General features: G+C 56.0%; 48 protein-coding genes and 1 other RNA gene (2 of these 49 running past the window's edge). 27 read left to right on the top strand and 22 right to left on the bottom strand.

Features of this window, described 5'->3' with window-relative positions:
* Window positions 1-538 carry the beginning of a cryptochrome/photolyase family protein gene (locus tag IEX74_RS12990; protein WP_188814411.1) on the bottom strand. 788 nt of this gene lie to the left of the window's left edge, so the window shows 538 of its 1,326 coding nt (coding positions 1-538); its start codon is at window positions 536-538; its stop codon lies off the left edge, out of view.
* Between the two features lie 115 nt (window positions 539-653).
* Window positions 654-1,370 (bottom strand): SDR family NAD(P)-dependent oxidoreductase, encoded by a 717-nt coding sequence (locus IEX74_RS12995; protein ID WP_188814412.1) that lies wholly within the window; start codon window positions 1,368-1,370, stop codon window positions 654-656.
* 301 nt (window positions 1,371-1,671) lie between these two features.
* Between IEX74_RS12995 and IEX74_RS13000 the strand changes: the two genes are divergently transcribed.
* The 4 genes from IEX74_RS13000 (at window position 1,672) to IEX74_RS13015 (ending at window position 8,116) form a co-directional block, all read left to right on the top strand.
* The gene (locus IEX74_RS13000) at window positions 1,672-5,118 is read left to right on the top strand and encodes a pyruvate carboxylase (protein WP_188814413.1); all 3,447 of its coding nucleotides are present in this window, start codon (window positions 1,672-1,674) and stop codon (window positions 5,116-5,118) included.
* A 110-nt stretch (window positions 5,119-5,228) separates the two neighbouring features.
* Window positions 5,229-5,969 carry a hypothetical protein gene (locus tag IEX74_RS13005; RefSeq protein ID WP_188814414.1) on the top strand — a complete coding sequence of 247 codons (741 nt, stop codon included), beginning with the start codon at window positions 5,229-5,231 and terminating at the stop codon, window positions 5,967-5,969.
* A 70-nt stretch (window positions 5,970-6,039) separates the two neighbouring features.
* Window positions 6,040-6,753, top strand: coding sequence for a hypothetical protein (locus IEX74_RS13010; protein ID WP_188814415.1), 714 nt, complete (start codon window positions 6,040-6,042; stop codon window positions 6,751-6,753).
* Between the two features lie 19 nt (window positions 6,754-6,772).
* Entirely contained in the window at window positions 6,773-8,116 is a 1,344-nt protein-coding gene (locus IEX74_RS13015; RefSeq protein ID WP_229755270.1) for a M20/M25/M40 family metallo-hydrolase, read from the top strand.
* 75 nt (window positions 8,117-8,191) lie between these two features.
* On the opposite strand, the gene IEX74_RS13020 is transcribed toward IEX74_RS13015, so the two are convergent.
* Window positions 8,192-9,034 (bottom strand): transporter, encoded by an 843-nt coding sequence (locus IEX74_RS13020; protein ID WP_188814416.1) that lies wholly within the window; start codon window positions 9,032-9,034, stop codon window positions 8,192-8,194.
* Window positions 9,035-9,196: 162 nt separating this feature from the next.
* A complete protein-coding gene (locus tag IEX74_RS13025) occupies window positions 9,197-11,686 on the bottom strand; it encodes a M1 family metallopeptidase (RefSeq protein ID WP_188814417.1) in 2,490 nt (829 codons plus the stop codon).
* A gap of 227 nt (window positions 11,687-11,913) precedes the next feature.
* On the opposite strand from IEX74_RS13025, the gene IEX74_RS13030 reads away from it, so the two are divergent.
* Window positions 11,914-12,921, top strand: coding sequence for a DUF3078 domain-containing protein (locus IEX74_RS13030; protein WP_188814418.1), 1,008 nt, complete (start codon window positions 11,914-11,916; stop codon window positions 12,919-12,921).
* Window positions 12,922-13,033: 112 nt separating this feature from the next.
* Here IEX74_RS13030 and IEX74_RS13035 read toward each other — a convergent pair whose 3' ends face one another.
* The 7 genes from IEX74_RS13035 to IEX74_RS13065 form a co-directional block, all read right to left on the bottom strand.
* Window positions 13,034-16,201, bottom strand: a complete 3,168-nt coding sequence (locus tag IEX74_RS13035; RefSeq protein WP_188814419.1) for an efflux RND transporter permease subunit — start codon at window positions 16,199-16,201, stop codon at window positions 13,034-13,036.
* A 66-nt stretch (window positions 16,202-16,267) separates the two neighbouring features.
* Window positions 16,268-17,371 (bottom strand): efflux RND transporter periplasmic adaptor subunit, encoded by a 1,104-nt coding sequence (locus IEX74_RS13040; protein WP_188814420.1) that lies wholly within the window; start codon window positions 17,369-17,371, stop codon window positions 16,268-16,270.
* Between the two features lie 50 nt (window positions 17,372-17,421).
* Window positions 17,422-18,714 (bottom strand): TolC family protein, encoded by a 1,293-nt coding sequence (locus IEX74_RS13045; RefSeq protein WP_188814421.1) that lies wholly within the window; start codon window positions 18,712-18,714, stop codon window positions 17,422-17,424.
* 227 nt (window positions 18,715-18,941) lie between these two features.
* Window positions 18,942-19,991 carry an efflux RND transporter periplasmic adaptor subunit gene (locus IEX74_RS13050; RefSeq protein ID WP_229755271.1) on the bottom strand — a complete coding sequence of 350 codons (1,050 nt, stop codon included), beginning with the start codon at window positions 19,989-19,991 and terminating at the stop codon, window positions 18,942-18,944.
* Window positions 19,992-20,280: 289 nt separating this feature from the next.
* Complete coding sequence (locus IEX74_RS13055; protein WP_188814423.1) at window positions 20,281-21,633, bottom strand: sensor histidine kinase; 1,353 nt, start codon at window positions 21,631-21,633, stop codon at window positions 20,281-20,283.
* Window positions 21,634-21,784: 151 nt separating this feature from the next.
* Complete coding sequence (locus IEX74_RS13060) at window positions 21,785-22,462, bottom strand: response regulator transcription factor (protein WP_188814424.1); 678 nt, start codon at window positions 22,460-22,462, stop codon at window positions 21,785-21,787.
* A 150-nt stretch (window positions 22,463-22,612) separates the two neighbouring features.
* The gene (locus tag IEX74_RS13065; protein ID WP_188814425.1) at window positions 22,613-22,951 is read right to left on the bottom strand and encodes a tetratricopeptide repeat protein; all 339 of its coding nucleotides are present in this window, start codon (window positions 22,949-22,951) and stop codon (window positions 22,613-22,615) included.
* Window positions 22,952-23,026: 75 nt separating this feature from the next.
* Here IEX74_RS13065 and IEX74_RS13070 point away from each other — a divergent pair, with 75 nt between their 5' ends.
* From IEX74_RS13070 to IEX74_RS13085, 4 genes are all read left to right on the top strand, one after another.
* Window positions 23,027-23,767, top strand: a complete 741-nt coding sequence (locus tag IEX74_RS13070) for an electron transfer flavoprotein subunit beta/FixA family protein (protein WP_188814426.1) — start codon at window positions 23,027-23,029, stop codon at window positions 23,765-23,767.
* Between the two features lie 102 nt (window positions 23,768-23,869).
* Window positions 23,870-24,847, top strand: a complete 978-nt coding sequence (locus IEX74_RS13075) for an electron transfer flavoprotein subunit alpha/FixB family protein (RefSeq protein WP_188814427.1) — start codon at window positions 23,870-23,872, stop codon at window positions 24,845-24,847.
* A gap of 169 nt (window positions 24,848-25,016) precedes the next feature.
* Complete coding sequence (locus tag IEX74_RS13080; RefSeq protein ID WP_188814428.1) at window positions 25,017-25,637, top strand: bifunctional nuclease family protein; 621 nt, start codon at window positions 25,017-25,019, stop codon at window positions 25,635-25,637.
* A gap of 119 nt (window positions 25,638-25,756) precedes the next feature.
* On the top strand, window positions 25,757-26,296 hold the full coding sequence (locus IEX74_RS13085) for a YfiT family bacillithiol transferase (RefSeq protein ID WP_188814429.1): 540 nt from the start codon (window positions 25,757-25,759) through the stop codon (window positions 26,294-26,296).
* 79 nt (window positions 26,297-26,375) lie between these two features.
* Here the strand turns inward: IEX74_RS13085 and IEX74_RS13090 are convergent, their stop codons facing one another.
* Both IEX74_RS13090 and IEX74_RS13095 read right to left on the bottom strand, forming a co-directional pair.
* Complete coding sequence (locus tag IEX74_RS13090) at window positions 26,376-27,179, bottom strand: ABC transporter ATP-binding protein (protein WP_188814430.1); 804 nt, start codon at window positions 27,177-27,179, stop codon at window positions 26,376-26,378.
* Between the two features lie 82 nt (window positions 27,180-27,261).
* On the bottom strand, window positions 27,262-27,993 hold the full coding sequence (locus IEX74_RS13095; RefSeq protein WP_188814431.1) for an MlaE family ABC transporter permease: 732 nt from the start codon (window positions 27,991-27,993) through the stop codon (window positions 27,262-27,264).
* Between the two features lie 115 nt (window positions 27,994-28,108).
* Here IEX74_RS13095 and IEX74_RS13100 point away from each other — a divergent pair, with 115 nt between their 5' ends.
* Window positions 28,109-28,822: an SDR family oxidoreductase gene (locus tag IEX74_RS13100; protein WP_188814432.1), complete on the top strand. Its 714-nt coding sequence runs from the start codon at window positions 28,109-28,111 to the stop codon at window positions 28,820-28,822.
* Between the two features lie 105 nt (window positions 28,823-28,927).
* On the opposite strand, the gene IEX74_RS13105 is transcribed toward IEX74_RS13100, so the two are convergent.
* Window positions 28,928-29,704: a GIN domain-containing protein gene (locus IEX74_RS13105; RefSeq protein ID WP_188814433.1), complete on the bottom strand. Its 777-nt coding sequence runs from the start codon at window positions 29,702-29,704 to the stop codon at window positions 28,928-28,930.
* A 9-nt stretch (window positions 29,705-29,713) separates the two neighbouring features.
* Here IEX74_RS13105 and IEX74_RS13110 point away from each other — a divergent pair, with 9 nt between their 5' ends.
* From IEX74_RS13110 to IEX74_RS13140, 7 genes are all read left to right on the top strand, one after another.
* Complete coding sequence (locus IEX74_RS13110; protein WP_188814434.1) at window positions 29,714-30,406, top strand: SDR family oxidoreductase; 693 nt, start codon at window positions 29,714-29,716, stop codon at window positions 30,404-30,406.
* A gap of 148 nt (window positions 30,407-30,554) precedes the next feature.
* On the top strand, window positions 30,555-31,130 hold the full coding sequence (locus IEX74_RS13115) for a GNAT family N-acetyltransferase (RefSeq protein ID WP_188814435.1): 576 nt from the start codon (window positions 30,555-30,557) through the stop codon (window positions 31,128-31,130).
* Between the two features lie 43 nt (window positions 31,131-31,173).
* On the top strand, window positions 31,174-32,082 hold the full coding sequence (gene gldA / locus IEX74_RS13120) for a gliding motility-associated ABC transporter ATP-binding subunit GldA (RefSeq protein ID WP_188814436.1): 909 nt from the start codon (window positions 31,174-31,176) through the stop codon (window positions 32,080-32,082).
* Window positions 32,083-32,254: 172 nt separating this feature from the next.
* Entirely contained in the window at window positions 32,255-32,980 is a 726-nt protein-coding gene (gldF, locus tag IEX74_RS13125; RefSeq protein ID WP_188814437.1) for a gliding motility-associated ABC transporter permease subunit GldF, read from the top strand.
* Between the two features lie 71 nt (window positions 32,981-33,051).
* Window positions 33,052-34,773, top strand: coding sequence for a gliding motility-associated ABC transporter substrate-binding protein GldG (gldG, locus tag IEX74_RS13130; RefSeq protein WP_229755272.1), 1,722 nt, complete (start codon window positions 33,052-33,054; stop codon window positions 34,771-34,773).
* 41 nt (window positions 34,774-34,814) lie between these two features.
* Window positions 34,815-35,087: a hypothetical protein gene (locus IEX74_RS13135; protein ID WP_188814438.1), complete on the top strand. Its 273-nt coding sequence runs from the start codon at window positions 34,815-34,817 to the stop codon at window positions 35,085-35,087.
* A 118-nt stretch (window positions 35,088-35,205) separates the two neighbouring features.
* Window positions 35,206-36,060, top strand: a complete 855-nt coding sequence (locus IEX74_RS13140; RefSeq protein WP_188814439.1) for a mycofactocin-coupled SDR family oxidoreductase — start codon at window positions 35,206-35,208, stop codon at window positions 36,058-36,060.
* A 35-nt stretch (window positions 36,061-36,095) separates the two neighbouring features.
* On the opposite strand, the gene IEX74_RS13145 is transcribed toward IEX74_RS13140, so the two are convergent.
* Together IEX74_RS13145 and IEX74_RS13150 are read right to left on the bottom strand one after the other, a co-directional pair.
* Window positions 36,096-36,548: a BLUF domain-containing protein gene (locus IEX74_RS13145; protein ID WP_188814440.1), complete on the bottom strand. Its 453-nt coding sequence runs from the start codon at window positions 36,546-36,548 to the stop codon at window positions 36,096-36,098.
* A gap of 47 nt (window positions 36,549-36,595) precedes the next feature.
* Window positions 36,596-37,042 (bottom strand): BLUF domain-containing protein, encoded by a 447-nt coding sequence (locus IEX74_RS13150; protein ID WP_188814441.1) that lies wholly within the window; start codon window positions 37,040-37,042, stop codon window positions 36,596-36,598.
* A gap of 284 nt (window positions 37,043-37,326) precedes the next feature.
* Between IEX74_RS13150 and dnaN the strand changes: the two genes are divergently transcribed.
* Both dnaN and gldC read left to right on the top strand, forming a co-directional pair.
* The gene (gene dnaN, locus IEX74_RS13155; protein WP_188814442.1) at window positions 37,327-38,451 is read left to right on the top strand and encodes a DNA polymerase III subunit beta; all 1,125 of its coding nucleotides are present in this window, start codon (window positions 37,327-37,329) and stop codon (window positions 38,449-38,451) included.
* Window positions 38,452-38,587: 136 nt separating this feature from the next.
* Window positions 38,588-38,926 (top strand): gliding motility protein GldC, encoded by a 339-nt coding sequence (gldC, locus tag IEX74_RS13160; RefSeq protein ID WP_188814443.1) that lies wholly within the window; start codon window positions 38,588-38,590, stop codon window positions 38,924-38,926.
* A gap of 82 nt (window positions 38,927-39,008) precedes the next feature.
* Here the strand turns inward: gldC and IEX74_RS13165 are convergent, their stop codons facing one another.
* The 3 genes from IEX74_RS13165 to IEX74_RS13175 form a co-directional block, all read right to left on the bottom strand.
* Window positions 39,009-39,539: a DUF4890 domain-containing protein gene (locus IEX74_RS13165; RefSeq protein WP_188814444.1), complete on the bottom strand. Its 531-nt coding sequence runs from the start codon at window positions 39,537-39,539 to the stop codon at window positions 39,009-39,011.
* Between the two features lie 194 nt (window positions 39,540-39,733).
* A complete protein-coding gene (dcd, locus tag IEX74_RS13170) occupies window positions 39,734-40,273 on the bottom strand; it encodes a dCTP deaminase (RefSeq protein ID WP_188814445.1) in 540 nt (179 codons plus the stop codon).
* 82 nt (window positions 40,274-40,355) lie between these two features.
* Window positions 40,356-41,192 carry a hypothetical protein gene (locus IEX74_RS13175; RefSeq protein ID WP_188814446.1) on the bottom strand — a complete coding sequence of 279 codons (837 nt, stop codon included), beginning with the start codon at window positions 41,190-41,192 and terminating at the stop codon, window positions 40,356-40,358.
* Window positions 41,193-42,014: 822 nt separating this feature from the next.
* On the opposite strand from IEX74_RS13175, the gene IEX74_RS13180 reads away from it, so the two are divergent.
* Window positions 42,015-43,352 (top strand): DNA/RNA non-specific endonuclease, encoded by a 1,338-nt coding sequence (locus IEX74_RS13180; RefSeq protein WP_229755273.1) that lies wholly within the window; start codon window positions 42,015-42,017, stop codon window positions 43,350-43,352.
* A gap of 208 nt (window positions 43,353-43,560) precedes the next feature.
* The gene (locus IEX74_RS13185; RefSeq protein ID WP_188814447.1) at window positions 43,561-48,513 is read left to right on the top strand and encodes a cellulose binding domain-containing protein; all 4,953 of its coding nucleotides are present in this window, start codon (window positions 43,561-43,563) and stop codon (window positions 48,511-48,513) included.
* Window positions 48,514-48,988: 475 nt separating this feature from the next.
* Here IEX74_RS13185 and hemL read toward each other — a convergent pair whose 3' ends face one another.
* Together hemL and IEX74_RS13195 are read right to left on the bottom strand one after the other, a co-directional pair.
* Window positions 48,989-50,317 carry a glutamate-1-semialdehyde 2,1-aminomutase gene (gene hemL / locus IEX74_RS13190; RefSeq protein WP_188814448.1) on the bottom strand — a complete coding sequence of 443 codons (1,329 nt, stop codon included), beginning with the start codon at window positions 50,315-50,317 and terminating at the stop codon, window positions 48,989-48,991.
* A gap of 118 nt (window positions 50,318-50,435) precedes the next feature.
* A complete protein-coding gene (locus tag IEX74_RS13195; protein WP_188814449.1) occupies window positions 50,436-52,493 on the bottom strand; it encodes an ABC transporter substrate-binding protein in 2,058 nt (685 codons plus the stop codon).
* Between the two features lie 203 nt (window positions 52,494-52,696).
* On the opposite strand from IEX74_RS13195, the gene IEX74_RS13200 reads away from it, so the two are divergent.
* Window positions 52,697-53,380, top strand: coding sequence for a DUF1361 domain-containing protein (locus IEX74_RS13200; protein ID WP_188814450.1), 684 nt, complete (start codon window positions 52,697-52,699; stop codon window positions 53,378-53,380).
* 235 nt (window positions 53,381-53,615) lie between these two features.
* Here the strand turns inward: IEX74_RS13200 and guaA are convergent, their stop codons facing one another.
* Window positions 53,616-55,148, bottom strand: coding sequence for a glutamine-hydrolyzing GMP synthase (guaA, locus tag IEX74_RS13205; protein ID WP_188814451.1), 1,533 nt, complete (start codon window positions 55,146-55,148; stop codon window positions 53,616-53,618).
* Window positions 55,149-55,500: 352 nt separating this feature from the next.
* On the opposite strand from guaA, the gene IEX74_RS13210 reads away from it, so the two are divergent.
* The 5 genes from IEX74_RS13210 to IEX74_RS13230 all read left to right on the top strand — a co-directional run.
* On the top strand, window positions 55,501-55,872 hold the full coding sequence (locus IEX74_RS13210; protein ID WP_188814452.1) for a carboxypeptidase-like regulatory domain-containing protein: 372 nt from the start codon (window positions 55,501-55,503) through the stop codon (window positions 55,870-55,872).
* A 210-nt stretch (window positions 55,873-56,082) separates the two neighbouring features.
* Window positions 56,083-56,179, top strand: an RNA gene (gene ffs, locus IEX74_RS13215) — signal recognition particle sRNA small type.
* An 82-nt stretch (window positions 56,180-56,261) separates the two neighbouring features.
* Complete coding sequence (fsa, locus tag IEX74_RS13220; RefSeq protein ID WP_188814453.1) at window positions 56,262-56,918, top strand: fructose-6-phosphate aldolase; 657 nt, start codon at window positions 56,262-56,264, stop codon at window positions 56,916-56,918.
* Window positions 56,919-57,030: 112 nt separating this feature from the next.
* Window positions 57,031-57,234 (top strand): fructose-6-phosphate aldolase, encoded by a 204-nt coding sequence (locus tag IEX74_RS13225; protein ID WP_188814454.1) that lies wholly within the window; start codon window positions 57,031-57,033, stop codon window positions 57,232-57,234.
* A 43-nt stretch (window positions 57,235-57,277) separates the two neighbouring features.
* Window positions 57,278-57,671: the 5' portion of a cell division ATP-binding protein FtsE gene (locus IEX74_RS13230; protein ID WP_188814455.1), read on the top strand. The gene runs 305 nt beyond the window's last position; 394 of the gene's 699 nt are visible here — the first part of the coding sequence; its start codon is at window positions 57,278-57,280; its stop codon lies off the right edge, out of view.

Raw genomic sequence — 57,671 nt, forward strand, 5'->3', positions numbered from 1 at the left:
GGTTGCTTTTCTGAAAAAGGTCGGCCGACGGATAAGGCTGTAAGTGTTCGTCGCGCAACGCCGCCAACCAGGTGTCGCGGTAGGCGCTGAAGTTTTTGGAAGGCGTGCCGCTTTTGGTCAGAATCTCGTCTTTGGCAAAAATTACCTGGTCTTTGAAGGCTTTGAACGCGGCGCCGTGCTGCTGGCATAACTCGGCCACCGCCGCATCGCGCACTTTGGCGTAAGGCTCGTAGTCTTCGTTAGTGTACACGGCCGCAACTTTGTAGGTGCGGAGAAGCTCGGCAAAGACCTCTAGCGGTCGGCCATAATAAGCCAGGAATGTGCCGCCAGCCTGCTCAGTCTGTCGGGCAAGGCGCTCTACTTCGTTGTAGATAAACGTCACGCGGGCGTCGCGGCGGCTAGGTAGCTGGTCCAGAATTTCGCGGTCGTAAATGAACAGCGGCACTATTGGGTGGCCTAATTGCAGTGCAGCCGCCAAGCCCGCATTGTCATGCTGACGTAAGTCGCGCCGGTGCCAGAAGAGGGTGATTTTCGCCATAATGCTAAGAGGATAAGGTAAGAGCATGACTGTCATTCCGAGCTAAGCGAGGAATCTGAGTTACTGACCTAGGTTTTAACTCAGATTCCTCGCTTAGCTCGGAATGACAGTCATGCTACTTCAGGCGCGACATGCCACCATCAACCGGCAGAATCTGACCCGTGATAAACGAGCTGTGTGCGGAAAGCAAAAACGAGGCGGCATAAGCTAGGTCCTGCGGCTGACCGATGCGCTGCAACGGATGGCGCTTGGCACCGGCTTCGACTTTTTCAGGCGTGTTGAGCAGAGAAGCGGCCAACGGCGTGTCGGTGAGGGACGGCGCCACGGCATTCACCCGAATGTTGCTGGCTGCGTACTCCGCTGCCAAAGCGCGAGTCAGTCCTTCCACGGCGCCTTTGGCAGTAGCAATGCTTGTATGAAAGCTCATGCCAGTGCCGGCCGCCACGGTGCTGAATAATACCACCGAAGCGCCATTCGCTTTCTTTAACCGCTTCATTAGCAGTTGCAATACTTGCACCGCGCCCAGCACGTTCAGCTCAAAGTCAGACCGGAAATCATCCAGTGGAATCCGCTCGAAAGGGCGTAGCTTGATGCTGCCGGGGCAGTACACCACGCCATGCAGCACCTCTGGCAGCGCATCAAACACAGTAGGTGCCAGCGGCTGCGTGACGTCTAGCTCCAGGTGCGTCGTCTGGAGTTCGGCCAGCTCCGGCGAGAGGTGGCGCGAGGCCGTAAAGAGGCGGTAGCCAATCTGATGCAGCAGTTGGGCAGTGGCCAGCCCAATGCCGGAAGAAGCCCCGATGACGAGGATGTTTTGATTGGCAAAATCCATAGGATGAGTGCAGTAGCGTGGTATGCCTCTACAACTCAACTATTCTGTGAAGGTTTATGGATTATGTCCAAGAAAGAGTTGCCAAGGCTACTTCTTTCAAACTGTAAGTTACTGAAGTGAAAGCTGCGCTAAATTTTTCTGTTTCCTTATTTTCTTGAGCTTTTAGATTCAACTACGCTTCTTTTTTGCGAAATCCTTAACAAAAAAGACGATTTTCTAGGAGAATGTTGCTTAAAGTTGGTCGCTTTGGCGGGCTTTAGTAGCTTACGCCGCAACTGAAGTTTTCTGCCAAAATCCCTCTATGAACATTCGCAAATTGCTGGTCGCCAACCGCGGCGAAATTGCCATTCGCGTACTACGCGCCGCGAGCGAGCTAGGTATCGCCACGGTGGCCGTGTACACCTACGAGGACCGTTATTCCCTGCACCGCTACAAAGCCGATGAAGCCTACCAAATCGGCCGCGACGAGGAGCCGCTGAAACCTTACTTGGATATTGAGGAGCTTCTGCGGACGGCCAAGGAAAATGGCGTCAATGCGATTCACCCCGGCTACGGTTTTCTGAGCGAAAATGCCACGTTTGCCCGGCGCTGCGCCGAAGAAGGCATTGTGTTCGTGGGACCTAGGCCAGAAGTGATGGAGGCGCTCGGCGACAAAGTAGCCGCCAAGCGCGTAGCCGTGGAGTGCGAAGTGCCCATTATTGAGAGCAGCACCCAGGATCTGACCAGCTTTGAAATTGCTCAGGAAGAAGCTCATAAGATCGGTTATCCGATAATGCTGAAGGCGGCGGCGGGCGGTGGCGGCCGTGGCATGCGCGTGATTCGCGACGATGAGCAGCTGGAGAAAGGCTTCTTCGAGGCCCGCAACGAAGCCAAAAAAGCCTTCGGCGACGACACGGTGTTCCTGGAGAAGTTCGTGGAGAAGCCTAAACACATTGAGGTGCAATTAGTTGCCGATAGCTACGGCAACATCGTGCACCTCTACGAGCGTGACTGCTCGGTGCAACGGCGTTTTCAGAAGGTAGTGGAAGTGGCGCCCGCCATCAACCTGCCCGACCACCTGCGCGAAAAGCTGTACGAGTACGCGCTGAAGCTAGGTAAGGCGGTGAACTACAACAACGTAGGTACAGTCGAGTTTCTAGTGAATCCTGAGGAAGACCGTATCTACTTCATCGAGGTGAACCCGCGCATTCAGGTTGAGCACACGGTCACGGAGATGATTACGGGCGTTGACCTGATCAAAACCCAGATCTACATCGCCGACGGCGGTAGGCTGACCGACCCCGAAATCAACCTAGGTCCGGACGTGAAGCCGCCGAAAATCGGGGTTGCCATTCAATGCCGCATCACCACGGAAAACCCCGAGGAAGACTTCAAGCCCGACTACGGCACCATCATCGCCTACCGTTCGGCAGGCGGTTTCGGGATTCGACTGGATCAAGGTTCTGTATATCAGGGAGCTAAGATCCTGCCTTTCTTCGACTCGCTGCTGGTGAAGGTGTCGGCGCAGGCGCGGACGCTGGCAAATGCGGCCTCGCGGATGAGCCGCACGCTCGACGAATTTCGGATTCGGGGAGTGCACACCAATATTCAGTTCCTGCAAAACATCATCTCGCACCCCGAGTTCGTGAGCGGTCAGGCCAACGTGGACTTCATCAAGGACCACGCGGAGCTGTTCAAGTTCAAGGTGCGGCAGGACCGGGGCTCGAAGGTGCTAGGTTTCATCAGCGACATCGTGGTAAACGGCAACCCCGACGTGAAGGGCCTGGTGGACCCGAACCGGGAGTTTCGCCGCGCTATTCGGCCCGACTACGACCCGGTGGCGCCTTACACGCCCGGCACCAAAGACAAACTGACCGAGCTAGGTCCGGAGGAGTTTTCGAAGTGGCTGCGCAACGAACCGCTGATTCACTACACCGATACGACGCTGCGCGACGCGCACCAAAGCCTACTTGCGACCCGCATGCGCACCTTCGACATGATGAAGGTGGCGGAGCGCTACGCCAAAATGCACCCCCAAACCTTCTCGATGGAAGTGTGGGGCGGCGCGACCTTCGACGTAGCCTTACGCTTTCTGCACGAAGATCCGTGGGAACGGCTGGCCAAGCTGCGCGCCGCCGTGCCAAACATTCTGCTGCAAATGCTCATCCGCGGGGCCAACGGTGTGGGCTACAAGGCGTACCCGGATAACCTGATCGAGCGGTTTGTGGAGCAGGCTTCGGAGACCGGTATCGACGTGTTCCGCATTTTCGATTCGCTGAACTGGATGAAGGGCATGGAGTCCTGCATCGGTTTCGTGCGCAACAAAACCAAGGGCTTGGCCGAAGCCAGCATCTGCTACACCGGCGACATTCTCGACCCTAGCCGCTCCAAATACAGCCTCGACTATTACCTGCGGCTAGCCAAGCAGATCGAAGATGCTGGTGCACATATCCTGTGTATCAAGGACATGGCAGGTTTGCTGAAGCCCTACGCAGCTGGCGAGCTGATTTCTGGTCTGCTCGATACAGTAAAGATTCCGATTCACCTGCACACCCACGATACGTCGTCGTTGCAGGCGGCCACGTATCTGAAAGCAGCGGAAGCGGGCGTCAATGTCATCGACGTGGCCCTAAGTTCGATGTCGGGGCTGACGTCGCAGCCGAACTTCAACTCCGTGGTGGAGATGTTCCGCCACACGCCGCGCCACCGCGAGTTCAACCAGGAGAGCCTGAACCAGTTCTCGAATTACTGGGAAACGGTGCGCGAGTATTACTATCCATTTGAATCGGGTTTGAAAGCGGGCACTTCGGAAGTGTTCCAGCACGAAATTCCGGGCGGGCAATACTCCAACCTGCGTCCGCAAGCCGTGGCCCTAGGTCTAGGCGACCGGTTTGAGGAAGTGAAGAAAACCTTCACCGACGTCAACTTCCTTTTCGGCGATATCATTAAGGTAACGCCTTCCTCGAAAGTGGTGGGCGACATGGCGTTGTATCTGGTTACCAACAATCTAACTACGCAGGATGTGTTGGAGCGGGGCGAGTCGCTGAACTTCCCGGAGTCGGTAGTGAGCCTGTTCCGCGGCGACATTGGGCAGCCCGAAGGCGGCTGGCCCACCGAGGTGCAGCACGTGATCCTGAAAGGCGAGCAGCCCTTCACCGACAAACCCAACGAGCACCTGGCCCCCATTGACTTCGACGCCGAGTGGACGACGTTCCGGGAGAAGTTCGGAGAGGGCGGCAAGTTCACCGATCTGCTTTCTTACCTGCTGTATCCCAAAGTGTTCGAGCAATATTGGGCGCACGTACAGGAGTTCGGCGACGTGTCGCCGGTGCCGACGCGGGTGTTCTTCTACGGCTTACAGCCGGGGCAGGAAACCATCATCGACATTGCCCGCGGCAAATCCATCATCATCAAGCTGCGCTCAATCGGCGAGGTAAATGACGACGGCTGCCGCACGCTGTTCTTCTCCTTCAACGGCCAGACCCGCAACCTCGACGTGCGCGATAAGTCGGTGGAAGTGAAGACGGTGCGCAACCCCAAAGTCGACAAGAACAACACGCGGCAGGTGGGCGCTCCGTTGCAGGGCATGCTCTCGAAGGTGCTGGTCGAGCCGGGGCAGGAGGTGAAACGCAACGCGCCGCTCTTCATCATTGAGGCCATGAAGATGGAAACCACCATCACGGCCGCCGACGACGCCAAAGTTGCCGCCGTGCAGCTTAGCGAAGGCACGCTGGTGCATGCCGACGACCTAGTGCTGACGCTAAGCTAGGTTAGTAGTATTAGCTCAACTGTAACACGGAGGGGTTCGGTTGCAAAATCGAACCCTTCCGTGTTCTTATTATTTTGTATAATAGCCGGAAATGCATGACTTATAGTGATATGAAAATACCTTCTATTCTGGCGACGACGCTGCTATTAACCTCGGAAGTGGTTGTAGGTCAAACTCCTACTGCTGTGACGAGTCCGGACCCGCAGACCAATAATATGCAGGACCCGGCGAAGATTCAGCAGTATACGCGGAGCCTGGAGGCGATGCGCGCGGACAACCCTTATAAAGGCGTGAGCGGGTCGCCGTATCTGGTGACGAGGTGGCTCCCGGCCACTATCACGACCCGCACCAAGGCCGTGATGCAGGCGGTGCCGTTGAAGTACGATGTGCTTGAGCAACACCTACTTACCCGCGACCCGCAGAAAGGGGATTCTATGCAGCTGAATGATGACTTTGTCGTCAGCTTTGTGTTGACCGATCCGAACCGGCCGCAGCAGAAGCGGGAGTTTCGGCGCTTTCTGGAGGCGCCGGTGCCTGCCCAGACGCGGGAGTTTGTGGAGGTGCTGCACCAGGGCAAATACACGCTGCTGAAGCAGTACGGGAAGGAAGTGCAGCGAGTTGGCTACAAAGATGCCGCTAACTTCGACGACCGCCCCACCGCGATAGACGATAAAGTTACCTATTACCTGGCGCGGGCAAATGGTCCGGCGATGCCTATCAAGCTGAAGCTAAAAGCCTTGCAGTCAGCCGCGCCCGACCTAGCTTCCGCCCTGAAAGAAGCCAGCGGCAAGCAGGCCATTGCTACGGAAGATGAAGTAATTGTGCTGCTGCAAGCCGTGGATAAACCATAAGGCCCATGCTAAACAGAGAGCTAGCTTACTACTCACCTAACTATTCAACTTTGTTGCCCACGATCAACTTATGAAGCAAGCAGTACTAGTTCTTGCAGGGTTACTCGTCACGAAAATCGCTAGTTGTCAGAATAATAACCTGACCAATCCAGTCAACATTCAGGAGAATATAAATTCCATTGTGAAGGGCTCAGCGGCCATGACGATGGACAACCGCTATGCCGGCGTGACGGGGACGCCTTACCTGGTGCCGCGCTGGCTCTCGGCGGACATCACCACGCGGCAGAAAAAAGTGGTAGCAGCGTTGCCCCTGAAATACGATGTGCTTCAGCAGCAGCTCCTGATGCGGGACCCGCAGAAGGGCGATTCGCTGCTGCTGGACGAGAATCTGGTGACGAGCTTCGTGCTAAGCGACCCGAGTCGGATGCACGATAAACGACAGTTTCGGCGCTTCCTGGAGGCACCCAATCCGGCGCAGTCGCGCGAGTTCGTGGAGGTGCTGCACCAAGGCAAGTACGCGCTGCTGAAGCAGTACAACAAGACGCTGGACAAGGCCAACTACAAAGGCGCCTATAGCGTTGACCAGCGCTCCGACGAAATACAGGACAAAATCACCTACTATCTGGCGCGCTCAGCTGGTCCCGCGGTGCCGGTAAAGCTGAATCTGAAAGCCTTGCAGGCTGCCGCTCCGGACCTAGCCTCCGCCTTGAAAGAGGAGGGCAGCAAGCGGCCCGCGAAGACGGAAGACGATGTAGTGGCCTTGCTCGGGGCAGTGGATAAGTAGTAAGGTCTTACTTTAGAGCATGAAGAACACGATTTTACTACTGCTGGGCCTAGGTTTTGGCTACGCAGGCGTGGCGCAAAAAGCCAAGCCGCGCAAAGCCGCCGCGGCTCCTATCAAGCAAGCTTCCGTAGAGCGGATTATTCGCACGCTGGCTGCCGATGATATGGAGGGTCGGGCTTCCGGCAAGCCGGGCAACCTTAAGGCGGCGCAGTTTATCGCCGGCGAGTTTAAGCGCATTGGGTTGCAGCCTTTGGCGGGACTAACCGATTATGACCAAGTTTTCTCGGCTTACGATGTGCGCTCTACGGACATACAAGTAGAAATGAATGGCACTGCCGTGCCCGCCGACCGGGTGCTGCTATCATCCGGAATACCACAGCTGGCCTGGTCGGAAAAAGACAGCCCGGCGGCGCGCATGGTCGTTATCGGGCCGGAGGCGAACGTAGGGCAGGAGCTGCGGCTCTTGCTGCAAGCAAAGGAGAACCTGATGGTGCTGGTCGACCCGGCGCACGCGGCTTATTTTCAACGCATAGGCGGCTACTTGAAGCGCAGTGCCCTCCGCGCCGAGAAGCCGGAGCCGTACGCCAGCGTGTTCGTTCTGAGCACGCCATCTGCCACGCCGCTCACGTACCGCGTAACAGCCACCACAACCATCAAGCCCGTGCCGCTGCGCAACGTGGTGGGCGTGCTGCCTGGTCGCGATAAAACCAAAGCCGCCGAGGTGGTCGTCTTCTCGGGGCACTACGACCACCTAGGTTCGTTGCCCGCTGTAGCCGGCGACTCCATTGCCAACGGTGCCGACGACGATGCCAGCGGCATCACGGCCGTGATTTCATTAGCGGAGTACTACAAGAAAAGGAAGGATAATGCCCGCACGCTCGTGTTTGTGGCCTTCACGGCGGAAGAAATCGGGGGGTTCGGCTCGCAGTACTTCTCCAAGCAACTCGATCCGGCGAAAGTAGCGGCCATGTTCAACATCGAGATGATCGGCAAAGTGGCGCAGTTTGGCCCCAGTACCGCTTTCATCACCGGCTACGAGCGGTCCGATTTCGGCAAGCTGCTTCAGCAGAACCTACAGGGTACTGCGTTCCGCTTTGAGCCCGATCCGTACCTGGAGCAGAACCTCTTCTATCGTTCCGACAACGCAACCCTGGCTCGCCTCGGCGTGCCGGCCCACACCATCAGCACCGACCAGATTCCGACGGACAAGCTCTACCATTCCGTTGATGATGAGGTCGAAAGCCTGAACCTGGGGAATATGACGTCTGTCATAACGGCTATTGCGCAGAGCGCTACCGGTATCGTCGCGGGCCAGCAGACGCCCACGCGCATTGCCCCGGAACCGGTGGGGCAGCGGCCGTAACGTATCCGCAAAAGCCGCGGCTCTAGCTTTTTCTACTATTGATAGAAAAAGCTAGAGCCGCGGCTTTTATGCGTTCTACTTCGGCAGCCTTACGCTTAAACCGCCACCCAGGGTGAAGCCTGTACCTAGGTCGCCAACCTGCTGACCGGCAGTTATATCCAGCCGCAAGCCGGGCAGGGGGCGCCAATACAGGCCGCTGGTCAGGCCGGGTAAAAAGCTGGTAGTGCGCTGCCAGGTTGTATACGCCTCGGCGAAGAAGCCGAAGTTATTGCCGAGCGGCCCATTCAGCGCCAGCGTGCCAAGGTACTGACCTAGCTTCGTATCCACGGCCTTAAACCCGCGCTGCCGAAAACCTAGGTTGGCTTCCAGCCCAAAGCGCCGCCCGATCTGCTGCGACACGAGCAGACGCACGGCCGGTTCGTATGCTTTGTTCTGGAACGACGCATCGCCGGTTCGTAAGGTCATTTCGGTTAGCAGAACCACCTGCGAACGAGCATCCTGGTTCGTGGAAGCCAGGAACTTAGCCCCAACAGTCAGCGGCGCAAAGCCGGCCGGTGAGGTTACGGGGCTGGTTTCTCCCAACGGCCTGACGCCCGGCAGCGGGTGTAGGTAGCCCTGACTAGCGCGCAGCTCGATGTGGTTGAAAAAACCCACCCGCAGCAACGCGCTGGAAAGCGTCCGGCGCGTGCCCCAAGTCGCGTCAGTCGGGGCGAAGCGCTGGATGCCGGTTTCGAGCTGCACCTGTCCGGGGTGCAGCATGTTGGTCGTGACGGTCTGCCCTGGTCGGTCGGGGCGGATGTTCTGAATGAACGGCGTTTCGGTGTTGTCGACGTTGGGGTCAATCGTCTGGGCCAGGGTGCAGACCGGACCTGCGAGCAAAAGCCCGGCGGCGGTCAGCAGAGTGGTCGTTTTGTGCATCCTCCCTGACGCGTAGCAGTTCAGGAAAGTTCGGTAGGTAGCGCGCATGTAGCGCGAAGCCTGAGCTTCGCGTATCGTTGAACGATCTAACCTAGGTCTACCTAGCACAAGTCGTTCAACGATACGCGAAGCTCAGGCTTCGCGCTACGGGCTTGCTACAGCCTACTTCGCTTGCTGAATTTCCTGCTGCGCGCGCTCAATTACTTGCTTGTTCTGCGCGGCAGTGGCACCCGATTGTTTGTTTTTCAACGCTTCCAGCAGGTTAAGCATCGGGTCGGCGGCGCCGTAGCTTTTGTATTGGATACCTAGGTTTTTAATGCGGTCGACACCTTCGGAAACGGCCTTTGGATCGTTGAGGCGCATCAGCATCCCGGCGAAGCCTTTCAGCAGATCGAAGCGGCCTTGCGGACCAGCCTCATCGAACTTCTGGCGCACGAACGGCCACTGCTCCAGGCCACCCTGCTCGGCGTATACCTCAGCAATGGCGGCCGTCAGCTTGCCTTTGTTATCGGCCTCGAATGCCTTGGCCTGCGCCAATGCTTGCGCCGGCGCCACGGCGGCCAGCCCGCTTAGCGCGGCGCCCTGCACGGCATACGACTGGCTCTTGAGGTTGCTGGTGAAGAGCGGTGCATCGCTTTTGCTGGCAAGCTGACCTAGGTCCGTCAGGATTTCGGCTTGCACCAGCGGCCCCTTCTCCGTGGTCAGCTGCTTGCGTAGCACGGGCGCGATAAGCTTCTGCATGGCTTTGCTCTCTAAATCAAGCGCTTGCAGCGCCTCGATGCGGAGGCCGTGGTACTTATCGGAAATGGCGGCTACGAGCAGGCTGCGGGCGGCAGCGTCAGTGCCCTGCTTTTCTTTGGCGGCGGCAATGGCCTCATACCGATCTACGTAGCGCGGCGCGTGCTGGTACTGATACACATACTCAGCCATCGACTTGTTGTCTCTTTTCTGCCACAGCATTACCTTTTGCGCGTCTACGTTCACCAGATCGGGTTTAGCAGCGGCCGGAAACTCCAGAGTTTCGGTAGCCTTGCGCAGCACCACGTTGTGGCGCTCGGTCTTGCCTTTCACGTACACATCAACAGTAATGGGCAGCGTAAAAGGCTCGCCGGGTTGCAGCTGCTTCACCGTGACGGTCTGCACTTTACGCGCCGCATCCCAGGCGTAGTCGATGGTGACGGTAGGCTGGCCGGCGTTGAAGAACCATTGATTGTAAAACCAGTTTAGGTCCTTCCCCGAAACCGCTTCGAAAGCTAGCCGCATCTGGTGCGCTTCGCCGTTGCCGAAGGCGTTTTGCTTCAGATACTGATTGAGCCCGGCGAAAAACACCTCATCACCTAGGTAGGCGCGCAGCATGTCCAGGATGAGGCCGCCTTTCTGGTAGGTCACGGCGTCGAACATGTCCTCGCGCTCGGCGTAGTGGAAGCGCACCAGGTTTTTGGTGTAGTTTTCGGGATTACCTAGGTACTGATTCAGGTAGCCGTATTTGTGAGCGTCGGCGGCGTCCTGACCGTACTTGTGCTCGGCCCAAAGGCCTTCGCTGAAGTCGGCCATCGACTCGTTCACGGTCAGGTTGCTCCAGCTTTCGGTGGTCACGTAGTCGCCGAACCACTGGTGAAACAGCTCGTGCGCAATCACCGATTCATCGTTGCCGTACTGACGATCAATGAGTTCGCGCGCCGTTTTCTGCAAAAAGTCGCCGTGCAGCGTGGCGGTGGTGTTTTCCATGGCGCCGCTCACGTAGTCGCGCACCACAATCTGCGAGTACTTATTCCAGGGAAACTCCACCCCTAGCTTATTGGAGAAAAACTCCAGCATTTCGGGCGTATTGCCGAAAATCTGCTTGGCATAGGGCGCAAAGCTAGGTTCTAGGTAATAATCCACCGGCTTGTTGCGCCAGGTATCATGCGTCACCTTGAAGCTGCCCACGGTCATCATCACCAGGTAAGGCGAGTGGGGCTGGTCCATCTTCCAGGTGTCGGTGCGCAGGCCCGCACCGGCGGGCGTTTGCGACACGAGCTTGCCGTTGCTCAGCGTGACGTATTTGCTGGGCACTGTCATGCTGAGTTCCGTGGTCATTTTCTGGTTGGGCCTGTCGATGGTGGGGAACCACGCCGAGTTCGACTGCGATTCGCCCTGCGTCCAGATCTGCACGGGCTTGCCTTTCACAGTACTATCCGGGTTGATGAAGTACAGGCCCTTGGCGTCGTTGATGGCGGCGCTGCCCTTCACCTTCAGCTCGTCGGGCTTCGCGGTATATTCCAGGTAAATCGTGTAGGGAGTGCCCGGCGCTACCGTTTTGCCTAGCTGAATGAGTAGTTGCTGCTGGTTGTAATCGTACTTGAGCGGCTGCGTGCTACCGTTGCTGCCCACCAAAGCCACCGTTTTGATGTCCATGCCTTGCGCATCGAGGCGCAGCGAATCGGTGGCATAGGCGTGCGGCTTCAGCGTCACCCATTCCTTGCCGTAGAGGTAGCGTTTCGCATAATCAAAACGCACGTCCAACTTTGTGTGTACCAGATCGTTGACTTTGGTGGCGGTGGCGCGGTAGGATAGCAGCGCCGGGTCAGACGCTGCGGTGCTAGTTGGGGTCTGGCCCCAAACGGAGATGGTGCTGAGTAGACAAACACTCGCAGCAAGTACTTTTTTCATATAAAGACTGAGGTGAATCGAATCTACAAACCTAGGTACCCGACAGGACAAGTCGGGCTCGTGAAGGTTGCCTTTTTCCCGAAAACTTTCGCGCGCACCTAGGTTCCGGCTTCGGCTGCACTTAGCCTAATCATTGAACTATTGTAATAATAAGATGAAAATGCGGTTGGTAAATGTGGAAAAGACAGCCCGTTAGTAACTTGCAGCTGCAATTGTCTGCGTGGGTCATGAGAGTTCGTTCGGTAGCGTTGCTGCTATCTTCTATTTCCGTTGGGCTAATCAGTAACCGGGCCGCGGCCCAAATAAGGCTGTCGCCGGTGGTGCCGCCGATACTGCCCGCGCCTTCTTTGCCGGCTATACCCAAGGCCAAACTCGACACCCTTGTGGCCATCGTGCGGCCACCTTCCCCCTGGAAAACGGCCTTCAAAGGTACCTTCAACCTGAATGAGAGTGCATTGTCCTCGAACTGGCGGGGTGGGGGCGTGAACTCGATTGGGCTGAATGCGCAAATCAACCAGAAAGCCAACTTCCACCGCGGGCGCAGCAGCTGGGATAATGAAGCGGATTTCCTTTATGCCTTTGTTGCTAACAAAGATCAGGGCTACCGCAAAAGCCTCGACCGGCTGTTTCTGGATACCAAATACGGCTGCAATATCAGTACGCAGTGGAATGCGTTTGCTTCGCTGAACCTGCTCACACAGTTTGCACCCGGCTATAAGTACAGCACCAATGCCGCCGGGGAGCCGCAGGCGCAGCGGGTGTCGTCGGCCTTCGCGCCGGCTTATATTACCCTCGCGACGGGCATGGAGTATGTGGCAAGCAAGTGGTTTAAAATCAGGCTGTCGCCGCTGGCTTCGCGGGTTACTATTGTCGGGCACCGGCAACGATTCGTCGATGTTCTCGGCGAGAAGCCCTACGGGGTTCGGGCGGGACATTCTGCGAATTTCGAGGCGCTGGCCGGTCAGGTACTGACGGAGATAGATAAAAACATTACGACCAACGTCAACCTGAAGGCGCGCTATCTGCTCTTTGCCGACTACCAGAAGTTAGCCCTGCGTCGTCTGGATCACCGGCTTGATGCCAGCATGACGGCCAAGGTCAACCGCTACATTAACGTGGCGCTCACCGGCATTCTGCTCTACGACTACGACCAGGACCGCGCCTTGCAATATAGTCAGGGTCTGTCGCTGGGCCTGATTTATACCCGGCAGAATACTCAGGAAGGCAAGAAATAATCGCCTTCCAGCCGAACGCCTAGCATGTCCGGCCGGGGATCTGCCTTGTTGAAATGTGGTAAACACAAAAAAGCCTTCCCGAAGCGAGAAGGCCTTTCCAGCAGGTTAAGAATTAGGCGCCTACCAGCACCGGTTTGCTAGAGTGCTGGTGGTGCAATGTTGGATCGTCGCCGTAGTGCGTGTGCGCGGCGCGGTAGAAGCGCTCAAACACCAGCGGGAAGATGAACAGCGTGAGGATAGTGCCGGTGATGAGGCCGCCGATTACCACAATGGCCAGTGGCTTAGAGGTTTCCGAGCCGATGCCGGTGCTGAGCGCGGCCGGCATTAAGCCGATGGTTGCCATCATGGCCGTCATCACGACGGGGCGCACGCGGCTGATTACGCCTTCCGAGATGCTAGCGTCGAGCGACATCTTCCGAACCAAGTTCTGCTTGAATACCGAGATGAGAATCACGCCGTTCTGAATACAGATACCGAACAAGGCGATGAAGCCGATGCCGGCCGAGATGCTGAAGTTAGTGTGCGTGATGAGTAGCGCGGCAATACCGCCGATGAGGGCAAACGGTACGTTCACGAGCACCAGGCCAGCGTCCTTCAAATTGCCAAATAAGATGAACAGGATGAAGAAGATCATGGCCAGTGAAATCGGCACTACCTGACCGAGGCGCTGGGTGGCGCGACGCTGGTTTTCGAAGTCGCCTGCCCACTTGATGGTGTAGCCTTTCGGGAGCTGAAGTACCTGATTTACTTTGCGCTGAGCTTCTTCAATCGTGGAGCCCATGTCGCGGCCGCGGATGCTGAACTTCACGGCGGCGAAGCGCTGGTTGTCGTCGCGGTAGATGAGCGACGGACCGGTTACGTCCGAGATGGTGGCAATTTCCGTTATCGGGATGGTGTTGCCGGCTTGCGTAGGCACCATGAGGGCGCCAATTTCGGTGGGCGTCTGGCGGAACTGCTCCTGGTAGCGCACCCGAATCGGGAACTTCCGCTCGCCCTCGTACATCTGCGAGGCCTGCTTACCGCCCACGGCCATTTCGAGCACCGCGTTGGCATCCGACTTCGACACGCCGTATTGGGCCATGCGGCTTTCGTCGAGGTCCACGTGCAGCTCGGGCTGACCGATGTTGCGCAGCACCCCTAGGTCGTCGATGCCTTTCACGGTTTTGAGCTGCTCGTACACTTGGCGGGCTTTGCCTTCCAGCGTTTTCAGGTCGGTGCCGTAAATTTTCACGGCAATAGAGCCTTTCACGCCCGAGGCCGCTTCCTCCACGTTGTCGGTGATGGGCTGGCTAAAGTTAAAGTCTACGCCGGGGAAGCGAGCTAGCTTTTCCTTCATGTGCTCAATGAGGTTCTCGCGATATGCGGCGTTCTTCATCTTCTTCTGCACGTCGTCGGTGTGCTTGATCTGCACCAGGAACTCATTGTTGTAGAAGCCCGTCGGGTCGGTGCCGTCGTTGGGGCGGCCGGTCTGGCTCACCACGTCGCTCACTTCGGGGAAGGTGAGGAACACGCGGCGCATCTCGTTGCACAACTTGTTCGATTCATCCAGCGAAATGCTGAGCGGCAACTGCGCCCGTACGTAGATCGAGCCTTCGTTCAGCTCAGGCAGAAACTCGGAACCTAGGAAGTGGAAAGACCCCACACCCACCGCCACAAGGAGGGAAGCCACCAATAAGCTAGCCGTTTTGCGGGCGTAGGTGAAGCTAAAGAAGCTCTGAGCGCCACGGTTGATGCCGCGCACAAAGAAGTTGTCCTTCTCGCGCACGTTCTTTTTCAGCAGAATGCTCGCCAGCACTGGCACCAGTGTCAAGGTGAAAATCAGGGCGCCGAGCAGGGCAAAACCTAGGGTCCAGGCTAGTGGTGAGAACACCTTGCCTTCTACTTTTTCGAAGGAGAAGATGGGAAGCAAAGCCGTGATAATGATGGCTTTGGCAAAGAAGATGGCCTTGCCCATCTCGCGGCCCGTCTTCTTGATGAGGCCTAGCTTGGCGAGCTTGTTGAAGCGCTCCATCCCTATCTCGTGGGCTTTGTGGTCGAGGGCCACAAAGAGCCCTTCCACCATCACCACGGCGCCGTCGATGATGATACCAAAGTCGATGGCGCCCATGCTCAAGAGGTTGGCACTCATGCCTTTCAAACGCAAGCAGATGAAGGCAAACAGCAGGGCCAGCGGGATGATGATGGACACAATAACCGTAGTCCGCCAGTCGGCCATGAACACGAACACAATCACCGTCACGAGGATCATGCCCTCCATGAGGTTGTGAATCACGGTTTCGGTCGAGAAGTCGATGAGCTGCTGCCGGTCGTAGAAGGTTTTGATCTTCACGTCGGAAGGCAGAATCTTGTCGTTCAGGTCGGCTACTTTTTCTTTCAGGCGAGCAATGACTTCCGAAGGGTTTTCGCCCTTACGCATCACCACGATGCCTTCCACCATGTCGTCGTTGGTGCCGCGGCCCACCCGACCTAGGCGGGGCAGCGCCGACTCGTGCACGATGGCCACGTCTTTCACCAAGATCGGGGCACCGTTCACGTTCTTAATCACGGTGTTGTTGATGTCGCCGATATTGTTCAGCAGGCCGATGCCGCGCACCACGTAGTTCTGCTGACCCTCGTTTATCACGTCGCCGCCCACGTTGATGTTGGAGCGCTGGATGGCGTTGTACACGTCCAAGGGCGTGATGCCGAAGTCCTGGAGCTTGCCGGGGTTCACGCTGATTTCGTAATCCTTCACCTCGCCGCCGAAGCTGTTCACGTCGGCCACGCCGGGCACGGCTTTTAGGTTGCGCTCAATCACCCAGTCTTGAATGGTTTTCAGCTCGCGGGTGGTTTTGTCGGGGCTAGCTAGGGTGTAGCGGAAGATTTCGCCAGTGGGGCCGTAAGGCGGCTGCACGTCGGGGTCGGCGCCTTCGGGTAAGTCGGCTTGGGCCAGCAGGTTGTTCACCTGCACCCGAGCAAACGCGTCGTCTACGCCATCGTCGAAGATGACCTTCACTACCGACAAGCCGAACAGCGTGGTCGAGCGGATGCTGGTCTTTTTCTGCACCGGGTTCAGCGCAATTTCGATGGGAGCCGTCACGAACTTCTCAATCTCCTCCGCCGAGCGGCCGGGCCACTGCGTGATGATGGTGATTTCGGTGTTCGTTACGTCCGGAAACGCCTCAATGGGCGTGTTGCGGTAGCTTACGACCCCGGCCACAATGGCCACCACCGTCATCAGGAAGATGAAGCCGCGGTTCTTAAGGGAAAAGCTAATGATACCTTGGATGAACTTATTCATGGAAGCCGTTGCTGACTCTGTTATTTAAAATGTCATGCTTTAAGAGGCTCAGCATGACGTTCTTTCTTAGTCGTTTAACTCGTCGTAAACCAGTAGTTGGTTCTGAGCAATAATCTGCTCGCCGTCTCGCAGGCCCGACTTCACGTAGCTCACGTCGCCCACAGTCTTGGCAATTTCGACGGGGCGGGTTTCCACGTGGCGGCGGTCTTTGAACACCATCACGAAGTTGCGGTCCTTGTCAAACACCACGCACTTGGTGGGTACGGCTAGCATTTTGTTGTCCTCGGTGTTCTGCACCTTGATCTGAGCGTACATCTCGGGCTTGAGCAGGTAACCAGGGTTGTTGAGGCGCACGCGCACTTTCATCACCTTGCTTTCGGGGTCGAGCACGTTGAACACCTTATCAATGCGGCCGGTAAAGTGTTTGTCGGGGTAGCTCAGCGTGGTTACGTCGGCTTGGTAGCCTTCGCGCACTTTGGCGATGTCCGCCTCAAATACGTTGGCCATAATCCACACATCATCGAGGTTGCTGACGGTGAGTAAATTGCCTACATTATCCGCGTTGAACTGCATGTGGTCAGTCACGTTCTTTTCGGTGATGAAGCCCGAAATAGGCGCCCGTAAGGTGTAGGTGCCATCGGCTGATACACCGTACACGCTCAGCTGCTTGCGGCTCTTGCCCACGTTGCCTTGGGCTTTGCGCAATTCTTGGCGGGCCAACACCACGTCGCGCTCCGAGGCTAGGCCGTCCTTGAATTGGTCTTCCGCTACTTGCAGGTTCTTGCGGGCAATGTCAAGGTCGGAGCCCGCCGCCGAGCTTTGGTTCTGCAAATCAGCAATTTCGCCGCTCTTGATTACGGCTAGCACTTGGCCTTTCTGCACGTGGTCACCTAGCTCTACCGAGAGCTGCTCGACCACGCCGCCCACCAGCGGGTACACTTTCACGGTTTTGTCGCCGTCGGTGGCAATTTGGCCCGAAAGGGTTAGCTCGTCGCGCACGGGTTCGGCGTGCACAGTATCTATTTTCAGTTCGCGCAGCATCGAGTCCGACATGGTGAAGCCGGCTTCAGCTTTCTGAGGCGCGTCGGTGTCGGCCGATTTCTGCGAGCAGCCTGCCAGCAAACCCAGCGTAGCAGTAGCAGTGAGTAGGAGGGAGGGAATGCGGTTCATATCGCTGGAGACGTTGTATCTGATGGAGGTTTGTTGCCTGCTGGAGGCGCTTACTCGGCCGTGAAAATGGAGCGGCCCACCGAGAAGTTGAGCTGTTCGAAGGCACGCAAGCGGCTGGCTCGTAATTGATTTAGCAGCATCAAGTTGCTCTTATAGCTCTCGTAGAAATCGAGGAACTCCACAATGGTGATGTTGCGCTTGGCGTAGCTCTGCTCGATGCCCGAGATGAGGCGGTCGAAGTCGCCGGTGCTGCGGTTGGTCGTCTGGTAGAGTTGGTCGGTTTGTTGTACCAAGCGGTAAGCTTCCTGCACGTCGTTCTGCACGATAAGCTGCTGCTGACCTAGCTCCGCCTTGCTGCTCTGGATCTGAGCTTGCGCCGAGCGGATGTTGCCTTGGTTGCGGTTCAGAATCGGGATGGCCACGCCGAGGGTCACAGCATTGTAGTTCGGGATGTAGCTGCCGGCGCGGTCGTACACGTAGCCCAGGGCTAGGTCGGGAGCAGCTAGGGCTCGTTGCAAGCGTAAGTTTTGGTTTTGCTGCTCTAAGCCGGCCTGGCGAGCACGCAAATCAGCGCGGGCTATTTGGGCCGTATCGGCCAGCTGCTCGACGGAGTACTGACCTAGGTTCAGGTCGCGCAGGCGGTTGCCATCGGCTTGGGGTCGGTAATAAGCACCCGAGTTGTCCCGAATCAACACGCGCAGGGCAGCCTCTTGGCCAGCGATGTCCGTCAGCAAGCCTTGGCGCTCGGTTTCCAATTGGAACAGAAAAGCTTTCAGGCGAATAACTTCTTTCAGGGCAATATTGCCTTTGTCGTATTGGCCTTGGTATTGAGCCACCGTACGGCGGAAGGAGTTGATTTCGCGGTTGTAAGCCCCAACCGTCTGCTGCTTGAAGTACAGGTTGTAGAAGGTGGTGCGGAGCTGGTAGCGCAGGTTGCGCAGCAAATCCTGGAAGTTGTATTGCTCAACCAAAGCGTTCTGCTGCGCCACGTTGGCTGCCGCCTTGCGCCGACCGGCAATAGCAAACAACTGCTGCACTTGCACGATGCTCTGGCCCGTCCTCGTTACATCAAAGTGCTTGTGGGTGGCCGGGTTATAGGTGTTTTGCTCCAGTGAAATAGTTGGGTTGTCCCAGAGCTTGGCTTGCTGAATTTGCGCTTCAGCCGCCGACACGTTGTATTGTTGAGCGAGCAGGGCTAGGTTGTTCTGCACGAAGCGCTGCTCGGCCTCGGGCAGCGTGAGCTGCACCGTATCGGCCGGCGCAATAGCAGCCGGAGTGGCCGCAGCCTGGGCGGTGCCAGTCAGCAGCAATAGAAAAATCAGGAGCGAGAATAAGCGTTGCATATCCGATGAAGCATTAGGATATGCAAGTGTACTGTGCCCGTATTAGGTGGGTATTAGAGGTACATTAGAGCCAGATTAGAAGCGTTAATTTTTTATAAAAACTGCGTTTTAAGCCTAGAAATGCGCTTTTGTGTGCGCAAATAATTTGTAATAAGCACAAAAAAAGAAGCTAGGCTCAACAGATGAAGTCGAACCTAGCTCCGCCAAGTCATTTAGCTTAATTCGCTCTAATCGTTCAGATGCTTGTAGAGCAGCAGTTGATTCTGGGCCACCACTCGCTCGCCGTCGTACAGACCGGTAGTTATGTAGCTGGTTTTGCCTACGGTTTTTAGCACCGTCACCTCCCGCGTTTCAATGTGGGTGGGGTCTTTGAGCACGAGCACGAAGTTGCGGTCGTGGTTGAAAATCACGTTGGTGTAGGCCACTGCCACTTGTTGCTGCTTGCCCGTGCTCGATACGTGCACGCGGGCATGCATACCCGGCTTGAGCACGTAGCTAGGGTTGTCGAGGCGCACACGAACTTTCATCACCTTGCTCTCGGGGTCTAGCATATTGAACACCTTGTCGATGCGACCGGTGAAGTGCTTGTCGGGGTAGCTCAATGTGGTCACGTTGGCGGTGTGGCCCACCTGCACATTGGCGATATCGGCCTGAAAGACATCTGCCATCACCCACACCGTGCTCAGATCCGAAATCGTGAACAGATTATCCACGTTATCCGCGTTGAACTGCATGTGGTCGGTCACGTTCTTTTCGGTGATGAAGCCCGAAATAGGCGCCCGTAAAGTATACGTGCCATCGGCCGATACGCCATACACGCTCAACTGCTTACGGCTTTTGCCTGCGTTGCTCTGAGCTTTGCGCAACTCTTGCCGGGCCATCACTACATCGCGCTCCGCGGCTAGGCCGCTCTCAAAGAGGTCTTGCGTGACTTGCAAGTTTTTGCGGGCAATAGCTAGGTCGGAGCCCGCCGTCGCGCTTTGGTTCTGTAGGTCAGCAATTTCGCCGCTCTTAATCACGGCTAGCACTTGGCCCTTCTTGACGTAATCGCCGAGGCTAGCTGGCAAAGCCTGCACCACACCGCCTACCAGCGGGTACACTTGCACCGTTTTATCGAGGTTCGTGCTCACGCGGCCGTTGAGCGCCACCTCGCTCCGTATGGCTTCTGAGCGAGCCGTGTCGAAAGCTAGGTTGCGCAGCATGGCTGGGTGCAACGAATGCGCTTTGGGTGTTTGGGTGACTAGTTCAGTAGCTTCTTCTGAGCAGCTTGTGAGCATACAAACCGAGAAGGCAGCGGCTATCGTTATAAGAGAATGGGTAACACGGCGCATATGCAGACTTTTAGGTTGTTTGCAAGGATACGCGCCTAGGGTTAGAGGCAAATTAGAGGTGCATTAGAAACAGATTAGAACCTAGCCTTTGCCTCGTTTTTGTTGGTTTTGTTCTACTGGTTTGTTGGTATAGTATAATATACAAGGTGTTCGTGCTAACGTTCTTCATCACTAGTTCACGTGTGCTAGCTTATGAACAAAGCCTGCTCACCAACAGTGAAATAAGACCCGCTAGCTAGAAAACAACCGTTGCCAAAGTCCCGCTGTGAAGCGTAGACGTGACGGACAACGTACCGCCATGCAGCTCAATAATCTTGCGGGCCAGCGGCAAGCCTACCCCATGTCCAATGACTCCCCGGGCATTATTGGCCCGGAAAAAAGGCTGGAAGATGGCCGACAGATCCTTCTCGGCAATGCCAATGCCGTGGTCCTGAATTTGAATGTAAACGTGGCCTTCGGCGTAGTTGAAATGCACTTCGACGGGCTGGTCACCGGAGTACTTGAGCGCGTTATCGACCAAGTTCATCAGCGCCCGCCCTAGCAATTGGCGGTTGCCCATGATTTCCATCTGTTCAGGGTCGGGAGGGAGCGAATCGAGGGTGATGTGCACGCGCCGCCGCTGCTCGGGCGCAACCGCCTCGCGGGCTTCCCAGAGTAGTTCATCAAGCCGAATCTCGTCACCGGTCATGGTGCCGGCGGTGGCTTGCGTGAACTCAAGGAGGTTGTTTATGAGCGTTTTGAGCTGCTGCAATTCGTTCAGCACCGAGGTCAGCGCTTCGCGGTAGGAGGCGGGCTCTCGGTCGCGGGTAAGCAGCACTTGCAGCTCGCCAATGGTGGCGGTGAGCGGTGTGCGCAACTCGTGGGAAGCGTTGCTCACAAAGGTGCGTTGGCCTTCAAAGCTTTCCTCCAGGCGCTCTAGCATGCGGTTGAAAGTGCGAGCTAGGCGCGTAATCTCATCTTGCTCACTGGTGAGTCCTGCTTCTACGCGCAGGTGCAGGTCGTGGGCCGTAATGCGGTCTACCTGGTCGTTGACGGCCGCAATGGGAGCTAGTGCCCGGCCCGCAAACAACCGCCCAGCTACGTAAATCACCACCAAGCTGCACACAAACACCAGCCCAAGCATGGAACCTAGGTGCTCCAAACGAGCCCGCCCAGAACGGTTTTCGGCGGCGGCGACAATCACAAAGTCGCCTTGGTTATCGTGGTAAAACAAGCCGATAGCCTGGCGGGTACCTAGGTCGAAGTAGAGTTCTTTCTCGTCTATAATCCGGACCAGTAATGAGTCGGAAATATGAATGCGAGCATCTTCTTTAATAAAACGCTGGTTCAGCCCCGAATCGTAAATCTGCAACACCTCATCAGTCAGCGTGCGCAGGTAGCGCCGCTTGAAGTCGCCGAAAGTCGAGTCGTGCAGCTCATCTTGTTCCAGAAACACATAGCCGGTTACCTCGGCCCGGTCGCGCAGGCGCTGCTGAAATTCCTGGGTGGTGTACTGCGCGTGAAGCAGAAATGTCACCGATAGCGCCGCCAACAAGATTACGCCGACCAAGCCGAGAAAAAGCCAGGTAAGCCTATTACGAATGGTCATTTAAAGTAATGTGCTGGTTTTCTGATGTGCTAATGTGCTAGCTGGCATGTCGTCATCCTAGGTGCATTTCCTGCTCGCTGGCGGAGTGTACCAGGAAAAACCTGGGTAACCTCATCAACCCCTTCGCACATGAGAAGAGTAGCATACCAGCTTAATCTTCCTCCCGCATGACGTAGCCCATGCCGACTACCGTGTGAATGAGTTTCTTAGAGAAGCCTTTGTCGATTTTATTGCGCAGATAATTCACGTACACATCAATTACATTCGAGCCCGAGTCGAAGGAATCTTCCCACGAGTTCTCGGCAATTTCGGCCCGACTCAGCACCCGGCCTTTGTGGCGCATAAACAATTCTAGAAGGCCAAATTCCCGAGCTGTGAGCTTGATCGGCTGACCGCCGCGGGTCACGGTTTTGGCGGCCGTGTCCAGCGTCAGGTCGGCTAGGGTGAGCACCGAGCCTTTCTGCTCAGTGCCACGCCGACGCGTGAGGGCGCGCACCCGAGCGAGCAATTCCTGAAAGTCAAAGGGTTTAACCAGGTAGTCGTCGGCGCCACCATCGAAGCCTTGCAGCTTGTCGGTGGTGGTCCCTAGGGCTGTCAGCATCAAAATAGGTACTTGCTGGTCTTGGGCGCGCACGGCCCTCAGCACCTCAAAGCCGCTTATATTCGGTAGAATCACATCCAGGATGATCAACTCGTAGTCGTGCGTGAGGGCTAGCTGCCGCCCGAAATGCCCATCGTACGCTACCTCCACTTCATAATTTTCCTCCTCCAGCCCGCGGCGGATAAAAGCGGATACTTTCGGCTCATCTTCAACAAGTAAGATCTTCATTGCGCCAATATGTCGATGAGATAATGTAGAAGAGGTGTAGGAACGCGCCACGGCGCGTTCGGCGTTGCACGATTTACCTAGGTATAACGGAATAAAGAACACATAACCAGCATGGCCGACGAACGCGCCGTGGCGCGTTCCTACAAGATATTAATCATCCTCGTAGTCGAGACCTAGGAACTGGTTGAGCGCTTGTTGAAGCTCGCTGGCGGCATGCATCTGGCCCGCCCGACGGCTTACTTGCAGGCCTTTTCGGTAAACTTTTTCGGCCTCTTCAGCCTTATTCAATTGCTCCAGCAGCTTGCCGGCGTGGTAATAGGTACCCACGTAGTCAGGATGCTCATCGAGCAGTTTCTGATAGAACTCCATGGCGCGTAGCGGCTCGGAGGCGCGGTATTCAGTGGCCAACGCATAGATCGTGAAGGCATCATTGGGGTCGTCGGCGTAGAAGGCCAGAAGCTGTTGCAGACGGGTTGGAGCGGTTTCCATAGGGAAGGGAGATTTCTGTATCTTCGCCCGAAAGTAGGGGGTTTCCCTAGTATTTGTTCATTCAAGCAGCCGTAGATGAAGTTTCTCGTTTGCATTAGCAACGTGCCCGACACGACCACCAAAATAACCTTTACTCCTGACAATAAGGAGTTTAATAAGGCCGGTGTACAGTTCGTGATTAACCCCTGGGACGAATACGCCCTCACCCGCGCCATCGAGCTGAAAGAAGCACAGGGCAGTGGTACCGTCACGGTAATCAACGTGGGGGAAGCCGATACAGAGCCCAATATCCGCAAAGCTCTGGCTATCGGCGCCGACGACGCTATCCGCGTCAATGCCAAGCCGACTGACGCTTTCTTCGTGGCCGAGCAAATTGCCGCCATTGCCAAGGAAGGTGCCTACGACGTGATTCTGATGGGTCGCGAAAGCATTGACTATAATGGTTCGCAGGTGCATGGTATGGTGGGCGAGCTGCTCGGTATTCCGACTGTTGCTCCGGCCATGAAGCTCGATATGAGTGGCAACACGGCCACCCTGGAGCGTGAGATTGAAGGCGGCAAAGAAATAGTAGAAGTAACGACGCCTTTTGTGGCTTCATGCCAGCAGCCGATGTGCGAGCCCCGCATCCCGAACATGCGCGGCATCATGACGGCCCGCACCAAGCCGCTGAAAGTGGTGCAGCCAGTTGGCAGCGATGCCCGCACCGAAGTAGCCGAATACGCCCTGCCGCCCAAAAAGCAAGGCGTAAAGCTCATCCCGGCCGAAAACGCCGGCGAGCTGATCAAGCTCCTGCGCAACGAGGCCAAGGTAATCTAGAAAATCAATTGAACAGTGAGCAATTAACAATGAGCAGTTAGGTGAATTCGATTCACACATCCATTGATAATTGATCATTGATAATTGTTAATTGAAGAAATCATGTCTGTTTTAGTTGTAGTTGAATGTGATAACGGCGAGGTGAAAAAATCCTCGCTGGAAGTGGCTTCTTACGGCAGCCAGGTAGCGCAGCTGCTCGGCACCACGGCCACGGCCATTGCCGTGGGCGTAGCTTCTGAAGCCAACCTAGGTCAGCTGGGCGAGCAAGGCATCAGCAAGGTCCTCTACGACGCGGAGCCGCGCCTGAAGGACTTCGTGAACGGTGCTTACACCAAGCTCATTGCTGCTGCGGCCGAGAAAGAGCAGTCGCAGGTGATTGTGCTGGCTAACTCCAACATCGGTGCTGCGGTGGGTTCGCGCTTATCGGTACGCCTGAAAGCTAGCCTGGCTACCAATGTGGTCGAGCTGCCCAAAGTAGAGGGCGGTAAGTTCACGGTGCGTCGCGGTGCTTACTCCGGCAAAGCCCTTTCCGATGTAGTGCTAACCAGCGACCGGAAGATCATTGCTGTGAAGAAGAACTCGATTGAAGCGCTGCACAACGCTGGCCAAGCGGCCACGGTGGAGCAGTTCTCGGCCCAGCTCACCGACACTGACTTTGCCGATGCGCCCAAGCAGGTGATCATGCAGGAGCAGGCTGGTGGCGTGCTATTGCCCGAAGCCGACAAAGTGGTATCGGGTGGCCGCGGCATGAAAGGCCCGGAGAACTGGTATCTGATTGAGGATCTGGCGAAAGCGCTGCATGCTGCTACGGCTTGCTCCAAGCCCGTATCGGACGTAGACTGGCGCCCGCACCACGAGCACGTGGGCCAAACGGGTATTACCGTGTCGCCGAACCTGTACATCGCCTGTGGTATTTCGGGCGCTATTCAGCACCTGGCGGGCGTAAACTCGTCGAAGGTGATTGTCGTAATCAACAAAGATCCGGAGGCGCCGTTCTTCAAGGCTGCCGATTACGGCATCGTTGGCGACGTATTCGACGTATTGCCAAAATTAACCCAGGCCGTTAAGGAGCTGGGTTAGGGACTCAAGAACTTGAGAACCTGGGTACTTAGTTGCTTTTCAAACTAATGACCTAGGTTCTCAATTCTTTTATTCTGTGGCTCACGTTGTTATGAACTTAGGCCTTTGTTTTATTTGCACGTAGTAAGGTCAAAACCCAAGTCCCAAAGACCCTAAGTCCCGAAGACCCTTGAAAAAAATCCAGCTTGAAATACTAGGTCTGTCGTCCAGCCAGTCGCAATCCGGCTCGTTCGCGCTTATCCTAGGCGAAAAAACCGGTAACCGTCGCCTGCCTATTATCATCGGCATGTTCGAGGCGCAGAGCATTGCCATTCAGATTGAGAAAATCAGTCCGAACCGGCCGCTCACGCACGACTTGTTCAAGTCCTTTGCCGAGCATGTACACGTAACGATCCTGGAAGTACTGATCTCAGACCTGAAAGAAGGCGTGTTCTACTCCAAAATAATCTGCTCCGACGGTGCCACAACCTTTGAGCTAGATGCTCGCCCTTCGGATGCTATTGCCATTGGCCTACGCTTTGGTGTGCCCATCTTCACCGTGGAGAGCGTGCTCAGCGAAGCCGGCATCATCCTGAGTGACCTCGACGAAAACGCCGACGATACCGACGACGATGACGACCAGGACGAAGACGACACGGATAAGCCAACTCCTTCGCGGCCGGAACCACGCGAGCCTTCGGGTCAGGTTTCGCTGGACGAGCTAACCAAGATGCTGGCGCAAGCCCTTGAAAAAGAGGACTATGAAAAGGCCGCCAAAATCCGTGATGAGCTGAATAAGCGCAACGGCTAGGCGCGATAAACCACACCAAACAAAAAGGCTGCCCCACTCTGGAGCAGCCTTTTTGTTTTAAGCAGGCTGAAGCCGCAGAAGTGTTTACTTGCGGAAGCATCTTCCACATTAGCCTCCTTATGGAAATTACCAAGGATCTACGCTTTCCGATTGGGCAACAACCTCAACCGCCGGAGTCGCCGCTAACCTCCGCTGAGCGCGCAGCACTCATCAAACAGATAGCCGAATTGCCTGCCCAGCTTACGGCCGCCGCCCGGCGCGTAGGGGGCGTCCGGCTACAAGAGCCTTACCGCCCCGGTGGTTGGAGCGGCCGTCAGGTGATTCACCACCTGGCCGATTCGCACCTCAACAGCTACACGCGCTTCAAGCTAGCTCTCACGGAAGACAACCCCACTATTTCCCCCTACGATGAGCAAGCCTGGGCGGAGCTGCCCGACGTAGCTGCTACACCCATCACAGTGTCGTTGAGCTTGTTGGAGGCGCTGCACACGCGCTGGACAAACCTGCTGTCGCACCTGAGCGACGCACAGTGGCAGCGCACGTTTTATCATCCTGGCTCGCAGCAAACGGTTACACTGGATGCCGCTTTGGTGCTGTACGCCTGGCACGGCCGCCATCACCTGGCGCACGTAGAAAGCCTTCAGCAAAGCGCCAGCTAAAAAGCTAGGTTTCCTCCTTTTACCTAAGGAGGAAACCTAGCTTTTTAGCTGGCGTCTGGTTTCGCTACTGTCGCCGTTATCAGCCTTGTGGCTGCGTCTCGGCCAGAATTGCTTCCAGGCCGCCTTCGTCGTCTACGCGCTTGGCAGCACGTACCAGGCTGTTGCTGAAGATAAACTCTTTTAACTCAGGCACCTGTGCGTTCAGAATTTCGTCTTTATTGCCGTCCCAGAGCTTGAGGCCCTTGTGCAGAAAGATGATGTGCTCGCCGATTTCCACCACCGAGTTCATGTCGTGGGTGATGATGACGGTGGTGATATTGTACTCGTGGGTGATTTCGTGAATCAGCTCGTCGATCTTGATGCTGGTGAGCGGATCGAGGCCGGAGTTGGGTTCGTCGCAGAAGAGGTAGGTGCAATTGGGCGCAATGGCGCGGGCAATACCCACACGCTTCTTCATGCCACCCGAAATTTCGGAGGGCATTTTGTTGCCGGCATTTTCCAGGCCTACGCGCTTCAGGCAAAACTCTACCCGGTCGCGGCGCTCCTCCTTAGTCATTTCGGGCGTGAGCATTTTCAGCGGAAACTCCGTGTTTTCGAACACCGTCATGGAGTCGAACAGCGCCGAACCCTGAAACAGCATCCCGATCTTACGGCGAATCTCTTGGCGGACGCCTACTTTATTGTTCGTAAACACGGTGCCATCGAAGGTGATGCTGCCGATATCCGGCTTCATCAGGCCCACAATGCACTGAAGCAGTACGCTTTTGCCCGTGCCCGAACCACCTAGCAGCAGGTTGCACTTGCCCGTCTCGAACGTGCACGTAATGCCCCGCAGCACCGGGTTGCCGTCGAAGGCTTTCTGGACGTTATGAATCTCAATCATCTGATTCTCTGGTTAGATGGTTGATTGCTAAAGGCCGACCCGTAACGTAGGTCAAGCAATTAGCCCACAGCCATTTGACAATTTACAACAGTACGTTTGCCAGCACAAAATCGGCCAGCAGAATGGCGATGATGGAGTTGGTAACGGCGCCCGTGCTGGCCGCACCTACTTCCAGCGCTCCACCTTGCGTAAAGAAGCCTTTGTAGGCGGAAATAGCCGAAACCAGGAAGGCAAAGACCACCGCCTTGATCAGGGCAAAAACAATATTGTAGGGAATAAAATCTGTACGGATGCCCTCGATGTACTCCTGCGCCGACATAGCGCCCGACAACGTGCCCGCCAGATACCCGCCTAGGATAGAAAGCGCCATGGCCAGAATAACCAGCAGCGGGAACATCAGCATGGAAGCCACGATGCGCGGTAGCACCAGGTAAGAGGCTGAGTTGATGCCCATTACCTCCAGCGCGGAAACCTGCTCGGTGATGCGCATGGTACCTAGGCCCCCGGCGATGCTGGAGCCTACCTTGCCCGCCAGCACGATGCTGGTGATAGTAGGAGCCAGCTCCAGAATGGTCATTTCACGTACCATGTAGCCGATCGTCGACTTCGGGATGAGCGGGTTGGTGAGGTTGTAGGCAATCTGCACGCAGGTCACGGCGCCGATGAAGGCGCTGACTATCGCAACAATAAAGACGGAATCGACGCCGATAAGCACCGCCTCATCGAGGGTGCGTTGGAAGAGGACTTTGAAGCGCTCCTTCCGGGTGAGCATGCTCTGTAAAAAGAGGAGAAATTCGCCAAAGGTTTTGACCATGGAAAGCGAAATAAGAGGAAAAGCAGAAACTTGCGGGGCGCGTATAGACTATGAGCCCTTTCAGGCTACAATAGTTGCGCTTCCTTACGTAAAAACCGGAACGATAATCAACGAAATGCAAAAATATATCATCATCACTGGCGGTACGAAAGGCATTGGCCGCGCTTTGGTGTGGCGCTTTGCCAAAGCAGGCTTTGCAGTAGTGACCTGCGCCCGCTCGGCCGCCGACTTAGCCGCCCTACAAACAAAGTTGAGCCAGGATGTTCCCGGCGCCGTGCTGCACACGCTGGCCGCCGACCTAAGCCAGACCGCCGAAACGCGCCGTTTTGCCGCTTTTGTGCAGAACCTAGGTGGCAGTGTGGAAGTGCTGGTGCATAATACTGGCGCCTTCACGCCAGGTCGCTTGCAGGACGAACCCGCCGACGGCAGCGCCCTGCGCGCCCTCATCGACGTGAACCTCTACAGCGCCTACGACCTAACCCTAGCTTTGCTGCCAGGTATGATTGCGCAACGGCAAGGCCATATTTTCACGATGTGCTCGGTGGCCAGCATTCGGGCGTATCCGAGCGGCGGCTCCTACAGCATTGCTAAATTTGCCTTGCTAGGTCTGACGAAAGCCTTGCGCGAAGAGCTAAAGGAACACAACCTGCGCGTGACGGCCGTGCTGCCCGGCGCCACGCTCACCGCCAGCTGGGAAGGAGCCGATTTGCCGGCCGAGCGCTTCATCAAGGCGGAAGATGTGGCGGAAGCGGTGTTTGCCGCCTATTCATTGTCGCCGCAAGCCGTAGTGGAGGAGCTGTTGATTCGGCCGCAACTGGGCGATATTTGATTCAGTTACCAGTTACTAGTTACCAGTTTTCAGCTACCAGTTGCCATTTTCGCCTTGGTACATAACCTAGGTGTGAGATAAGCAAGTACCATTAACTGGTAACTGTCAATTGACTTTCACCACTTTCCCTTTACTCGTCAAGTTTAGAATGGTGGGATTGCCGGAGTAATAAAGTGTGCCCGTGCCGGCATGATTACCGGCTAGCAGGCGCGAGACGGCAATGTGCGCGTCGCCGGTGCTGCCTACGTTCGATTGAAAGTAGAAGTCGCGGGTCTGAAAACCGCCGGCCCGAAAGCTGCCGCTGCCACCTAGGGTGTAGTGCAGCTCGTTGGTGCGGCCGTGCAGCTCGACGTCGCCCAGCTCGTAGGTGTCGAAGCCGATATAGTTGCTGGTCAGGTCGAGGTTGAAGTCGCCGGCGCCAACGAGGTGGCAGAAGACAGTATCGGCCCGAAAGTTACTTAGGGTACGGACGTTGCCCTGCCCGCGCAAAAACAGGTCGGTAAGGCGGGGCAGGTGCAGGGTCAGCTCGCGGGGCGTGTTGTAGGTGCGCACCCAGTTGCAGCGGCTGGTGTTATGAATCGTGAGCTGCCCATTTTGCACCGTCAGCTCAATGTCTTCCTGTAAGTTCTTGCCGGCGCGAACCTCGGCATAAGTAGCGGTATCCTGCACCAACAGCACGTCCACGTTATCGTAGGCCGTAACTATGTGAAACGGAGCTAGGTTGCGCCGCTCGGTTACTACTTTGCCCGTGCTTTTCAGGCAATCCGTTTCATGTCCGTCGCCGCAACCGGTAAGCAGCGGCAGAAACGCAGCCAGACCAACTATTCCGCGTAAAAGCGGCTGACGGCCGCTAACTTGCGGCCAAACTCTACTCCAAAACATCACTTCAGCATGGATCTAACGGGCAAAATAGCGATTGTTACGGGCGTCAGTAAGGGTATAGGGCGGGCCACAGCCGAGGCGCTGCTGGCCAAAGGTGCCATTGTAGCGGGCTGGGGCCGCACCGCACCCGAAGGCCTGACGCACGAGCGGTTCCAGTTCATTGAGTGCGACGTTCGCAACGAAATATCGGTTCAGGAAGCGTACGTAGATACGCAGCGTGAGGTGGGGGCAGAAGTTCGAATACTGGTAAATAATGCCGGCATCGGCAACATGGGCCCCATCGATGGCTTCTCGTCCGACGACTGGCACGCCATGTTTGACACCAACGTGCACGGCGTATTCTACTGCACGAAAGCCGTGTTGCCGCAGATGAAAAAGCAAGGCGAAGGTCACCTGATCAACGTTGCTTCATTAGCTGGCACGGCAGGTAGCGCGAACATGGCCGGCTACTGCGCCACCAAATTTGCCGTGCGGGGCTTCTCAGATGCGTTGTTCAAGGAAGTGCGGCAGGAGGGCGTCCGTGTGACGTGCATCATGCCGGGCTCGGTGGAAACCAACTTCGGCGGTGCTGAGCCCGGTGCCCAACCCGACCCGCACAAGATGCAGCCCGAAGACATTGCCGCTGCCATTGTGCACGCCCTAGAAGCGCCAAAAGCGACGATGCTTTCCGAAATCCAATTGCGCCCGTCGCAGCCAAAGTAACCTATGTTCAAGGCGCTGTAGTGCGGAAATCTGTTCCGCGACGAGCGCGGCGAGTGTCTATCATTCGGATCGACGTTGATACTCGCGTTGCTCGTCGCGGAACGGATTTCCGCGCTACAGAATAGATTAGGTGCTCAATTTACCCCGAATGGATTCTGACCTAGGTTCAGCTGCTGCCAATGTTACGTTGCGCCTTGCCACGCCGGAAGATGCCGCGGCCATGCTCACCATCTACGCGCCCTACATAACCGGCAGCACCATCACCTTTGAATACGAAGTGCCTGCTATTGAAGCGTTTGCGGAGCGTGTGCGGAAACTTCAGGGCATCTTGCCGTGGTTGGTAGCGGAAAATGGCGGTCAGGTGCTAGGCTATGCGTATGCCTCCCGCTACCGGGAGCGGCCGGCGTATCAGTGGTCGGTGGAAACGTCGGTGTACGTGCGGCCCGAGTACCACGGCACGGGAGTTGCGCGGCGGCTGTACACGCAACTATTTGATTTATTGACACAACAAGGCTACGTGAATGCCTACGCGGGCGTCACGCAGCCGAACCCCAGGAGTGTGGCGTTTCACCAGTCCTTTGGTTTTGAGCTGATTGGTACGTACCGGCACGTAGGCTATAAATTTGGCAAGTGGCATGATGTGCAGTGGTTGGCGAAGCAGCTGCAAGCGCCACCAGCCGCGCCCGTGGCGCCTAGGTTGTTAACCGCATTGCCACAATACTAAGAGTTCTCTATTCCAGCAATTATTCGTACCCGCTACCTGATCAATGGTTGAAGTTCAGAATCTTACCAAAATGTACGGCGCGCAGGCGGCCGTGAACAACATCAGCTTCACCGCGGGCAAGGGCGAAATCCTAGGTTTCCTGGGGCCAAACGGCGCGGGCAAGTCGACGACGATGAAGATTGCCACCGGCTATCTGCCGCCTTCCGTCGGCACGGTAAAGCTCGACGGCTTCGACGTGACGGAGCAGCCCTTGGAGGTGCGCCGCCGCGTGGGTTATCTGCCCGAGCACAACCCGCTTTACCTGGATATGTACGTGCACGAGTACCTCGAATTCATCGGCTCGGTGCATGACTTGCGTGGCGCGGCGTTGCGGCAGCGGGTGCAGCAGATGGTGGATCGGGTGGGGCTAGGTCGGGAGCAGAACAAGCTTATTGGGGCGTTGTCGAAAGGCTACCGCCAGCGCGTAGGCTTAGCGCAAGCGCTCATCCACGACCCCGGCACACTCATTCTCGACGAGCCCACCACCGGCCTCGACCCCAACCAGATTGGTGAAATCCGCACCCTCATTCGGGAAATCGGGCAGGACAAGACGGTTATTTTCTCCACCCACATTCTGCCCGAAGTCACGGCCTTGTGCAGCCGCGTGGTAATTATCAACCGCGGCCAGCTTGTAGCCGATAGCCCCGTATCCGACCTAGGTGCCGGCGCGGCAGGCGAAACCAGTATCCGCGCTGAGTTCGAGCAAGCCATTGACCCGGCGCCGCTGCTGGCGCTTCCCGGCATCACGGCCGTAGAAGCCGAAACTGGTACGACTTACCGCATTCGGGCTGCGGCCGGCACCGATCAGCGCGGCGCCATCTCGCGACTGGCGGCGCAGCAAGGCTGGGTGTTGCTAGGTTTGCGGCAGGAGGAACAGTCGCTGGAGCAGGTGTTTAAGAACTTAACAAAGTAACTTTGAACGTCGCCCAACGTCTGTCATGCTGAGCTTGCCGAAGCATCTCGCGTGCAGTTGTTGTATGTCGATTGATGTTACTATTGCACGCGAGATGCTTCGGCAAGCTCAGCATGACAGACGCCTCATTAAGTAGCACATCAGCAAATCAACTCATCAGCATATTAATTAGATGCTTGCCATTCTTCGCAAAGAGTTTAATGCCTTCCTCAGCTCGCCGGTGGCCTACGTCGTTATTGGCGTATTTCTGGTGGCTACGGGGTTGTTCGTGTGGGTTTTCCCCGATAGCAGCGTGCTCGACTACGGCTTTGCCGACCTGCAAACGCTCTTTAACACGGCGCCCTGGATTTTCCTGTTTCTGATTCCGGCTATCACCATGCGAACCTTTGCCGAGGAGAAGAAGGCTGGGACCATTGAGCTGCTGCTCACCCGGCCACTCACCGACGGGCAGATCATTGGGGGGAAGTACCTAGCCTGTTTCCTGCTGGCGCTGCTGGCGCTCGTCCCGACGCTATTGTATTATTACTCAGTGTATAAGCTCGGCAACCCTGTCGGCAACATCGACTCGGCGGCGACGGTGGGTTCCTACATTGGCTTGGCGTTGCTGGCGGGCGTTTTCTCGGCTATCGGCCTCTTTGCTTCTGCCATTACCCGCGACCAGGTTATTGCCTTCCTGGTAGCCGTGGTAGGTTGCTTTCTCGTGTATTCGGGCTTCGATTCGCTGGCTTCAGTGTTTGAAGGTAGCCCTGCGTACTACATCAGCCAGCTAGGTATTGCCACGCACTACCGCGACATCAGCAAAGGCCTCATCGACTCCCGCGACCTGACGTATTTCTTTAGCCTGATCGTCGGTTTTCTGCTGGCGACCCGGCTGGTTTTGCAAAGCCGTAACTGGTAGACTATTAAGCTATTAGCTGATAGCTGTTGGCTATTAGCTTTTCAGATCATGCTTCCTTTTGAGATTATCTCGTGAGTACAGAACAACCGCAAACCGCTGGCGGCCAGCCGCTAACCGCTACGAATAAGCGTCGCGACCTGCTTCGCTTTTTCGCAATTATTGGCGTTTTGCTGCTGCTCAACTTCGTGGGTCAGCAGTTCTTTTTCCGCCTCGACCTCACCCAGGAGAAGCGCTACACCATGTCGCCGGCAACTAAGCAGCTGCTAGAAAAGTTACCCGAGCCTGTCACCGTGACGGTGTATCTGGATGGCGATTTTCCCCCGGCTTTCCGCCGCTTGCAGCAATCTGTGCGCGAGACGCTGAACGAAATGCAGGTGTATGGCGGCTCGAAGCTGCACTATGTGTTCCTGGACCCCAGCGCCGCTACCACCGAGCAGGACCGCAACAAGACGTATCAGGCGCTTTTCAAGAAAGGTTTGCGCCCGACGAACCTAGCTGCCACTGAAAACGGTAAGCGGGTGGAGAAAATCATCTTTCCGTGGGCCACTATTGCCGTGGGCGCCAAGGAAAAGAACGTGCTGCTGCTGCGTGGCAACCAGGCCGCACCTTCCGATGTGCGTCTGAACCAAAGCATTGAAGGCTTAGAGTATGAGCTAGCCAATACCATTCAGGAACTGGAGCCGGGCCGCCGCAAGCGTATCGGTGTGGTCGATGGGCACGGTGAGCTAAACAACGCCGAAGCCGGCGACCTGCTCGGCTCGTTGCAGGAGCGCTACGACGTGTACCGCGTGAAGCTCGACGTAGTGCCCGACCTCCGCGCCCTAGACGCGGTTATCATCGCCCGGCCCACGACGCCTTACACGGAACCCGAGAAATTCAAGCTGGATCAGTTCATCACGAATGGTGGTAATGCGCTGTTTTTTGTGGATGAAATGCGCGTGAGCCTCGATAGCGCCGCCCGCACCGGCATGCTGTCGTTCCCGTACCAGCTCAACCTCGAAGACCTGCTGTTCAAGTACGGCGTGCGCATCAACCCCGACCTGCTGCTCGACCTCAACTCTGGGGTCATCCCGCTCGTGACCGGCAATGTGGGCGACAAGCCTCAGGTAGAGCCAATGCCGTGGCAGTTTTACCCTCTCATCAACCAGTTCAGCAAGCACCCCATTACCCGGAACCTCGATGCGGTGTACACCAAATTCGTAAGCAGCATTGATACGGTGAAAGCCACTGGCATCCGCAAAACGCCGCTCATGTTCACCTCGCGCTACACCCGCGTGCTGCCCTCGCCGGTGCCCATCAACCTCAACGACGCCCGCTTGGAGCCTGACCCGAAGCTATATAAGCAAGCGTTTAAACCCGTGGGTTATCTGCTGGAGGGTCAGTTTAAGTCGCTCTACGCGAACCGGGCCAAGCCAGGCACCACGCAGTTTCAACCCGCCACCACGCCCGGCGCAAAGCCCGGCAAGGTCCTGATTGTTTCCGATGGCGACTTTGTGCGCAGCGAGCTGGACCCCAAAACCGGCCGTCCCTTCCGCCTAGGTTTCGACCGCCTCGCCAACACCGAATTCGCCAATCGGGAGCTAGTTCTCAATGCTGTAGATTACATGCTCGACGAAACCGGCCTGATAGCCGTGCGTGGCAAACAAATCACGTTGCGCCCACTCGATAAAATGAAAGTAGCGGAGCAAGGCCGCCGCTGGCAGGCTCTCAACATCGGTGCGCCGCTGGTGCTGCTAGGTTTGTTTGGGTTGGTGCGCGCGTGGCGCCGCAAGCGGCGGTACGCATCGTTTTAATCTTAATATTGCTGCTGAAGAATATACTTCGCCGCAACTACATGGAAGAGTTTTTTGGCTGGCTGGTACAAGTGTTCATGGAGGGAGTTGTAGAGTATTTCTTGCCCTCAGTTGTATTTGGCGTTATTGGCTTCAGCTACTTACATCTCCGCTACTGGAGCAAAGTACAGGTGCAGCAGGTTCTTGTAAGAGAATACGACAATAGCTATTCTAATGCCGGGCGGGTAGTAGTCCTGAATACTGTTGCTGCCATCGGAATACTGCTTGTACTAGGCTTTATGATAGGTGCGCCAGTGCTACACTGGCTCGGTTAATAAGTGTAGAAATAGACTAATTTCTTGAAAAGGATAGGAAAACAAACTACCTCCCAGAATGGTGCGTAAACCGCTGACACCCGAAGCAACCTAGCTTCTCACGTCACCATTCCCCTCAATGAAACGTCTCGAAGGAAAAACGGCCGTCATTACCGGCGCGGCCCGCGGTATCGGCCGCGCCATTGCGGTAGCGTATGCCCGTGAAGGTGCTGCCATCATGGGCATCGACATTGCAGCGCAAGCAAGCTCAGCGACGAAGTACCTAAGCGCCTCGCCGGAAGATCTGGCCGAAACGGCGCGGTTGGTCGAGCAGGAGGGAGGTACTTTTATTCCGGTTGAAGCCGACATCCGCGACCTAGGTGCTTTGCGTGCGGCGGCCACACGGGCGGAGCAGGAGCTAGGTCACGTTGATATTCTGGTGGCAAATGCCGGTATTCAGGTGTTTGCGCCGCTGCTGGAAATGACCGACGAGCAGTGGCACGATGTGGTCGACGTGAATCTGACGGGCACGGCCAACACCGTCCGCGCCTTTGTGCCACTCATGGCCAAGCGCAAGCAAGGACGCATCATCGTTACCGCTTCGGGGCAAGGCAAGCGGGGCTTCAAACATGGCTCCGGCTATGCCGCCTCGAAGTGGGGGATTATCGGATTTATGAAATCCGCTGCCCTCGACCTAGGTCAGTATAATATCACCGTCAATGCGCTGGTGCCGGGTCTAATCGCCACACCCATGACCATGAATGAAACGCGCCTGACCGAAGCCTATCAGGAGTTTGAGCCGGAGGTAAAGGAAACTCCAAGTCAGGAAGAAGTAGCTAAAACACGGGCAGCGCACACGCCCATGAAGCTGCCGTGGCTCGCCCCCGAAGATATGGCGCCCATCGTGGTCTTCCTGGGTTCCGACGAAGCCCGGCACATCAGCGGCGCTACGTTCGATGTCGACGCGGGCGACACGGCCAAGTTCACGGCCTAGAGAGGCTAGGTGCTGCCCGCCTTGGAACCTAGGTTTTAGAACCGGATTACATCATCTGTCACGAAAGATGCCAGAAGCGAATGTAGCGTAGCATCGGTGCTCTTTGAGTAGCCGGGCTGAGCAGACAGGTAGTCTTGCTTATTAACGTTCAAATAACCAGCCAGGTGCGCGAAATCGGCTGGTTCCACGGCTTTGAAGCCCATTGACCACTGCGAAAAGTTGCGCTGCTGAATTTCGCCGTCCGCTAGCTTCGTTACGTTACGATGCCGCGGATCCTGGGCGATACGGTTGAAAATATAGCGTACTTCCTCCTCCGTGCCTTCCAGCACCTGCATAATTTCACCGTTGCTGTAAAGTAACACGCCCGTCAGGGTGTGGCCGGTGTTCCAGGTGCGGGCCTGCGTTAGCAGTGCTTCCAACTCCTTTTCGCTCATAACCGCGGTAGCGACACTCTGATAAACTAAATGGTAAAGGGAAGGGGTGGACATAAACCTAGCTTGGAATGGTATTCAGCCGTGAAGGAAACGACAGTGGCTCAGAGCCGGATGATTTCGTCCTGCACAAAGGTGGAAAGCAAATCGTGCAGCATTGAGTCGGCAACTCTGCCGTGGCTCTTCAGGTAGTTGGGCTTGCTCACGTTGAGGTAGCCTGCTAAGTGCATAAAATCAGCCGGATCTACGGCCTTAAAGCCCATCGACCACTGCGAGAAATTGCGCCGCTGGATCTGGCCATCTGCCAGGGTGCTTACATCGCGGTGGCGAATATCCTGCCTGATCTTTTCATAAATATGCTGCACCATTTCCTGCTCGCCCTCCAGCACCTGCATAATGTCGCCGTTGCTGTAGAGCAGCACGCCCGTCAGGCTGTTGGCGGTATTAGTAGCGCGGGCTTTGGTCAGCAGCTCCTCCAGTTGCGACTCTGTCATGAAGGTGGTCGCCGTGCTTTGGTATACCAGATGGTAAAGGGGAGATGGAGTGGACATGAGGCACTGCGTAAGAAGCTGAAAAGGAACAAGGCAAGTATAGGAATGTTTGTATAAAAGCACAAGCGTTGAGCTTGCAGAAGCTCCGTTCCTAAGATGTTAATAATTTATATCGGTTTGATTAGAAATAAGTTAAAATAAGCTAGGGTGCTTGCGCAATGTAAGATAACGGGATAGTTGTCCGTAAGCTAACATTCCATAATCTTCGCCGGTTAACGCCAAAACTTCCGCGCATCTATCTATCTTTGTCCTCTTACCAAAAACGCCAGAGAAAAGCCCTTTATATGAAGTTCATCGTCTCGTCTTCCGCCTTGCTCAAGCAGCTCCAGAGCATCAACGGCGTGGTCACGAATAATCCCGTGGTGCCGATTCTGGAGAACTTTCTCTTCGAGATTGAGGATGGCAAGCTGACGATTACGGCCTCCGACCTGGAGACCAGCATGATTACGGAGCTGCCCGTCGAAGCCCGCGAAGCTGGTCGCATTGCCGCGCCCGCCCGCATCCTGCTCGATACGCTCAAGAACCTGCCCGACCAGCCCGTGACTTTCACGCTGGACGAGGAAACCTACACCATTGAAATCGCCTCGGCGAATGGCCGCTACAAACTAGCCGGCGAAAATGCTACGGACTTCCCCCGCGTGCCGGTGGTGAAAGGCTCCGCACCGATTGAGATTCCCTCGTCGTCGTTGTCGCGGGCTATCAACAAGACCATCTTCGCCGTGAGCACCGACGAGCTGCGCCCCGCCATGACGGGTATCCTGGTGCAGCTGGCTGATAATCAGGTGACTTTTGTGGCTACCGATGGTCACCGTTTGTTGCGCTACCGTCGCTCCGATGTGGGCGCGGGCCAAACGGCTAACCTCATCATTCCGCGCAAAGCTTTCAACCTACTGAAAGGCGCGCTGCCTTCCGAGGCCACACCGGTGAAAGTAGAGTTCAATAACTCCAATGCTTTCTTCAACTTCAACCAGATGCGCCTCGTGTGCCGCCTGATTGATGAGCGCTACCCCGATTACGAAAACGTAATTCCGGTGAGCAACCCTAACCGCCTCATCATCAGCCGCGCCGATTTTCTGAACTCGGTAAAGCGCATTTCGATCTACTCTAACAAGACCACGCACCAAGTACGCTTGCGCCTAGCCGGTTCCGAGCTTACGGTTTCGGCCGAAGACCTGGATTTCAGCAACGAAGCCAACGAAAAGCTCCCTTGCCAGTACGACGGTGAGGATATGGAAATCGGCTTCAATGCTCGCTTCCTGGCCGAAATGCTGTCGAACATCGACTCCGAAGAAATCACCCTGGAGCTGAGCACGCCCAACCGCGCCGGCCTGCTCATGCCCACCACCGCCGACGACAACGAAAGCATCCTGATGCTAGTGATGCCGGTGATGCTGAATAACTACGTTTAATTAATTCCTCCGTTTGTCATCCTGAGCAGAGCGAAGGACCTTATTCCGTCAGAACAAGTCGTGTTTGCGATTGTCGTTCAGCGAGATAAGGTCCTTCGCTCTGCTCAGGATGACAAACTTTTTCAAGTACATTCTCATGAAAAAATCCGAAATCCGCTTCAGCATAGCCCTCGACGACCAGAAAGTGCCGGAGGCTATCAGCTGGCAGGCCACCGACGCGGGCCCCGATATTCACTTTGCCAAAGCCATCAACATCGCCCTGTGGGACCGGGACCAGTCGGGTACCATGAAGATTGACCTCTGGACCAAAGACATGCCCGTTGAGGAAATGAAATACTTCTACGTCGATACGATGGGTGCTATGGCCGAGAGCATCATGACGGCCACCAGCGACGAAGTGATGGCGAATAAGATTCGCTCGCTTTGCAAAGAGCTGATGGAGCACATCGAAGAAGAAGCCAAGAAACAAAGCTAGGTCTAGCTTCTAGTACGGAAAAGCCCCGGTTGATAGGTCAACCGGGGCTTTTTGCTAATAGAAACTTCAGCCGCGAGCTAGGTTACTTGCTGCTTTTGGTGTCGGAGGTAGAGGTGCTGCGACCCTGCGTGATAATCGCGCCTTTGCTGCTGGCGGGCAGCGGGTTCTGCACCGATTTGACCAGTGCCGCTCCGGCGGTGCGGTTAACGTAGTCGCGGTCAAATTTATAGAAATCGGCGCGGGAGTCGTAATAAGCGCTGTACTGAGCGCTACTTAGCACGTTGCGCAGCTCTTTGTCTCGTTCCTTGCACACGCCTTGGCACTGCTGATCAACCAGCTTTGGGTTGCCGGCATTTTTCTGTTCGATGGCGGCCATCTTAGCCACTTTGTCCTCGTTGATGGCGCGGAGCTTGGCCGTTTGATAGCCATTCAGACGCAGGTCGCGGGCCATTTGATCAGAAAGGCGCTTGGCGCGCTCCTGCACGGGGTTGAGGCGGGGAGATGGTTGGGTTTTATCCTGCGGCATAACCGTTGAGCCAGGAGCCTGCTGGGCATAGGCGCCAAAAGTAGCGGCAGCAAAGACTAGCGCGGCGGTGACGAATTTCTTGCTCATTGTATCGGGGCGTTAGCGTTCTAGGTCAGCAGCTACCTGCCTGGGCCAGCCGAAACCAGCGCGCAGTGCAGCTTTCTATTACTAACGAAAAATGGCCCCGGCAAGTTTAAAGAGCAGCCGGATAATTGAGTAGCTGAGTAATTGAGCAACTAAGTAGTGATATTCAATAGTATACTTAGTTAGCTAGGTACTCCTTAGAAGCTGTTCTTCCACATCATCGACTCCACGGGCTTGTCGGTGCGCTCGTTGTATTTGGCGTTGGCTTTGCGGTTGTAGAAGGTTTGCACATCTCCTTGCACGGCGAAGTAGATGAGCTGCCCGATGGGCATACCCGCGTACACGCGCACTTGCTGCGTCACGGAAATCTCCAGCGTCCAGGTGTTGCAAAAACCTACGTCGCCTTTACCAGCAGTGGCGTGAATGTCGATACCGAGCCGGCCAACGCTGGATTTTCCTTCCAAGAAAGGCACTTGTGCGTGACTCTCCGTATACTCTTCCGTTACGCCGAGATACAGCGTACCGGGCTGAAGCACAAAACCTTCCTCGGTGGGAATCTCAAAAACATCAATCTGATTGTGGCTGCGCGCGTCCAGCACCGCGTCGCGGTAAGTAGCCAGGTAGCGACCTAGATGCACGTCGTAGGAATTGGTGCCCAGACAAGCACGGTCGTAGGGTTCAATGACAATGTTACCCCGCTCAATTTCGGCAAGGATTTGCTGGTCGGTAAGAATCATTTCGGGAAATGTTGAGTGCTGAGTGTTGAATGTTGAATGACCTAGGTAAGAGCATTTAATATTCAACACTCGACATTTAAAATTAGTGGTCTTCTTCCTCGTCGTAGCGGTCTTCGGGGAGGGTGCTGGAAGAAGGACGGCGGCGGGGCTGGGCATTGGGCTGGCGCTGATCCAGGTCATCGGCCAGGGCATCGAGGCGCGTGCGCAGGTCGGGTAACACGTTGAACAACAGGTGCAGCAAAGCTAGGGTAGAAGCACCGGCCAGCAGGAGCGTGAAATAATCAACCCAATCGTGGCGAACCGGCACATCCACGGCGCGCACGGTGGTGGGGCGCGCCGGGATAATCTCGCCTTCGGGCTGCGGCACCGGCTCTTCAACGGAGGCCGTTGCGGGCGGCTCCACTTCGGCATCGGCGGGCGGCACGGCGGCGCCATCGGCAGCTAGCTCATCAGGAGCCGGGTCTTCGGAAGCGTTGAATTGAGCTGTACCCTGCTGAATAACGCGCTGAAGCGAATGAATGAGGGCGACACGTTCATCGCGCGGTAGCACGCGGATAAAGAACTCGAAGTTCTTGTCGAGCACGATGGATTTGAGCTGCTTCTCAAATTCCACCAAATCGGTGCGGCCTTTACCGAAGCGGTTTTTAAACTTCTCAGAAACATCATTATAATTCAAGAACAGCTTCTTCAGATCGGCGTTGCCTTGAAAGCCGTCGAAGGATTTGCGCGCTTGGTGGCTACGGAGTGTAACCGGAAACTTATTGCGTGTGAAGGTCTTATCATACACAGTTTCCATGGTGCGGAAATTAATCTCGTCCACCATGCGGTCGAACAGCCGCTTGTTGGCGGCAGCCGGTGCTTCCGACTGACCCAGAAGAAAGCTAGGTAGCGCAAGCCACAGAACCAGGAGTACTGGCATCAAAAGTCGAAGTCGAGGCATAGGAGCAGCACAGTTTGGCCGCAAAGGTAACCGCTGTTTACCCCGGAATCTACTAACAGAGCCGATTTGAGCAGAAGCTAGGTTGCAAACTAGAAGCTAGCATACTCGCTAGAAAATACATATTTATTACTATGAATATTTTCTTGGGTTCTGATTAAAAAACAAAATTATGTCGCGGTTTTCTGGTTAAGTCCTAAAGCAGGTGTTTAAATCCGAATAGTAGATCTACAATCATAATCTAGGTTTTGGGCGATAATTAGTAAAGAGGAAGTTGAAAAATTAAATTACAGGAGCTTTAGAGCGGATATTTATTAGCCGTAGTTTCAAAAGATGCAGCAGAAGGAAGCTTCCATGGTTTTTCGATGAACTTCAAAGAAAAGCTTGCTGAGGAGATTGGCTTTGTAAAGTCCTATTATGAGCAAATTCTGTTTGTAGGGTTGTTTTTCCTAGTATACCAATCAAACAATCAGCGTATTGTCGTCTTGCAGATAGGCTCTTGGCGACTTATGTTAAGCTAGGTTTGCTGGCTTGTTGCTTCTAAGTTATACCTAGGTCGTGTTACCACAATGTTAAGTAATTGTGAGTTGATTAATTAGCTGCTATTGATGTTTGTATTATTTGAACTGCTTTGGACTGTACGGCTAAAGATAAATTTATTCATAATTATTGAACTATTAAATTTTGTATTTTGATTGGTCTTGTAGAATAATGCTTAGTTAAATTTGCAGTCGTTTTTTGCTGCTGCTTCTCGCAAACTAAAATTCCCGATCTTCTTTTTCTTTCGCGTAGTTTTTACAGTTAATGAAAAAACAATTACTTGGGTACGGTAGCAGCTTTTTGTTGCTATTGCTGCCGTGTCTTGCCTTCTCCCCAGCAAGCGTAAGTAACCGTTCCGTTTGGCAGAGGCCATTTGCGGAAGGCACACAGGAAAGTTTCGATAGCGGCAGCAAGACCGATTACGGCACCGGCACGGTCGCGCTGAGCACTGGCAACTGGATTCTGAGCGATGCAGTGCTCGGCAACTCGGAAGCTGACCACAAAGAGGGCACGCAGGCCGTGCGCCTTCAGCAGAGCGGCAAGCTCACGATGGACTTTTTCCTGCCAGTGGGTGCTGCTACCGTGACGGTGCAGCACGCCGTGTATGGCACCGACGGCAGCAGCAGCTGGGAATTATGGGCGCAATCGGAGGCGTGCAACTGCGACAAATGGACGAAAGTGGGTCCTACGGTGCTCACCTCGTCGGCGACGTTGCAGGCGGCTTCTTTTACGGTGAATATTCCGGGCCGCGTAAAATTTGAAATCCGGAAGACCTCCGGCGGCAAAGCACGACTGAATCTGGATGACTTTGCCGTGACGGACTACGGCACGGCTCAGCCTTCCGTCGACAACGACAACCTAGCTTTGGGCAACCCCAGCGGCGCCATTGCCGATGTGAGCAGCCCAAATAACTACCTGTTGGCGAAGCCGCAGTATGTAGTAGGCTACAACCGCGACCAGGGCAAGCCCAACTGGGTGAGCTGGCACATCGACAACTCGGATCGTGGTGGTACTGACCGCCAAGACGATTTCCGGCCCGATGAGACCTTGCCCGCCGATTGGTACCACGTTACGGATAAGAGCTACGGTGGCTCGGGCTTCGACCGAGGCCACAACTGCCCCTCGGCCGACCGTACGTCGAGTAAGGAGAATAACTCGGCGACATTTTACATGACCAACATGATGCCGCAGGCGCCTAACAACAACCAGAAAACCTGGGCTGACCTGGAGAACTACACCCGCACGTTTTTGCCGGGAAACGAGGTGTACGTGATTTGCGGCAGCTACGGTGTGGGCGGCACGGGCTCCAACGGCGGCGTGACTACCACGATTGATAACGGGCGCGTAACCGTCCCAAAGCGCTGCTGGAAGGTAATTGTGATTTTGCCGGTAGGCGACAACGATGCTTCACGCATCAACGCCAGCACCCGCGTCATAGCCATTGATACGCCAAACGAAAACTCGCTGCTGACTACCTGGGGCTCGTACCGCACCACCGTGGATGCCATTGAGGTCGCAACGGGCTACGATCTGCTTTCCAACCTGCCGGTTGACGTGCAGAATGCCATTGAGTCGAAAATCGACAAGGGCCCAGTATCCTAGCTTTCAATCCTTTTCCAACTGGTTTTTGCAGCCTCGCTGTCATCATATGAATATGACTTCTAATTTGTTGCGTCCATTGCGGTCAAAGTGGATTGCGGATAGGGTAATACGCTGGACTTTATTCTCGGCGTTTTTTGCGGCTCCGTTTGGAGCTAAAGCGCAGCTGATTTTAGCCGGTACTGATCCGAAAACGGAGAATTTTGACGGAATGGGAACCAGCGCCACCGCTCCGGTGCCCACTGGTTTTAAGCTCGCAGCTGGCGCTAATAATCCTTCCTATTCAGGTGCTACTACCTCAGCTACGACCAGAGCTGGTGGCACTTCGGGTACTAACGCCATGTATGCCTCATCTGCGGGTGGTGATTACAACTTTGGTGTGGGCGTAACAGCTACGTCTACCGATCGGGCACTAGGGTTTCTGACGAACAGTTCATCGGTTGGTTCTCCCCGTCATATCCTGCTGCAAATCAAAAACAGCACGGGAGCGACTATCAAGGACTTAAAAGTTGATTTCGCTATTGAGAAATACCGCAATGGTACGAACAGCTTTGCTTGGCAGTTCTACAGCAGCACCGATGGTAGCGCCTGGGTTGAGAATAGTAACGGCGGCCAAAGCTTTCCGGCCGGCACTGCTAATACGGTAGTCGAGCCAACAGACCCTAGCTTCAGTACGCCGAAGAGTGTGACACTTACCAATGTTAATCTGGCTGCTGACGGCGTGCTTTATCTACGTTGGAGCCATACCGGTGGCCCTGCCAACGGGCAAGCGCTGGGCCTCGACAACTTAGTGCTCACGCCAACCTTATCGACGGGTGGAAATCCAACCCCGGTTAGCACGATTATCACGACCACACCGGCTACTGCTGGCTCCTACTGCGTGACGACGACAGCAGGTAGCACGCCGTTCAATGTTGCATTCACGACTACTGGCACTTTCACTGGTACTTTCAGGGCGCAACTTTCCAACGCTTCTGGTAGCTTCGCTTCTGGCACTACCCTTATTGGCGAAGGAGCTAGCTCCCCGATTGCAGCTGTTATTCCGGCCAACACGGCTAGCGGCACAGGCTACCGAGTGCGCGTCATAAACGAGGCCACCGTCATCAACGGTTCCGATAACGGCAGCAACCTAGCTGTCAACCTAGCTTCGACAACTACCGCCGTAACGGTGACGCCAGCCGCGGCGCAGACGATTGCCCTCACCGGTACGGGCACGACGCTAACGGCTACTGCTACTACCAGTTCGACGTTCACCTGGACATATGCTACTAGCGCTGCCGGGCCTTTCACCTCGGCTATTGCCAGTGCTAGCGGCGCTAGTTATCAGCCCAAAGGCTCCGATTTCGGGGCGGCGGGTACGTATTATGTTGTAGCGAATGCCACGGCCGCAACCACCTGCGGCTCGGCCAACGGCCAGAGTGCTCCGGTTGCTATTACGGTATCGGCACCTAGGCCTGAGGTTATTACTTCGCTGCCGACGGTGCCCGACTTTGGCAGCACCGTGGCTGGTGCGGCTTCCACAGCCAAGAGCTTCACGGTGAGCGGCACCGGCCTGACTTCGGCGTTGATCATCACGCCGCCGGCTGGGTTTGAGATTCGCACCGGCGCGCAGCCGTTTGCCTGCTGCGCAATTCAGCTGCAACCTAGCAACGGCACCGTAAACGCGACAACTGTCGACGTGCGCTTTGCCCCAACGGCCGCGCAGTCGTACCAAGCGGCTATTCCGGTGACGAGCAGCGGTTTGTCTGAGAAATTGGTGGCGGTGAGCGGCACGAGCACGGCGCCGGTGTACCCGGCAACCGTGAGCACGACGAGCCTAAGCAATATCACGACCACCGGTGCCACCACCGGCGGCACCATCGAGCCGGATGGGGGTAGCCCAGTGACGGTTCGCGGCGTGCTATGGGCCAAAACACCAAATCCGGTGCTAGGTACTGCGCAAACTGCCGACGGCGCTGGTTCTGGTCCGTTCACTAGCAGTATAACTGGTTTGGTGCCCGGCGCTACCTACTATGTGCGGGCTTATGCAACCAATAGCGCTGGCACGGCCTACGGCGAAGAACTCTCGCTGACCACCGTAGCGGTGCCGCTGGCAGCCGAGCCGACCCAATCAGCAACGCTGGTAGACAGCCAGGTTACCAGCACCTCGATGCAGCTGATTCTGAATGGTGGCAACGGCGCCAAGCATTTAGTAGTGGCTCACCTAGGCAGCGCCGTCGATGCAGCGCCCGTCGATGCTACTACCTATGCTGACAGCACGATATTTGGGAAAGGAGCAAGGATAGGTACCGGCAACTACGTGGTCTACGCCGGCTCACGCGACACATTAGTAGTGAGTGGCTTGCGTCCGAATACTTCGTATTCGTTTATGGTTTTCGAGTATAGCGACAACAACACGCCCTACGCGGAAAACTACCTGACCACCTCGCCCGGTACGCTGACCAAGAGTACCTTAGCACTGCCAACGGCCCTATTGCTGGAAGAGAACTTCGACTACACGGCAGGCGCAGCGCTGACGGCTAATAACTGGACGGCGCACAGCAGCGGCGGTACCAACTCTGTCACCGTTACCGCAAGCAGCCTGAAATATGATAGCTACGGCGCTAGCAACATCGGCAATGCCGCTACGTTAAAAACCAGCGGTGAAGACCTAAATCGCAAGTTTGCAACGCTTTATGCTGGCACGCCCGTGTATGCGTCGTTTCTGGTAAACGTGGAAAGCGCCAAAGCGGCCGGCGATTATTTTTTCCACCTAGGTACCTCCACCACGAACTCCAGCTACTACAAGGGCCGGGTATTCGTGCGAAGCAGCGGTACGAGTGCTATTCAATTCGGTGTTAGCAATAACAGTGATGATAGTGTCAGGTATGTCACCACTACGTACGAGCTAGGTAAAACCTACCTGCTGGTGGTTAAATACGTGTTCGACGAGAATGGCGGCACTACGCAGCTGTTCATCAACCCGGCTCTGGCTACCGAACCCGCTACTGCCGATGCTACATCCACCGAAAATACTGGCTCGCCTTCGGATATTGGCTCAGTTGCGTTGCGCCAGGGAGATAAGAACAACGCCGCCGGCCTGACGGTTGACGGCATCCGGGTGGGTAACACGTATCGGGTAGTGCGTACGGGTATCATTTGCCTGCAACCTGCTCCTGCCTTCGCGGCCAACACAGTTTGTGTAGGCTCCGCTACGGTGTTCACCAACACCTCAACGACTGTGGAGGACAATGCGACCTACGCCTGGGACGTGGATAATGATGGCACCGTGGATTACACCACGAAGGGCAACATCACACACGCGTACACGGAGCCGGGTACCTACACCGCCAAGCTGACCATTACCCAAGGCACTTGCTCCGATACGTACACGCAGCAAGTTACAGTGCGCGCCCTGCCCACGGCTACCCTGAGCGGCGCGGCTACCATCTGCGCGGGCACCAGCACTAAGCTAGCTTTGCGCCTAACGGGCGTAGCGCCCTGGACGGTGAACTACTCGGCCGATGGTGGCGCTACCGCTACTGTGTTGACTATCAATGCAGATGAAGTGTCGACTACTGGTGACTATCAGCTGACGGTTAGCCCCACGGCTACTACCACGTACACACTGACAGCGGTGAGTGATGCCAACTGCACGGGCTTGGTCCCAACGGGTTCGGCTACCGTGACGGTGAATACCAAGCCCGTTCTCACCTTGCCGACCATTGCCGCTACCTATGCTACGGCCGGTCTGCGCGGTGCTTCGGTTGCTTTTGCCGCTACCGCTACGGGCAGCACGCCGGCACCTGGCTTGACGTACTCTATTGTAAAGAACAATGTCGTGACGCTCATCACGTCGCCTTACGTCTTCCCGCTGGGCACGACTACGGTAACGGCTACCGCCACCAACGACTGCGGCAGCACCGTGGGCACCTTCACCGTGACGGTGCAAAGCCCCGACTTTGTGAGCGTGCTGCACCAGAACGCCGACCTAGGTCAGACGGCTAACAACGCCATCAAGCCCAACCTGCAACTGGTGAACAATAGCACGGCGGCTATTTCCTACCAGGAACTCACCGTGCGTTACTGGCTGACGGTGGAGGATTACGCCGCCATTGCCACCGCCATCGATTATGCACAGCTAGGTACCGGCGCCGTGAAAGCGAAATATGTTGCGCTGACTGAGCCCGTGCAAGGCGCATTAGGCTACGTGGAGTACTCGTTCACGGCGGCCGCGGGCAAGCTGTCGGCCGGGGCTAATTCGGGTGCTATCCAGTCGCGCATCAACAAAACGAGCTGGACGAACTTCAACGAGCTGGATGACTACTCGTACGCCGCCAACGGCTCGTATCTGAAGAATGAGCGCATCACGGTGTACCGCAACGGCGAGCTGGTGGGCGGCATCGAGCCGGCGCTGGTACCGGCCTCGGCCCCGAAGCTGGTGGTTTTGTCGCAGAACAAAGAGAAGAAAACCACGACAAATTCCCTCAGCACCTTCCTGCAAGTGCGCAACGACGGCTACACGCCAGTGGCCTACAAAGACCTGACGGTGCGCTACTGGTTCAGCCCCGACGGCACTTCGCCGCTCAACTCGTACGTTGATTACGCGCAGCTCGGCAACAACAATGTTAGCATCAGCTTCGGCAAATCCGGCACCGAAACCTACGCCGAGCTGCACTTCGCCGCTGGCCTAGGTACGTTCTCGCCGCTCAGCAACACCGGCAACGTGCAATACCGCATCGCGAAGTCAGACTGGTCGAACTTCAACCAGGCCAACGACTTCTCGTACCTGCCGGCCGCTGACGTGTTTGCCGAGAATGCGCACATCACGGCCTACGTGAACGGAACGCTGGTGTACGGTCAGGAGCCAATGAGTGCCACCCGCTCGACGGCCGCCGCCCTAGGTACAGACTCTGGAACCAGCGCGAAAGCCACCGTGAGCAGCTACCCGAACCCGTTTAGCGGCAGCACTACCATCGCCTTCACCGCTGCCCATTCGCAGGATTACCAATTGGAAATCTATGACATCAGTGGCCGCTTGGTGCGGAAGCTGCAAGCCGGTAAAGCGCAAGCCGGGCAACTGGTAGAAGTGGAGTGGCAAGCCGGCAACACACCTGCCGGCCTCTACCTGGCCCGCCTCACCACCGGCACCACGGTGCAACAGGTGAAGCTGGTGCTTCAGTAAGCTATTTTAAAATTTATGAAAAAGCCGGACCTAGCTAGGTCCGGCTTTTTTGTGTTTGGCAGTATTAAGAATTCGCCAGCCCGCGTCATGCTGAGCTTGTCGAAGCATCTCGCGTGCAACAGTAACTGAATGTAATGCTTGGCTGGATTACGAATCCAGCGGAGCAACGACCAGATTATTCAATTGTCTTCCATTCCTGGCCAGGACGTAATCTTCTGTTACCGAGCTTAGAGAATACCTCTACGCCTTGCTCATTGTCTTTCCTGGGGTGCTAGGTCAACGAAAGGTTCATAGCCAGGATACCTAATGTGAATACTGACTTGCGCAAGATGATTGAGACTTGTCAAGCTTTCTTCTGATAAATTCCACTCATCTAAGTTGATAGTTGGTTTCATAATGCTGTAGAAAAGAAAAAAGCCTAGCTCGTCAGCTATTAACTGAAAAGCTAGGCTTCTTTACTTTGAAATCTTACTTCCTACATCCCATGCGCTTCGCGCATGGCCTCACGGCAGGCCGTCAGGTACAGATCTACCAAATCATCCGTAATAGCAGTAGACACGAACAGCGCTTCGTATTGCGCCGGCGCCAGGTAGATGCCGCGGTGCAGCATGCCGCGGAAGTAGCGGCCAAACGCTTCCGTATCAGAGGTCTTCGCGTCTTCCAGGTTGTTCACGGGGCTGGAGGTGAAGAACACGCTGAACATCGAGCCGACCTGGTTGACGGTGTAGTTCAAACCTAGGTCGGCGGCAATCTGGCGGGTGCCGTCGGCGATGCGCGTGGTGATACGGTTCAGCTCGTCGTAGAGGCCGGGATTTTGCTGCAAGTAGCGCAACTGGGCCATGCCGGCGGCCGTGGCAATGGGGTTGCCGGAGAGCGTGCCAGCCTGGTAAACCTTGCCGGCCGGCGCCACGCAATCCATAATGTCGCGGCGACCACCGTAAGCGCCTACTGGCATACCGCCCCCGATGATCTTACCTAGAGTTGTCATGTCGGGGGTGATGCCGAACAGCTCCTGCGCGCCCCCGCGGGCAAGGCGGAAGCCGGTCATTACCTCATCAAAAATCAGGACAATGCCGTACTCCGTGCACAAGTCGCGCAGGCCTTGCAGGTAGCCTTCGGCCGGGGCCACCAGGCCCATGTTGCCCACAACCGGCTCCAGAATCAAGGCCGCAACCTGACCGTGGTTAGCCAGAATGGCTTGACGCGTTGCTTCTAGATCGTTATAAGGCACCGTAATCGTGTCGAGCGCCACGCCCTGCGTCACGCCCGGCGAATCGGGGGTACCTAGGGTAAGCGCACCCGAGCCGGCCGAGATAAGGAAGGAGTCGCCGTGGCCGTGGTAGCAGCCTTCAAACTTGATGATCTTGTCGCGGCCGGTGTAGCCCCGCGCCACCCGAATCGCCGACATCGTCGCCTCCGTGCCGGAGTTCACCAGCCGCACCTTTTCAATACTAGGTACCATCTCCTGAATCAGCTCCGCCATTTCGACCTCGCGGCGCGTGGGCGCCCCGAACGACAACGACCCCTGAATGGCTTCCTGCACGGCATTAAGCACCACTTCCGGCGCGTGACCTAGGATCATCGGCCCCCAGGAGTTGATGAAATCGAGGTAGCGGTTGCCGTCCACATCAGTCAGCCATGCACCCTTCGCCGATTGCATGAACACGGGGTGGCCACCCACCGCCCGGAAAGCCCGCACGGGTGAATTTACACCGCCCGGAATAAGCTCTTTGGCGCGGGTAAAAAGGGCGTCGCTGGTGGTTAGCGTAAGGTCGGGAGCAGTAACAGGATTAGCAGATTCCATGAAGCAAAATGTAGCGCGAAGCTCCAGCTTCGCGTAGCGTTGAACGATAATCGTTGAATCTGTCCTAACGACGACGTTCAACGATGCGCGAAGCTGGAGCTTCGCACTACTGATAAACCTAGCGCAAGCCGACCGGGTTCAGAACTTCCAGCTCTAAATGCTCTAGCTTGGTGAACGGCACGTACTGGTTGTCGTGGGCGCCGGCCGGGTAGCCGATACCCTGAAACAGCGCACCCGACACCGGTCCCGAAGCAGCCAGGTTTTGCTGAAAATTCGGGCCGTATTGGTGCAGCTGCTGGCCAAAATAATAAAGCAGCTCGAAGCCCGTGAAGGCAAACACCGATGGTGGCAGATTCTGCTGCTGCATATACAGCTGGCGGAAGCGGCGCACACCGGGGGCCGTCCGGTCGAGGTACTTGGGATGAATAAAATACACGTCGCGGGCGTCGAGCTGACCTAGGCTCACGCGCGGGTTGTCGAGCCATGAAGCCTCCGTGATAATCGGCACCCGCAGGTTCTGCGTCTGGAGCAGCTTGAGGATGTAGGGGCCGATCTTGCGGCTGTCGGAGGCTACTACCAGGTGCCCGGCGGTCTTCAGGTCTACGTCGGCGAGACTGGCGGGCAACGATTCATCTGTCTCAGAATCAATGCGACGCAGCGTCTGCACCTTGCCGCCCAGCGCCTCATACGTTGTTTTGTACGCCTGCCCGAAAGCGGTTTCGTCTTTGGTGCCTTCGTAAAGCACCACGGCCGTGCGACTCGTGAAGGTGTTGAAGGCAAACTGCGCCGTTTGTTTAGCCTGCGTGGTGGTGCTAGGTTCAAACAGGTAGTGCCAGCCGTTATCCAGCACCAGATCGCCATCCTGCGAAAGCGGGTTGATGCAAATGATCTGCCGCTGCTGGGCGTAGCGTGCCAGGAGCTTACTGCCTGATTTATAGATCGGACCGATGATCATATCCATTGAAGCTAGCTCGGGCAGGGCCAATATCTGCTTGAGCTGGGTGGTGTCGGCGCCGGTGTCGTAAGCGAAGAGCTGCACGGGGCGGCCTTCGCGCTGCAAGGAATCCTGGGCCAGGCGCAGGCCGGCGTACAGGTCCGTCACAAACTGGTTTTTGCGGCGCGTCTCCCAGCTTTTATCCGCAAACTCGAACGGCAGGAGCACGGCCACGTTGTAGCTGCTCTTCTTGGCGGCTTTCGGGCGAGGCGTGTAGCGGGTGCGGTCGAGGCTGAACTGCGTGATGAGCTGGTCGAGCTGGGCTTTGTCGGCGTCGGTGTACCAGCCATCGGTGATGAGCTTGCCGGCGTAGGTGCGCGCCACGGCCGCGTCCTGCGGGTACTTCTGCACCAGGCTCTGAAACAGTACTTTGTCTTTAACGCGCGGCAGATACGTGGCCTTCATGGCAGCGCGTTCGGTTTCCAGCTGGCCCGCCGGAATCTCGGTCAAAGTCTGCAAGGCGTTATCGGCGTCGCTTTGCTCAAACGAAACCTGCCCCTGCAAAAACAGCGCGTCGCTCAGGCCCGGCCACTTCGAGTATTCAGTGCGCAGCAGGTTCAGCATCTGCTCGGCTTCGGCCCACTTCTTCGCCCTGCTCGCCGCCACGGCATACAAATAAGCCGCTTCCGGACCGCGCACAAACTGCATAGCCGGTGGCGTGATAGGCAATAGCTCCTGCAACGCCAGGTCGTAGCGCCCCTGGTCGATAAGGGTTTTACCATTTTGGTAGCGCATGTTTGGGTCGCTCGAACCTAGGTTGGCAGGCAGCGGTGGCTGCGGCTTAGCGGGCGCGGCCGGGCGCGGAGCTGCGGGCTTGGCGGGTGTGGTAGTCGGTGTTGTAGTGGCGCCGGCTTTGGTGGAGGAAGTAGCAGGGGCGGAGCTGGCTTTCGTGGTGGGCGCAGTAGTCGCCGCCTTGCTGCCCGAAGTGGTGGCTGCGGGCGTGGTCGTGGTTTTCGCCGGAGCCGCGGTCTTGGTCGGCGTAGCGGTAGGTTTGGTGCTCGGGCTGGCCGTGGTGGTCGTCTTTGAGGAAGACGGAGCTGCTTTGGAAGCAGCCGGCGCGGTCGTCGTTTTGGGCGGAGTGGCTGCTGGCTTGGTCGTGGCTTGCTGAGCAAAGACGGGCGCAGTGACCAGCCATAAGCCAAAAAGTCCGGTGGGCAGGCAGAGACGGGAGAGAAGCCTCATAGAAGAGGGAAAGGTTGATTAGGGCAAAAAACAGCTGACGCGGCAACCGCGCCGTTCATTCTGGCAAAGGTACGCAGGAACGGCCGGGAAGACTGACGCCGTGCGTTCACCGATTACGTACTATCTTGCTTAGCAGCAAATACTACCTGATCCGCGTACGTGTACCGGTGCCTTTCGTATACGTTGCTAACCCATCGCTGCTGATGCCTACTTCACTGCCTCTTATTGCCACGCGCCAACGGCTTAGTCTGATGCTGGTGCTGGGTGCCTCGCTCGCGCTCAGTCTGGCCCTGATCACGGCGCGCGTTTTTGTCACCCATCAGCTCACGTTTGTCTTTCTGCTCTGGAATTTGTTTCTGGCGCTTATTCCGTTCGGCCTCAGCATGATGCTAGGTTTGGCGGTGGGGCCGCTGCGACGCGGCCTGCTGCTGCCGGTGGGGGCGGTGTGGCTGCTGTTTTTCCCCAACGCACCCTACATTCTCACTGATCTTTTTCACCTAGAGCCGCGTGCCGGCGTACCCTATTGGTACGACCTAGGTCTCATCCTGACCTGCGCCTGGAACGGCCTGATGCTCGCCTACGCCTCATTGCTGGAAATGCAAAGCCTCGTGCGGCGGCGCTTTGGCGTTGGCTTAAGCTGGGCTTTCGTGATGATAGCCTTGGTACTCAGTAGCTTTGGTATTTACTTAGGTCGCTATCTGCGGTGGAACAGCTGGGATGTGCTGACTAACCCGCTCATGCTGTTCTACGACATTCTTCATCGGGTGCTGCACCCGTTCGCCTACCCGCGCACATATGGCGTTACGATGCTGTTTTCGGTGTTTTTGCTGTTGGGTTATATCACCGTGCGGCAGCTCGGCCGGTTGAGTAGCGAAGACCAGAAGTAAGGATGTGGTCTTTATTTAAAATAAACTTTGGAGTGAGTTTTCCGCTCCCGTGGACTTTCGGGTTTTAGAGTAACTCATCTATCATCCTGACGAAGGAAGGACCTAGGGCCAGTTGAACGACAGCCGTAACAACGACTCGTCCAACTAGCCCTAGGTCCCTCCTTCGTCAGGATGACAGACGTTGTTGATTGTGGCAATGCACTTTCACTCAGTCACTCAGCCGCTCAGTTACTCTTTATTCCCACTCAATCGTTGCGGGTGGCTTAGAAGAAATGTCGTACACCACGCGGTTGATGCCGCGCACCTGGTTGATGATCTTATTAGAAATGTGCGCCAGGAACTGGTAGGGGAGGTGCGCCCAGTCGGCCGTCATGCCGTCTACGCTGGTTACGGCGCGGAGCGCTACTACTTGCTCATACGTGCGCTCGTCGCCCATCACGCCCACGCTGTGAATGGGTAGCAGCATCACCCCGGCCTGCCACACTTCATTATAAAGGTCAAACTCGCGCAGACCGTCGATGAAAATAGCGTCGGCGCGTTGCAGAATCTGTACGCGCTCCGGCGTTACTTCTCCCAGAATGCGAATAGCCAGGCCCGGACCAGGAAAAGGGTGGCGGTGCAGAATGTTGTGGGGCAAACCTAGGGCGTCGCCCACCTCGCGCACTTCGTCCTTGAAGAGCGCCCGCAGCGGCTCCACCACCTTCAGATTCATGAGCTCAGGCAGACCGCCCACGTTATGATGGCTCTTGATCGTCACGGCCGGCCCTTTCACCGATACCGACTCAATCACGTCGGGGTAGATGGTGCCCTGCGCAAGCCAGTTGGCTCCGTCCACTTTGTGCGCTTCCCGGTCGAATACTTCAATAAACGTGCGGCCGATAGCTTTACGCTTCTTCTCCGGATCGGTATGGCCCGCCAATGCCGCATAGAATTCCTGCGAGGCATTTACCCCACGCACGTTCAAACCTAGCTCCTTGTACGATTCCAGCACGCCTTCGTACTCGTCTTTTCTCAGCAGACCATTATCCACGAAAATGCCGTGCAGACGCGGCCCGATGGCGCGGTGCAGTAGCAGCGCCGCCACACTCGAATCCACGCCGCCCGATAAACCTAGGATTACCTGGTCATCCGGGCCGATGGTGTTTTGCAGCGTCAGCACCATACTATCCACGAAGTGCTCCGGCGTCCAGCTCTGGTCGCAGCCGCAGATGTTCACTACAAAGTTCTGCATCAGGATCTTGCCTTCCGTCGAGTGTGTCACTTCGGGGTGAAACTGAATGCCGAACGTCGGCTGACCTTCCAGCTCGTAGGCGGCCACCTGCACGTCGGGCGTGCCGGCAATGGTCAGGAAGCCCTCGGGCAGCGTCTTGATTGTGTCGCCGTGCGACATCCACACTTGCGTGCCCGGCCTGAGGCCGTGCAGCAGCGGGTGGTGCTGATTGATGTGCGTCAGGTGCGCCCGCCCGTACTCGCGAATGGTCGCCGGCAGCACGTCGCCGCCGCGCTGATGGGCCAGCAGCTGCGCCCCGTAGCACACGCCCAGCACCGGCACCCGACCTAGGTACTGGCTCAGATCAGGGTTGGGCGCTTCCGGGTCGCGCACCGAACACGGCGAGCCCGAAAGCACCACGCCCCGGATGTCCTCAGTGAGGGCCGGGGCGTGCGTGAAGGGATGAATCTCGCAATAAACGTTCAGCTCGCGGATGCGCCGGGCAATGAGCTGCGTGTACTGGGAGCCGAAATCAAGAATCAGAATTTGTTGTGGCATGGGCAAAGGTAGGCAGGGGCGAGGGCAGACGCAAAATTTGGTGAAACGGCTGCCTTGCTGTACCCGCTCCGGAACGATGTTCTGGCAAGTACAACGGTTCGTGCGCGCAGGAAAGTCCTCTATCCAGTAAGAAATAGCATTTATCTTCTTTATTAAGCTGAAAAATTAACATCCCTTATTTCGTGCAATATTTTTGCTAGTCAACAAATTAAGCTCCCTTGTAAATTCTTTGAAAATGCTATATAAAATAGTCTTCTGGCTATTTGGCACACTTATTAATATCCCACTTCCTCACATTCAGCAACCTAGCCTTTCTGCCGTCTTCCCCACCCATTCTTTGCTTACCTGTTTTATGAAAATCTTTGTTTCCTCTTTGATTACGTTGTTCCTGGCATTTGTCGCATTTACCGCACAAGCACAAACAGGCGAGCCGCGCGTGCTGACTGGTAGTGTTCTGAGCGAGATGGGGCAGCCGCTTGCCGGTGCTTCCGTGACAATCGTGGGTGAGAAAAACTCGGCGGTTAGTACCAACTCCGCCGGCGACTATGTGCTCCGTACCACCACTGAAAAGCCCGTCATCCACGTAAGCTACGCCGGCTACGAAGAGGACGAGCAGCCTATGATTGGCAGAGAGCCGCTGACGTTCAGCCTTAAACCCATCGAGAAATACAAAAAGCAGCTGAAGAAGCGCAGCAAAGCCGCTAACAAAGCCTGGCGGAACTAACAAAAGCTAGCTGAAAGCAGAAGCCAACCTAGCTTACTAAAAGCCCCGCTACGTTTGAGTAACGTAGCGGGGCTTTTAGTAAGCTAGGTTGATGTTTTTACAAGCTGCTCGTTAGTAGTTGATTATCATTTGTACAGAAGCAAAAACCGGATTTTTAAAGAAATATCGGCCGAAATGCTTTCATCTTACGATCTGTTTACTACCTTTGCACCGGCGAATCAGTACGACCAGCTCCCGCTGAACTCCCCCAGGACCGGAAGGTAGCAAGGGTAGGTGGTTGAGCGGTGCGATATTGGTTCGCTTTTTTTTGCCCTGTCCCCAACGATAACCCCTTCCGCTTTGCCGGCAAAGGGTTAGCTTTGGGGCATTCTTTTTTAACACAATACCGAATGAAATTCTTCATTGACACCGCCAATCTCAAAGACATTCAGGAAGCCGTAGACCTAGGTGTACTGGATGGCGTGACCACAAACCCCTCGCTGATGGCCAAAGAAGGCATCAAAGGCATGGACAACATTATGACCCACTACCGCCAGATCTGCGAGCTGGTAGATGGCGATGTGTCGGCGGAAGTGATTGGTACTGAATACGCTGATATCATCCGCGAAGGAGAGATGTTTGCCGAGCTGCACCCGAATATCGTGGTGAAGGTGCCCATGACCCGCGACGGCGTGAAGGCCATCAAGTATTTCTCGGAGAAGGGCATCAAAACCAACTGCACGCTGATTTTCTCGGCCGGGCAGGCGCTGCTGGCTGCCAAAGCCGGTGCTACGTACGTGTCGCCTTTCGTGGGTCGTCTGGATGATATCGGGGCTGATGGTATGCTGCTCATCCAGCAGATCGTCGATATTTTCAGCAACTACGGCTACTCCACACAGGTGCTGGCCGCCTCCGTGCGCCACGTGCCGCACCTGATTCAGTGCGCTGAAATCGGCGCCGACGTGGTGACGTGCCCGCTCAACGTAATTACCGGCCTGCTGAACCACCCCTTGACCGACAAAGGCCTCGCCCAGTTCCTGGCCGACCACAAGAAGGTGAATGGCTAATAATATGCTGATTGTTTGATGTGCTCATGTGCTGATTAGGCACCTTCTACAAACGGGTAGACTGAGCGTAATAATCAGCGCATGAGCACATCAACAAATCAATCATCAACCCATGTACATCATCAAGGTAAAAGGCAAAGCCAAGATTCCGGATTACATTCAGCTCCGTGACGAAGCCTTCGTGCTCATCGCCTATTTCCGGGCCGACCGGCCGCTGAAGGATTTGCACCGCTATGGGCTGGAAGGCAAGGAAACAGCGCTGGCTGACGTTATCAGTGGCCTGGAATTTGGCAAATTGCAGAAGCTGGACGTATAGCACCTAGCTCGGCAACGCTTTTGAGCTGCTCCTTTATCTTTCTATGCAACCTTCTGCCCCCGTTATTGAGCTCCACGACGTGTACGTGATGCAGGACGTGAACACCGTGCTGCAAAAAGTGGATTTTACCCTTGAAAAGGGTGAGTTTGCCTACTTGGTCGGGCGTACAGGCTCGGGAAAAAGCTCTCTGCTTAAAACGCTCTACGCCGACTTGCCGCTGGGGAGTGGGGCTGCTACAGTGGTAGGCTACGCCCTACCGAAGCTCGACAACGACAACGTGCCGTACCTGCGCCGCAAGCTAGGTATCATCTTCCAGGATTTTCAGCTGCTCTTCGACCGCAGCGTAGCCGAAAATCTCACGTTTGTGCTCAAAGCGACGGGCTGGAAGGGAAAAGCCAAAATTCAGCAGCGTATTTCAGAGGTACTGATGCGGGTGG

The sequence above is a fragment of the Hymenobacter cavernae genome, assembly GCF_014641455.1.
Classification (GTDB): Bacteria; Bacteroidota; Bacteroidia; order Cytophagales; family Hymenobacteraceae; genus Hymenobacter; species Hymenobacter cavernae.

Coding starts and splice junctions, on each gene's coding strand:
- IEX74_RS12995 (WP_188814412.1), bottom strand. CDS start 1,370: ATGGATTTTGCCAATCAAAACATCCTCGTCATCGGGGCTTCTTCCGGC.
- IEX74_RS13000 (WP_188814413.1), top strand. CDS start 1,672: ATGAACATTCGCAAATTGCTGGTCGCCAACCGCGGCGAAATTGCCATT.
- IEX74_RS13005 (WP_188814414.1), top strand. CDS start 5,229: ATGAAAATACCTTCTATTCTGGCGACGACGCTGCTATTAACCTCGGAA.
- IEX74_RS13010 (WP_188814415.1), top strand. CDS start 6,040: ATGAAGCAAGCAGTACTAGTTCTTGCAGGGTTACTCGTCACGAAAATC.
- IEX74_RS13015 (WP_229755270.1), top strand. CDS start 6,773: ATGAAGAACACGATTTTACTACTGCTGGGCCTAGGTTTTGGCTACGCA.
- IEX74_RS13020 (WP_188814416.1), bottom strand. CDS start 9,034: ATGCACAAAACGACCACTCTGCTGACCGCCGCCGGGCTTTTGCTCGCA.
- IEX74_RS13025 (WP_188814417.1), bottom strand. CDS start 11,686: ATGAAAAAAGTACTTGCTGCGAGTGTTTGTCTACTCAGCACCATCTCC.
- IEX74_RS13030 (WP_188814418.1), top strand. CDS start 11,914: ATGAGAGTTCGTTCGGTAGCGTTGCTGCTATCTTCTATTTCCGTTGGG.
- IEX74_RS13035 (WP_188814419.1), bottom strand. CDS start 16,201: ATGAATAAGTTCATCCAAGGTATCATTAGCTTTTCCCTTAAGAACCGC.
- IEX74_RS13040 (WP_188814420.1), bottom strand. CDS start 17,371: ATGAACCGCATTCCCTCCCTCCTACTCACTGCTACTGCTACGCTGGGT.
- IEX74_RS13045 (WP_188814421.1), bottom strand. CDS start 18,714: ATGCAACGCTTATTCTCGCTCCTGATTTTTCTATTGCTGCTGACTGGC.
- IEX74_RS13050 (WP_229755271.1), bottom strand. CDS start 19,991: ATGCTCACAAGCTGCTCAGAAGAAGCTACTGAACTAGTCACCCAAACA.
- IEX74_RS13055 (WP_188814423.1), bottom strand. CDS start 21,633: ATGACCATTCGTAATAGGCTTACCTGGCTTTTTCTCGGCTTGGTCGGC.
- IEX74_RS13060 (WP_188814424.1), bottom strand. CDS start 22,462: ATGAAGATCTTACTTGTTGAAGATGAGCCGAAAGTATCCGCTTTTATC.
- IEX74_RS13065 (WP_188814425.1), bottom strand. CDS start 22,951: ATGGAAACCGCTCCAACCCGTCTGCAACAGCTTCTGGCCTTCTACGCC.
- IEX74_RS13070 (WP_188814426.1), top strand. CDS start 23,027: ATGAAGTTTCTCGTTTGCATTAGCAACGTGCCCGACACGACCACCAAA.
- IEX74_RS13075 (WP_188814427.1), top strand. CDS start 23,870: ATGTCTGTTTTAGTTGTAGTTGAATGTGATAACGGCGAGGTGAAAAAA.
- IEX74_RS13085 (WP_188814429.1), top strand. CDS start 25,757: ATGGAAATTACCAAGGATCTACGCTTTCCGATTGGGCAACAACCTCAA.
- IEX74_RS13090 (WP_188814430.1), bottom strand. CDS start 27,179: ATGATTGAGATTCATAACGTCCAGAAAGCCTTCGACGGCAACCCGGTG.
- IEX74_RS13095 (WP_188814431.1), bottom strand. CDS start 27,993: ATGGTCAAAACCTTTGGCGAATTTCTCCTCTTTTTACAGAGCATGCTC.
- IEX74_RS13100 (WP_188814432.1), top strand. CDS start 28,109: ATGCAAAAATATATCATCATCACTGGCGGTACGAAAGGCATTGGCCGC.
- IEX74_RS13105 (WP_188814433.1), bottom strand. CDS start 29,704: ATGTTTTGGAGTAGAGTTTGGCCGCAAGTTAGCGGCCGTCAGCCGCTT.
- IEX74_RS13110 (WP_188814434.1), top strand. CDS start 29,714: ATGGATCTAACGGGCAAAATAGCGATTGTTACGGGCGTCAGTAAGGGT.
- IEX74_RS13115 (WP_188814435.1), top strand. CDS start 30,555: ATGGATTCTGACCTAGGTTCAGCTGCTGCCAATGTTACGTTGCGCCTT.
- gldA (WP_188814436.1), top strand. CDS start 31,174: ATGGTTGAAGTTCAGAATCTTACCAAAATGTACGGCGCGCAGGCGGCC.
- gldF (WP_188814437.1), top strand. CDS start 32,255: ATGCTTGCCATTCTTCGCAAAGAGTTTAATGCCTTCCTCAGCTCGCCG.
- IEX74_RS13135 (WP_188814438.1), top strand. CDS start 34,815: ATGGAAGAGTTTTTTGGCTGGCTGGTACAAGTGTTCATGGAGGGAGTT.
- IEX74_RS13140 (WP_188814439.1), top strand. CDS start 35,206: ATGAAACGTCTCGAAGGAAAAACGGCCGTCATTACCGGCGCGGCCCGC.
- IEX74_RS13145 (WP_188814440.1), bottom strand. CDS start 36,548: ATGTCCACCCCTTCCCTTTACCATTTAGTTTATCAGAGTGTCGCTACC.
- IEX74_RS13150 (WP_188814441.1), bottom strand. CDS start 37,042: ATGTCCACTCCATCTCCCCTTTACCATCTGGTATACCAAAGCACGGCG.
- dnaN (WP_188814442.1), top strand. CDS start 37,327: ATGAAGTTCATCGTCTCGTCTTCCGCCTTGCTCAAGCAGCTCCAGAGC.
- gldC (WP_188814443.1), top strand. CDS start 38,588: ATGAAAAAATCCGAAATCCGCTTCAGCATAGCCCTCGACGACCAGAAA.
- IEX74_RS13165 (WP_188814444.1), bottom strand. CDS start 39,539: ATGAGCAAGAAATTCGTCACCGCCGCGCTAGTCTTTGCTGCCGCTACT.
- dcd (WP_188814445.1), bottom strand. CDS start 40,273: ATGATTCTTACCGACCAGCAAATCCTTGCCGAAATTGAGCGGGGTAAC.
- IEX74_RS13175 (WP_188814446.1), bottom strand. CDS start 41,192: ATGCCAGTACTCCTGGTTCTGTGGCTTGCGCTACCTAGCTTTCTTCTG.
- IEX74_RS13180 (WP_229755273.1), top strand. CDS start 42,015: ATGAAAAAACAATTACTTGGGTACGGTAGCAGCTTTTTGTTGCTATTG.
- IEX74_RS13185 (WP_188814447.1), top strand. CDS start 43,561: ATGGGAACCAGCGCCACCGCTCCGGTGCCCACTGGTTTTAAGCTCGCA.
- hemL (WP_188814448.1), bottom strand. CDS start 50,317: ATGGAATCTGCTAATCCTGTTACTGCTCCCGACCTTACGCTAACCACC.
- IEX74_RS13195 (WP_188814449.1), bottom strand. CDS start 52,493: ATGAGGCTTCTCTCCCGTCTCTGCCTGCCCACCGGACTTTTTGGCTTA.
- IEX74_RS13200 (WP_188814450.1), top strand. CDS start 52,697: ATGCCTACTTCACTGCCTCTTATTGCCACGCGCCAACGGCTTAGTCTG.
- guaA (WP_188814451.1), bottom strand. CDS start 55,148: ATGCCACAACAAATTCTGATTCTTGATTTCGGCTCCCAGTACACGCAG.
- IEX74_RS13210 (WP_188814452.1), top strand. CDS start 55,501: ATGAAAATCTTTGTTTCCTCTTTGATTACGTTGTTCCTGGCATTTGTC.
- fsa (WP_188814453.1), top strand. CDS start 56,262: ATGAAATTCTTCATTGACACCGCCAATCTCAAAGACATTCAGGAAGCC.
- IEX74_RS13225 (WP_188814454.1), top strand. CDS start 57,031: ATGTACATCATCAAGGTAAAAGGCAAAGCCAAGATTCCGGATTACATT.